This is a genomic window from Lactobacillus helsingborgensis (assembly GCF_000970855.1).
Taxonomy (GTDB): domain Bacteria; phylum Bacillota; class Bacilli; order Lactobacillales; family Lactobacillaceae; genus Lactobacillus; species Lactobacillus helsingborgensis.
On record NZ_KQ034046.1, the window covers coordinates 677,796 to 735,466 of the forward strand.

The 57,671-nt window shown below is 35.2% G+C and carries 54 protein-coding genes, 2 tRNA genes, 1 other RNA gene and 1 pseudogene (1 of these 58 only partly in view); 38 read left to right on the top strand and 20 right to left on the bottom strand.

Features of this window, described 5'->3' with window-relative positions; all coding sequences use genetic code 11:
* Positions 1-130: 130 nt before the first annotated feature.
* A complete protein-coding gene (locus JF73_RS03305; protein WP_046326957.1) occupies positions 131-1,528 on the top strand; it encodes a DHA2 family efflux MFS transporter permease subunit in 1,398 nt (465 codons plus the stop codon).
* 4 nt (positions 1,529-1,532) lie between these two features.
* The gene (locus tag JF73_RS03310) at positions 1,533-1,958 is read left to right on the top strand and encodes a MarR family winged helix-turn-helix transcriptional regulator (protein ID WP_046326958.1); all 426 of its coding nucleotides are present in this window, start codon (positions 1,533-1,535) and stop codon (positions 1,956-1,958) included.
* A 54-nt stretch (positions 1,959-2,012) separates the two neighbouring features.
* On the opposite strand, the gene guaB is transcribed toward JF73_RS03310, so the two are convergent.
* Positions 2,013-3,158: an IMP dehydrogenase gene (gene guaB, locus JF73_RS03315; protein ID WP_046326959.1), complete on the bottom strand. Its 1,146-nt coding sequence runs from the start codon at positions 3,156-3,158 to the stop codon at positions 2,013-2,015.
* Between the two features lie 566 nt (positions 3,159-3,724).
* Here guaB and JF73_RS03320 point away from each other — a divergent pair.
* From JF73_RS03320 to JF73_RS03345, 6 genes are all read left to right on the top strand, one after another.
* Positions 3,725-4,702, top strand: coding sequence for an ABC transporter ATP-binding protein (locus tag JF73_RS03320; protein WP_046326960.1), 978 nt, complete (start codon positions 3,725-3,727; stop codon positions 4,700-4,702).
* Between the two features lies 1 nt (position 4,703).
* A complete protein-coding gene (locus JF73_RS09505) occupies positions 4,704-5,501 on the top strand; it encodes an ABC transporter permease (RefSeq protein ID WP_052727769.1) in 798 nt (265 codons plus the stop codon).
* 3 nt (positions 5,502-5,504) lie between these two features.
* Positions 5,505-6,287: an ABC transporter permease gene (locus JF73_RS03330; RefSeq protein WP_046326961.1), complete on the top strand. Its 783-nt coding sequence runs from the start codon at positions 5,505-5,507 to the stop codon at positions 6,285-6,287.
* Between the two features lie 105 nt (positions 6,288-6,392).
* Positions 6,393-6,596 carry a hypothetical protein gene (locus JF73_RS03335; RefSeq protein ID WP_038522038.1) on the top strand — a complete coding sequence of 68 codons (204 nt, stop codon included), beginning with the start codon at positions 6,393-6,395 and terminating at the stop codon, positions 6,594-6,596.
* A gap of 135 nt (positions 6,597-6,731) precedes the next feature.
* Positions 6,732-7,103: a cupredoxin domain-containing protein gene (locus JF73_RS03340; protein ID WP_046326962.1), complete on the top strand. Its 372-nt coding sequence runs from the start codon at positions 6,732-6,734 to the stop codon at positions 7,101-7,103.
* Positions 7,104-7,117: 14 nt separating this feature from the next.
* Positions 7,118-9,025, top strand: a complete 1,908-nt coding sequence (locus JF73_RS03345) for a copper-translocating P-type ATPase (RefSeq protein ID WP_046326963.1) — start codon at positions 7,118-7,120, stop codon at positions 9,023-9,025.
* 56 nt (positions 9,026-9,081) lie between these two features.
* Here JF73_RS03345 and JF73_RS03350 read toward each other — a convergent pair whose 3' ends face one another.
* The 7 genes from JF73_RS03350 to JF73_RS03380 all read right to left on the bottom strand — a co-directional run bounded on the left by JF73_RS03350 (position 9,082) and on the right by JF73_RS03380 (position 17,625).
* A complete protein-coding gene (locus JF73_RS03350) occupies positions 9,082-9,801 on the bottom strand; it encodes a hypothetical protein (protein ID WP_046326964.1) in 720 nt (239 codons plus the stop codon).
* A complete protein-coding gene (locus JF73_RS03355) occupies positions 9,801-10,532 on the bottom strand; it encodes a multidrug ABC transporter permease (RefSeq protein WP_046326965.1) in 732 nt (243 codons plus the stop codon). The genes JF73_RS03350 and JF73_RS03355 overlap by 1 nt, the downstream gene beginning before the upstream one ends.
* 2 nt (positions 10,533-10,534) lie before the next feature.
* On the bottom strand, positions 10,535-11,299 hold the full coding sequence (locus tag JF73_RS03360) for an ABC transporter ATP-binding protein (RefSeq protein ID WP_046326966.1): 765 nt from the start codon (positions 11,297-11,299) through the stop codon (positions 10,535-10,537).
* A 196-nt stretch (positions 11,300-11,495) separates the two neighbouring features.
* Entirely contained in the window at positions 11,496-14,288 is a 2,793-nt protein-coding gene (locus tag JF73_RS03365) for an FtsX-like permease family protein (RefSeq protein WP_046326967.1), read from the bottom strand.
* Between the two features lie 13 nt (positions 14,289-14,301).
* Entirely contained in the window at positions 14,302-15,003 is a 702-nt protein-coding gene (locus JF73_RS03370) for an ABC transporter ATP-binding protein (protein WP_046326968.1), read from the bottom strand.
* Positions 15,004-15,046: 43 nt separating this feature from the next.
* Positions 15,047-15,859, bottom strand: coding sequence for a Cof-type HAD-IIB family hydrolase (locus tag JF73_RS03375; protein WP_046326969.1), 813 nt, complete (start codon positions 15,857-15,859; stop codon positions 15,047-15,049).
* Positions 15,860-16,017: 158 nt separating this feature from the next.
* Positions 16,018-17,625: an APC family permease gene (locus tag JF73_RS03380; protein WP_222711688.1), complete on the bottom strand. Its 1,608-nt coding sequence runs from the start codon at positions 17,623-17,625 to the stop codon at positions 16,018-16,020.
* A 263-nt stretch (positions 17,626-17,888) separates the two neighbouring features.
* On the opposite strand from JF73_RS03380, the gene JF73_RS03385 reads away from it, so the two are divergent.
* Positions 17,889-18,617: a YebC/PmpR family DNA-binding transcriptional regulator gene (locus JF73_RS03385; protein ID WP_046326971.1), complete on the top strand. Its 729-nt coding sequence runs from the start codon at positions 17,889-17,891 to the stop codon at positions 18,615-18,617.
* A 61-nt stretch (positions 18,618-18,678) separates the two neighbouring features.
* On the opposite strand, the gene JF73_RS03390 is transcribed toward JF73_RS03385, so the two are convergent.
* Positions 18,679-19,020, bottom strand: a complete 342-nt coding sequence (locus JF73_RS03390; protein WP_046326972.1) for a helix-turn-helix domain-containing protein — start codon at positions 19,018-19,020, stop codon at positions 18,679-18,681.
* A 1,279-nt stretch (positions 19,021-20,299) separates the two neighbouring features.
* On the opposite strand from JF73_RS03390, the gene comGA reads away from it, so the two are divergent.
* The 9 genes from comGA (at position 20,300) to ssrA (ending at position 26,827) form a co-directional block, all read left to right on the top strand.
* A complete protein-coding gene (comGA, locus tag JF73_RS03395) occupies positions 20,300-21,274 on the top strand; it encodes a competence type IV pilus ATPase ComGA (RefSeq protein ID WP_046326973.1) in 975 nt (324 codons plus the stop codon).
* Positions 21,240-22,244, top strand: a complete 1,005-nt coding sequence (locus JF73_RS03400) for a type II secretion system F family protein (RefSeq protein WP_046326974.1) — start codon at positions 21,240-21,242, stop codon at positions 22,242-22,244. Before comGA ends, JF73_RS03400 begins: the two co-directional genes overlap by 35 nt.
* Positions 22,245-22,266: 22 nt before the next feature.
* Positions 22,267-22,614 (top strand): competence type IV pilus major pilin ComGC, encoded by a 348-nt coding sequence (gene comGC, locus JF73_RS03405; protein WP_046326975.1) that lies wholly within the window; start codon positions 22,267-22,269, stop codon positions 22,612-22,614.
* Positions 22,607-23,023 carry a pilus assembly FimT family protein gene (locus tag JF73_RS03410; protein WP_046326976.1) on the top strand — a complete coding sequence of 139 codons (417 nt, stop codon included), beginning with the start codon at positions 22,607-22,609 and terminating at the stop codon, positions 23,021-23,023. Before comGC ends, JF73_RS03410 begins: the two co-directional genes overlap by 8 nt.
* Positions 23,013-23,291, top strand: coding sequence for a hypothetical protein (locus tag JF73_RS03415; protein WP_052727770.1), 279 nt, complete (start codon positions 23,013-23,015; stop codon positions 23,289-23,291). Before JF73_RS03410 ends, JF73_RS03415 begins: the two co-directional genes overlap by 11 nt.
* Entirely contained in the window at positions 23,251-23,772 is a 522-nt protein-coding gene (locus tag JF73_RS03420) for a ComGF family competence protein (protein WP_084608681.1), read from the top strand. The genes JF73_RS03415 and JF73_RS03420 overlap by 41 nt, the downstream gene beginning before the upstream one ends.
* A gap of 183 nt (positions 23,773-23,955) precedes the next feature.
* Complete coding sequence (locus JF73_RS03425; RefSeq protein ID WP_046326977.1) at positions 23,956-24,957, top strand: class I SAM-dependent methyltransferase; 1,002 nt, start codon at positions 23,956-23,958, stop codon at positions 24,955-24,957.
* 45 nt (positions 24,958-25,002) lie between these two features.
* Positions 25,003-26,187, top strand: coding sequence for an acetate/propionate family kinase (locus JF73_RS03430; protein WP_046326978.1), 1,185 nt, complete (start codon positions 25,003-25,005; stop codon positions 26,185-26,187).
* A 274-nt stretch (positions 26,188-26,461) separates the two neighbouring features.
* Positions 26,462-26,827: a transfer-messenger RNA gene (gene ssrA / locus JF73_RS09415) on the top strand.
* 517 nt (positions 26,828-27,344) lie between these two features.
* Here ssrA and JF73_RS03435 read toward each other — a convergent pair.
* Positions 27,345-27,587, bottom strand: coding sequence for a DUF2188 domain-containing protein (locus JF73_RS03435; protein ID WP_046326979.1), 243 nt, complete (start codon positions 27,585-27,587; stop codon positions 27,345-27,347).
* A 220-nt stretch (positions 27,588-27,807) separates the two neighbouring features.
* Between JF73_RS03435 and JF73_RS03440 the strand changes: the two genes are divergently transcribed.
* A complete protein-coding gene (locus JF73_RS03440) occupies positions 27,808-29,001 on the top strand; it encodes an MFS transporter (RefSeq protein WP_084608682.1) in 1,194 nt (397 codons plus the stop codon).
* A gap of 62 nt (positions 29,002-29,063) precedes the next feature.
* Here the strand turns inward: JF73_RS03440 and JF73_RS03445 are convergent, their stop codons facing one another.
* On the bottom strand, positions 29,064-29,939 hold the full coding sequence (locus tag JF73_RS03445; protein WP_084608683.1) for a LysR family transcriptional regulator: 876 nt from the start codon (positions 29,937-29,939) through the stop codon (positions 29,064-29,066).
* A 139-nt stretch (positions 29,940-30,078) separates the two neighbouring features.
* On the opposite strand from JF73_RS03445, the gene glpK reads away from it, so the two are divergent.
* The 6 genes from glpK to JF73_RS03475 all read left to right on the top strand — a co-directional run bounded on the left by glpK (position 30,079) and on the right by JF73_RS03475 (position 37,163).
* Complete coding sequence (gene glpK, locus JF73_RS03450; RefSeq protein ID WP_046326981.1) at positions 30,079-31,590, top strand: glycerol kinase GlpK; 1,512 nt, start codon at positions 30,079-30,081, stop codon at positions 31,588-31,590.
* Between the two features lie 31 nt (positions 31,591-31,621).
* Complete coding sequence (locus tag JF73_RS03455; RefSeq protein ID WP_046326982.1) at positions 31,622-33,367, top strand: FAD-dependent oxidoreductase; 1,746 nt, start codon at positions 31,622-31,624, stop codon at positions 33,365-33,367.
* A gap of 231 nt (positions 33,368-33,598) precedes the next feature.
* Positions 33,599-34,567 (top strand): mannose-6-phosphate isomerase, class I, encoded by a 969-nt coding sequence (gene manA, locus JF73_RS03460; RefSeq protein ID WP_046326983.1) that lies wholly within the window; start codon positions 33,599-33,601, stop codon positions 34,565-34,567.
* A gap of 23 nt (positions 34,568-34,590) precedes the next feature.
* A complete protein-coding gene (locus JF73_RS03465; protein WP_046326984.1) occupies positions 34,591-34,986 on the top strand; it encodes an SdpI family protein in 396 nt (131 codons plus the stop codon).
* Entirely contained in the window at positions 34,983-35,702 is a 720-nt protein-coding gene (locus tag JF73_RS03470) for a response regulator transcription factor (protein WP_046326985.1), read from the top strand. The genes JF73_RS03465 and JF73_RS03470 overlap by 4 nt, the downstream gene beginning before the upstream one ends.
* A gap of 9 nt (positions 35,703-35,711) precedes the next feature.
* A complete protein-coding gene (locus tag JF73_RS03475; RefSeq protein ID WP_046326986.1) occupies positions 35,712-37,163 on the top strand; it encodes a sensor histidine kinase in 1,452 nt (483 codons plus the stop codon).
* A gap of 89 nt (positions 37,164-37,252) precedes the next feature.
* Here the strand turns inward: JF73_RS03475 and JF73_RS03480 are convergent, their stop codons facing one another.
* A complete protein-coding gene (locus JF73_RS03480; protein ID WP_046326987.1) occupies positions 37,253-38,128 on the bottom strand; it encodes an SPFH domain-containing protein in 876 nt (291 codons plus the stop codon).
* A 39-nt stretch (positions 38,129-38,167) separates the two neighbouring features.
* Positions 38,168-40,360 carry an LTA synthase family protein gene (locus JF73_RS03485; RefSeq protein WP_046326988.1) on the bottom strand — a complete coding sequence of 731 codons (2,193 nt, stop codon included), beginning with the start codon at positions 40,358-40,360 and terminating at the stop codon, positions 38,168-38,170.
* A gap of 144 nt (positions 40,361-40,504) precedes the next feature.
* On the opposite strand from JF73_RS03485, the gene JF73_RS03490 reads away from it, so the two are divergent.
* The 6 genes from JF73_RS03490 (at position 40,505) to JF73_RS09700 (ending at position 47,686) form a co-directional block, all read left to right on the top strand.
* A complete protein-coding gene (locus JF73_RS03490) occupies positions 40,505-41,128 on the top strand; it encodes a VanZ family protein (RefSeq protein WP_046326989.1) in 624 nt (207 codons plus the stop codon).
* Positions 41,129-41,208: 80 nt separating this feature from the next.
* Entirely contained in the window at positions 41,209-42,558 is a 1,350-nt protein-coding gene (locus JF73_RS03495) for a glucose-6-phosphate isomerase (protein WP_046326990.1), read from the top strand.
* A 168-nt stretch (positions 42,559-42,726) separates the two neighbouring features.
* The gene (locus JF73_RS03500; protein ID WP_046326991.1) at positions 42,727-44,121 is read left to right on the top strand and encodes an MFS transporter; all 1,395 of its coding nucleotides are present in this window, start codon (positions 42,727-42,729) and stop codon (positions 44,119-44,121) included.
* Between the two features lie 243 nt (positions 44,122-44,364).
* A complete protein-coding gene (locus JF73_RS03505; RefSeq protein WP_046326992.1) occupies positions 44,365-45,453 on the top strand; it encodes a PTS sugar transporter subunit IIC in 1,089 nt (362 codons plus the stop codon).
* A 539-nt stretch (positions 45,454-45,992) separates the two neighbouring features.
* Positions 45,993-47,003, top strand: coding sequence for an AraC family transcriptional regulator (locus JF73_RS03510; protein ID WP_046326993.1), 1,011 nt, complete (start codon positions 45,993-45,995; stop codon positions 47,001-47,003).
* Positions 47,004-47,509: 506 nt separating this feature from the next.
* Entirely contained in the window at positions 47,510-47,686 is a 177-nt protein-coding gene (locus JF73_RS09700; RefSeq protein WP_162833769.1) for a hypothetical protein, read from the top strand.
* A 139-nt stretch (positions 47,687-47,825) separates the two neighbouring features.
* Here the strand turns inward: JF73_RS09700 and JF73_RS03515 are convergent, their stop codons facing one another.
* From JF73_RS03515 to JF73_RS09705, 5 genes and pseudogenes are all read right to left on the bottom strand, one after another.
* Complete coding sequence (locus tag JF73_RS03515) at positions 47,826-48,794, bottom strand: SLAP domain-containing protein (protein WP_046326994.1); 969 nt, start codon at positions 48,792-48,794, stop codon at positions 47,826-47,828.
* A gap of 154 nt (positions 48,795-48,948) precedes the next feature.
* Positions 48,949-49,959 (bottom strand): serine hydrolase domain-containing protein, encoded by a 1,011-nt coding sequence (locus tag JF73_RS03520; RefSeq protein ID WP_038522144.1) that lies wholly within the window; start codon positions 49,957-49,959, stop codon positions 48,949-48,951.
* Between the two features lie 134 nt (positions 49,960-50,093).
* On the bottom strand, positions 50,094-50,546 hold the full coding sequence (locus JF73_RS09815) for a DUF3021 domain-containing protein (protein WP_046327398.1): 453 nt from the start codon (positions 50,544-50,546) through the stop codon (positions 50,094-50,096).
* A 138-nt stretch (positions 50,547-50,684) separates the two neighbouring features.
* Positions 50,685-50,759 (bottom strand): annotated as a pseudogene (locus JF73_RS09960) (hypothetical protein); the annotation flags it as partial.
* Positions 50,760-50,772: 13 nt separating this feature from the next.
* Positions 50,773-50,988, bottom strand: coding sequence for a hypothetical protein (locus JF73_RS09705; RefSeq protein ID WP_046326995.1), 216 nt, complete (start codon positions 50,986-50,988; stop codon positions 50,773-50,775).
* Positions 50,989-51,225: 237 nt separating this feature from the next.
* Here JF73_RS09705 and JF73_RS03535 point away from each other — a divergent pair.
* Positions 51,226-51,297 (top strand) — tRNA-Glu (locus JF73_RS03535).
* 8 nt (positions 51,298-51,305) lie between these two features.
* Positions 51,306-51,377, top strand: a tRNA-Gln gene (locus tag JF73_RS03540).
* A gap of 278 nt (positions 51,378-51,655) precedes the next feature.
* Here JF73_RS03540 and JF73_RS03545 read toward each other — a convergent pair.
* The gene (locus JF73_RS03545; protein ID WP_046326996.1) at positions 51,656-52,528 is read right to left on the bottom strand and encodes a hypothetical protein; all 873 of its coding nucleotides are present in this window, start codon (positions 52,526-52,528) and stop codon (positions 51,656-51,658) included.
* 255 nt (positions 52,529-52,783) lie between these two features.
* Positions 52,784-53,407: a DUF3862 domain-containing protein gene (locus tag JF73_RS03550; RefSeq protein ID WP_046326997.1), complete on the bottom strand. Its 624-nt coding sequence runs from the start codon at positions 53,405-53,407 to the stop codon at positions 52,784-52,786.
* A 692-nt stretch (positions 53,408-54,099) separates the two neighbouring features.
* Between JF73_RS03550 and JF73_RS03555 the strand changes: the two genes are divergently transcribed.
* The 5 genes in view from JF73_RS03555 to JF73_RS03575 are tightly spaced (at most 33 nt apart) and all read left to right on the top strand, a layout consistent with a single transcriptional unit that may run on beyond the window.
* On the top strand, positions 54,100-55,815 hold the full coding sequence (locus JF73_RS03555) for a BglG family transcription antiterminator (RefSeq protein ID WP_046326998.1): 1,716 nt from the start codon (positions 54,100-54,102) through the stop codon (positions 55,813-55,815).
* A 33-nt stretch (positions 55,816-55,848) separates the two neighbouring features.
* The gene (locus JF73_RS09515) at positions 55,849-56,124 is read left to right on the top strand and encodes a PTS sugar transporter subunit IIA (RefSeq protein ID WP_257011437.1); all 276 of its coding nucleotides are present in this window, start codon (positions 55,849-55,851) and stop codon (positions 56,122-56,124) included.
* 18 nt (positions 56,125-56,142) lie between these two features.
* Positions 56,143-56,631: a PTS sugar transporter subunit IIA gene (locus JF73_RS03565; protein WP_046327000.1), complete on the top strand. Its 489-nt coding sequence runs from the start codon at positions 56,143-56,145 to the stop codon at positions 56,629-56,631.
* Entirely contained in the window at positions 56,624-56,932 is a 309-nt protein-coding gene (locus JF73_RS03570) for a PTS sugar transporter subunit IIB (protein ID WP_046327001.1), read from the top strand. Before JF73_RS03565 ends, JF73_RS03570 begins: the two co-directional genes overlap by 8 nt.
* A gap of 4 nt (positions 56,933-56,936) precedes the next feature.
* Positions 56,937-57,671, top strand: partial view of a PTS transporter subunit IIC gene (locus JF73_RS03575; protein ID WP_046327002.1) — the 5' portion only. 516 nt of this gene lie beyond the right edge of the window; only the first 735 of its 1,251 coding nucleotides appear in the window; its start codon is at positions 56,937-56,939; the stop codon falls past the right edge of the window.

A 57,671-nucleotide genomic window follows, 5' to 3' on the forward strand; every position in this document is an offset into this window, starting at 1 on the left:
GCCAAAAAATTACTCACCTTGAATTCCAAGGTGAGTTTTTCTTTCTTTTAAAATTGATTGCATTTCAAAAAAATGTGAGTTACTATGGTTATTTAGTTAGCTTGCTAACTAAATTTTAGGAGGAATTTGAATGCAAAGAAAATTAGATGCAAAACTAATTTGTTCAATTTTTGCAGCTGGATTAATGTCTTTTTCAGGTGTGTTAATTGAAACTGCAGGAAACGTTACATTTCCTGTTTTAATGAATGATTTTCACGTCAATATGGCAACAGTACAATGGATGACAACAGGCTACTTACTGGTTGCTTCCATCATTATGCCGCTATCCGCGTACTTGAAAAGGAATTTTAGTTCACGTAAGCTTTTTGTAACCGCGGCAGTCTTATTCATTTGTGGTTTATTAATTGATGCTGTTGCAAATCAATTTATCTTTTTGGTTCTTGGTCGTGTTATTCAGGGAGCAGGAGCCGGTATAGCAATTCCATTAATGTTCAATATTATTTTGGAAAGAACACCGTTAGATAAGATAGGTTTACTCATGGGAATAGGAACAATGATCACAGCTGTGGCGCCCGCTTTAGGACCCACATTTGGTGGTTTAGTCGTTAACACTTTAGGTTGGCGCTATATCTTTATTTTCATTATTCCCGTCATGATCATTTCTTTAATCATGGGTCTAACATCTATTACTGGTGAAACTGGACAAGTTAAACACACGAAACTCGATGTAGTTGGCTTTATAAGTATTGCTTTAACTTTTATCGGATTAATTTTTGCTTTTAGTAACTTGTCAACTATTTTACAGAAACCATTAATGTTTATTAGCCCTTTAGTTATCGGTATTATCAGCCTTATGGTTTTTATTAAGCACTCACTTAATACATCCAACCCTTTAATTAATATTCGTGTCTTTAAGAAGACTAAATTTACGCAAGGTATTACAGCTTATTTTATATTTCAAGTAAATACTTTGGGTCTGTCCTTTATTCTGCCAAATTATGTGCAAATTGTTAACCACTCCACTGCAATGACAGCAGGTCTATTACTGCTCACTGGGGGACTTGTAGGAGCAATTATGTCACCTATTAGTGGTAGACTCCTTGATAACTATGGTGCACAAAAGCCAATTATGACTGGGGCAGTTTTTGAAATTATTGGTGGCCTACTATACTGCATTTTTGCTTCTTCACTCACTTCTGGTAAAATAATTTTGTTTTATGCTATTACAATGTTAGGGATCGGACTAGTTATGGGTGATACGATGACAGCTTCGATTGGCCAATTGGCAGAAAGTGAAAATACAGATGGTAACGGCTTGTTCAATATGGCACAGCAATTTGCAGGTGCTGTGGGAACTGCAATTATTTCCGCAATTATGCAGTTTGTTGAACAAACGAGCAGCCAAACTTCTGTTACAGGAAAATATATTGCTGCTGCTCAAGTTGGCTTTATTTTTATTCTAATGATTGTTCTTATTGGTGTATACTTACTGTATGCGGCAACGAAACCAGTAAAAACAAAGGAATAAAATAATGAACAGACTCGGATTGGCCTTGCAGCGTGTACAAAATACTTTTAATCGTAATGCCGATTATTATGCTAGAAAAATTGGCTTGACGGGTACACAGATGCTGATTATTGAATATTTAGCTTCATTTGCGCAGAATAAGTCAATTTATCAAAAAGATATTGAGCATGAATTTAACATCAGGAAATCGACTGCTACTAATGTTTTACGTTTAATGGAAAACAAAGGCTTGATCTATAAGAAAGTAGATCAACGTGATACACGACTAAAGGCAATTCTACTGACTGATAAAGCGATTAAACTCGAAGGAAAAATAACTAATTATTTTATTAGCTCTGAAAATAGTTATGCTGCAATACTTGGGGCAGACACAAAAAAAGAACTAATTGAAAACTTGCAAAAATTAAATAAAGCAATTTCAGAAAATTAGTTGAAACATAAAAAAACTAGTTATTGGATTAAACCAATAACTAGTTTTTTTTAATTATCTTTCATAATTGGGTGCATTCTTAGTAATTTGGACGTCATGAGGATGAGACTCACGTAATCCAGCATTAGTAATTTTAACAAATTGAGCATTTTCACGCAGATCGTTTATTGTAGCAGCGCCTACATAACCCATACCTGAACGCAGTCCACCTATAATTTGGAAGACAATATCAGAAACATCGCCTTTGTATTCTACTCGAGCTTCAACACCTTCAGGCACTAATTTATTAGCCTCATTAACACCACCTTGGAAATAGCGGTCAGAAGAACCATGCGCTTGTGCCATTGCACCAACCGAGCCCATACCACGATATGTCTTATATTTACGACCATTGCTCTCAAAAATTTCTCCGGGAGCTTCGGTAGTGCCTGAAAGCATACTACCTAGCATAACAGCGTTGCCGCCAGCAGCTAATGCTTTAACAATATCACCTGAATATTTCATGCCACCGTCAGCAATAATTGGTTTATCGTATTCCCGTGCAGCTGTAGCCGCGTCATAGATGGCAGTAATCTGCGGTACGCCAACACCGGCTACTACGCGGGTTGTGCAGATAGAGCCGGGGCCAATACCCACTTTCACGATATCCACACCAGCATCAAAAAGTGCTCTGGTAGCATCGCCTGTGGCAACATTACCAGCAATTAACGTAATATTAGGAAAATGATCGCGAATTTCTTTAATTTTGCGCAAGACTCCAGCGGAATGACCATGGGCAGTATCAATTACGATCGCATCTGCACCTTTTTCAAGGAGCGCTTCGGCTCTTTCGAAGGTATCGCTAGTAACACCAATGGCTGCCGCTACTAGTAGTCTATTGTCGTCATCAACTGCAGCTTTAGTAATGTTAGCGGGAACAACAACATTTTTAACATTGGCAACTTCACCAGCTTGGGCACTAATCGACATATTTTTGTGAATAACGCCCAGACCACCTTGTAGTGCAATGGCAATAGCCATTGCACCCTCGGTGACAGTATCCATGCCGGCACTTATTAGAGGGATGTTAAGCTTAAGATTTGGTGCCAATTGTGTGTGTAAATTAACTTCATTTGGCAAAACGTGACTTTCTGCTGGAATTAATAACACATCATCAAAAGTTAAACCCTCTTTAACAAATTTGGTTGTCCAATTTGACATTTAATGCACACTCCTTTTTGAAAAATAATAGATAAATTGATTACACTTTACTAGTGATTTAGTTCCGGGTCAAGTCGAAAATTGTTTTTTTTCAAAAAAAGCTTCAAAAATTTTTGCAATTTAATACGAACAATTAATTATTTATTAAAAATTATGTATGTGATTAATTAGAGATAAAAATATTTAAGCTTTAAAATATAGGGCTAATATTTGTAAGTAAAAAATAAAGTTCGGCTATTATAACTAGGTAAGAAAATACTGGGATAATTCACTTAAAGTAAAACTTATACTTAGAAAGAAAATAGCTAATACTTACTGCGAAATAAAAATAAGTAAAAATAGCGCATTGTAATTACTTGGAAAAAACATTAAATATAATTTAAAAATAACGGAAGACATGGTAAAATTTACCTAGTGTTGCTGATTTAAAATCTTTTTTAAAAGTTTAAATTAATGACATTTCCTAATTAAGTATTATGATTTATGTTCAAACAAAAGCAATTTTATTGAAAAAATTCTTGAAATTGCTTTTTTGTGCTAACTATTTATCCATAAAGAGGTAAATCATGGGTAAGAATGCAATTGAAGTACATAATCTTTCCAAAGAATATGTTATTAATAGCAGGGGAGAAAACTGGGCAGCAGTGGCTAAGAATATTTTTAAGCCACAAAAGTCTGTAGTTAAAGCCGTACAGTCGCTCAATTTTGAAATTAAGAGTGGAGAAAAAGTGGGCTTTATTGGCAAAAATGGTGCTGGGAAAACTACGACGATTAAGATGCTAACTGGTACCTTGTTTCCTTCATCTGGTTACTGTAAAGTGAACGGCTATAATCCGGTTGAAAGGACTAACGATTTTAAAAAATCAATTTCAGTGGTAATGGGCAACAGATCGCAACTTTTTCCAGATCTAACCCCGCGGGATTATTTAGAGTTGCTCCAGACCATGTACGACATTCCTGAAAGTGTTTTTGCGAAAACCGTCGCCAACTTAGCGCGTATTCTCAATGTTACTGAAAAACTAGATCTGCAGACTAGGAAATTATCTTTAGGTGAACGCATGAAAATTGAATTTTTAGCAGGGGTAGCCACTAGGCCTAAAGTGCTTTTCCTAGATGAGCCAACAATCGGTTTAGATGTCATAGCCAAAAGGGATATTCGCAAGTTTTTAGTATCATTAAACAAAGAGGAAAACCTAACGGTTTTTCTAACCTCTCATGACATGGAAGATATTGCCAGTATTTGTGATCATTTGATTATTGTTGACCGCGGGAAAATAATCTGGGACGGTCAAAAACAGGAGCTATTAAATAAATTTAGCAATAATAAATATATTAGCTTTATAAAATCTGAGTCTTTTAATGAAACTAATATCAAAGCTAAAATAATTGATCAAGATGATGTCACAACTACAATTAAAGTTCCTGCACAAAAAGTTGATCATGTGATAGCACAATTAGCTCAAAACAACCAAGGCACAGATTATCAAATAAACGATCTCAAACTGGAAGATATTATCTTGGAATTGTTTGCTGAGGAAAATTAAAATGCTAAAAACATATTTATCTATCGGCAAAATTTCTCTGAAGTCGATCTTGGCTAATAAAAGCAGTGTGGTGATTTTGCTTTTGCAAGCACTTGTGCCTAGTCTAGTCATGTTTTATTTATGGTCTCTAATTTTAGATCAGGGACAAACAATTGGTGGCTTTAGCAAAAATCAGATTGTGATCTACTATATAGGTGTCAATTTTATTAATTCATTTGTATGGTACGCAGTAGATTGGGAACTAAATGATGATATTCATTCAGGAGAACTGTCTAATATCATTCATCGACCCATAGCAATTGAAAAGTATTACTTCGCTAAAATGCTTGGTGATCGACTGGCAAATTTGCTTTTACTTTTGCCAATTCTTGTAATTGGTTTCTTGTACATTCTGTTAAATAATTTGTTGCATGTTTCGCTAATGGTTTTGGTCGAATTTGCTGTTAGCATAGTATTATCTGCAATTTTGTGGTTTTTATTTTCATATATCGTTGGTAGTGTGGCTTATTGGTTTGATAATCTCTTTTTTGTTTTACTTGTGAAAGAGGTAGTGGTGAACCTACTTGCTGGTTTTTACTTTCCGCTGGAAATTTTACCGTCCTTTTTAGTAAAAATAACTAAGTGTTTGCCATTTCAGTATTTTAGCTCTTTTCCGATTGATACTCTGGTCAAAGGCTTTTCCTTAGCAAATTGGGGTAAAAATACCTTGGTAGAGCTTATTTGGGCAGCTGTATTTTATCTGATGGTGCAAATAGTTAATAAGAAAGGGCTTCAGAGATATTCTGATGTAATGGGTTAAACGATGAGAAATAAACTTAAGTTAATCAGGTCTTTGGTAAAAATTGCTCTTTTGGAAACTGTGAGTTTCAGATTAGACACACTCTTTGGTATTATTTCATCAGTTCTGTGGTTAGGTATTCCCATTGCTTTTTTTAAGGTGATTTATTTAAGCGTTGACACAATTGGCGGCTGGACATACAAAGAATGTTTATTGCTCGTTGGTGTTTACACTATGCTTGATGGCTTTTTAATGGCTTTCTTGGTTAAATCCATGCCCAAAATGGAAAATGATATTAGGGAGGGAACACTTGATTCCGTCCTGTTAAAACCAATCAATACTAAATTATATTATTTCTTTAGTGCTATTGAGTTTACGCAGCTGGTAAACTCCTTCTTAGGCTTAGTCGTAATTATTTATGCTTGTCAAAATATCAAGATCACATTAGTGCAATTACTTTGTTTTATATTTTCATGTATCTGTGGGTGCATTCTTTACTATTCATTATGGTATTTATGGACGATTTCGGCTTTTTGGTTTCCTACTAATTTTGGCAGGAACGATTTGTTTTTAAGTATGATCCAAATGAGCAGATATCCAGCCAGTATTTACCGCGGAGTAGGCAATATTATTTTTAATTTTATTCTTCCTTTTGGCCTGGTAGCTTGTCCTGCAACAATAATTTTGTTGCAGGCTCAAGATTGGCAACTTTTGTTATTACAATTATTAATGGCAATTATCTTTATTTTTTTGGATCACGTTGTTTGGAATTTGGGCTTGAAAAAATATAATGGTGCCGGCAGATAGACCACGTAGTTATTTTTTTATTTGCTAAAAGCTTGCGTAGCGGCAGGTAATTTCTTTAAAATGGTCTATTAGTTTTAATAAAAAGGTTTGGGGATTAAATAGAAAATGAAAGATGAAGTACTCTCAATTAATTTAGCAAGTGCAACAGTAAAACAAGCGCAATATAACTTAGATCGGCATGGACTTTCGGTACCCGCTTTTTTGCAATTAATGCTGTCATTAGCTGCAGAAGACAATATAAAGCTGGAACATGTATTAAATGAAGAAAAAGATTTGGCAAAATGGTTGCAGAGCCTCAATGCTGATTAGATAGTTTTTTCTTCACTGACAAAAGCCAGTGCTTTTTTTGAGCATTAATGTTTACAATTGTAAATTAACCATCTATACTAATTATAGTTTACAGATGTAGACACTAACTTAAAGAAGAAAAAAGGAGAAATTATCATGGATAAAATCATTATTTTAGCTTTAGGACTTGCACTCATTGCTTTTATTGCATGGTGGTTCTTCGGCAAACATGATGTGGCGGCAGCAAATGCGCAAGTTAATGCCAATCAACAAAGTGTTGACATTGAAGTCAAGGGTGGATATTCACCTGAAAGAGTTGTTTTAAAAAAGGGCATACCAGCTACTTTAAACTTTAAGAGGACAGACTCATCCAATTGTCTGGACCATGTTGTCTTTTCTGATTTTGGTATTAATCAAAAGCTGCCTCAAGGTAAAGTAGAACAAATTAAAATAGATACTTCCAAGCCTGGTGAATATGACTGGGAATGCAGTATGAATATGTTTCATGGCAAAGTGATTGTTAAATAAGCGTAGGTAAAGAAATGAAGATAACAACACGCTTTTGGACGTCACTGATACTTTCATTGCCAATGCTGCTGGAAATGATCATTCACCCGTTTACAGGTTGGATGCTGCCAGGCGGCAAATGGACCATGCTGATTTTTACTACAATTATTATGCTCATTTCTGCAGGGCCGTTTGTTTCCAGTGCATGGTCGGCTTTTAAGAAACATCATTCTAATATGGATACACTGGTAGCCTTAGGAACTTCAATTACTTATGTTTATAGCATTTATGCGATGTTTACGGGCAAACCGGTTTTCTTTGAAAGTGCTGCTTTTGTAATTACCTTTGTTTTACTCGGCCAGGTCTTGGAAGAAAAAATGCGTGCTACAGCTTCAGATGCAATGGGCAAACTATTAAACTTGGGTGCTAAGGATGCCTTAGTTAAGCGTGGCAATGAATTTGTCAGTATTCCAATAACTAAAGTTGTTAAGGGCGACTTGATACAAGTTATGCCTGGGCAAAAAGTTCCTGTCGACGGTAAGATAGTTTCGGGAAATTCAAATATTGATGAGTCAATGGTTACGGGTGAAAGTTTACCAGTTAAAAAAGCCCAAGGAGATCAGGTAATTGGTGCGACGATTAATCAAACTGGATCTTTTGTGATGGAAGCACAAAAGGTAGGCAATGATACTATGTTGGCCCAAATTATTGATATTGTGAAAAAGGCGCAAAATAGTCATGCACCAATTCAAAAGTTGACTGACAAAGTTGCAAATATCTTTGTTCCTACCGTCTTAATTATTGCTATCGTGACTTTTCTGGTTTGGTTTATTATTCTAGGCAAAAATGTCGCTACTGCTTTAGTTTTTGCGGTAGCAGTGATGGTGATTGCCTGTCCTTGTGCCTTAGGTTTGGCTACACCCACCGCTTTAATGGTGGGCACGGGCCGTGGTGCTAAAATGGGCATTTTAATCAAAAACGGAGAAATTTTAGAAGCTGCGAATAATATAGATACCATTGTTTTTGATAAAACCGGTACTATTACTAAGGGAAAGCCCCAAGTAACAGATATTGTAGGTGATCAAAAAAGCGTTTTACAACTTGCTGCTAGTTTGGAAAAACTTTCTGAGCACCCTCTTGCACCCGCCATTTTGGCTGCTGCGAAAAAAGAAGATATTACTCTGAAACCAGTAGCAAACTTTACTGTAATTGAAGGGCAGGGCGTAAGTGGCACTGTTTCTGGCAGTAAAATTTTAGTTGGGAGTCCAAAAAATCAGAGTGAAATTGAGTTTTCTGCGGAGTTTAAGACTGAAATTATAAAATTGCAAAATGAGGCAAAGACTGTAATAGCGGTTGCTCAAGATGAAAGAGTAATTGGCCTAATTGCAATTCAAGATGCTCCCAAAGAAAATGCTAAACAGGCAATAAGTGACTTGCACCAATTAGGGTTGAAAACCGTAATGCTGACAGGTGATAATCAGCAGGTAGCTGATGCAATAGCTGGGCAAGTTGGTATTGATCAAGTAATAGCTGAAGTTTTACCGGTTGATAAAGCAGATGCTATTAAAAACCTGCAGAAAAAGCATCATGTGGCTTTTGTGGGTGATGGCATCAATGATGCGCCGGCTTTGACCCAAGCAGATGTTGGTATTGCCATGGGTTCCGGTACCGATGTCGCAATAGATGCAGGTGGTATTGTGCTAATTAAAAACGATCTTGAAGACGTTGTGCGGGCTTTGAAGCTTAGCCGTAAGACTTTTAACAGGATAAAGTTAAATCTGTTTTGGGCTTTCATTTATAACGTTTTAGGTATACCGGTTGCAGCTGGTGTGTTTGCTGGCGTTGGTCTTACTCTTAGTCCAGAAATAGCTGGCCTAGCTATGGCATTTAGTTCACTATCAGTTGTAATTAGTTCAGTTTTATTAGGCAAAGCTAAAATATAGGATTTAAAAAAAGGGCGGTTGAAAATATTCAACCGCTCTTTTTTACTGTGTAAGCCTTAATAATGATGTTTTCCTTTAGCTAAAACAGGCTTGATTTGAAAAATATAAGCTATAATGCCAATTATAAGCCAAATGAAGGTAATAAATACACTATAAGTTAGGTTAGCATCACCTGTTTTGATATAAGTAACTGGTTCTGAAAAGGGGAATAAAAAAGAAATTGCTTTTAACCAATCAGGATAAGCTGAAATTACAACTAGCACTCCTGAGACTAATTCGGCTATACTACTGATAATATTCTCTAAAAAATAGGGATCATTCATTTGCCAGGAAATAGCCCAAGATACAAAACCTAAAGCGCAACCATAAAGACATAAAAGTGGCAGCATGAGTAAAGCTCGTCCAATAATGACTAAGGGCGCACCTACTAAGTACAAGAGAAAAAGGTTAATTAGTGCTAAAGTGCTGCCTATAATAAGGGCAACAATGCACTTAGTAAGCCAATATCTGAAACTGAAAGGTTTTTTGGCAATTAATTCAAAGTCAATTCTTAAATTAGCATCGTTAATCACAGCTGAACAAAATGTTTCAAGAGTAAGTACAGCTGCAGATATTGCAATTGAACTAAGTGCAACTCCCCAATCAAATTGATTAGAATATTGCATATTGATTAATACTAACAGGGCCAAACTAATCATTGGTGTAATGAAAAAGTAAGTCAGTTTTGTCCGCCAATTATTCAGAAATGAAAGGCCCGAGAACTGTGTAGCAAACATTAGATAATTTTCAGAGCTCCTTTCCTTCTTACCAGGTCGTTAATTTTTCTGACAATAACCACAATTAATACAATCCAAAGAAGTAAACTGCAGAAATAAGAAGACCAGTTGAGACTTTTATTATGGGATAAAGCAGCAATTGGTGCCGTGATTGGAATAAACCATTGTGATACGTTGGTTAATGGCTCTAAAACGGTATCATTGCCGAATAATCCTGCTAATAATAATATGGGGGTTCCGATTAAGCTCTCATAGACCATTGCATTTGGTGACAGGGTTAGAAAAGATGAAATTAAGATGCCCATTACTGCACAACCGACCCACATTAGCAAAATTAATAAAATAATGTAAAGAGAAACTGTACCAGTAGCTGCTCCTAAAATTTTTGCCAGAATAAATGCAATCGGAAACGAAAACAGGCCATAGCTGGATGCAGGCAAAAGCAAGGTAATTAACGAAGCTCTTTCATCATACTGGCTGTTTAATAAATATGGCAGCGTTCCTTTGTAACGTTCAAAACTGATGCAACCGGCAACGGTTGTACAAGAAGTCCACATTCCAAAAATACCGCTTTGGAGCCATATTTGTGTATTATCCAAATTATGTGTAGCGTACGCCATAATATATTGCATTAAAAAAATAGAAGTAGTACTTGTAATTGTCAACCAGACAAAATATTGATCTGAAAGATAGTCTTTAACATGAAAGAGGAAAAGACGAATAAAACGCATTTTTATTTCCTCCTTAATTTAGGCGCTAAAGCTAAGTAGGCTTCTTCTAAATTTTTAGGTTTTTGGTTTATTTCTTTTTCAGCTAAGCCAAAAACAGCATTAATGGTGCCGGTAAAAAATACTTTTCCTGCACCTAAAATAACTACCCGTTTAGCCAATTTTTCAACTTCGGACATAGTATGACTGGTTAATAAAATACTAATACCCGACTCAGACAGATTTTTAATTGTATTCTGCACACTCTGTGCAATTTCAACATCAAGACCACTTGTGGGTTCATCCAAGAGCAATAGATTAGGATTATTGAGCAAAGAGCGTGCTATATGCAGTCTTTGCGTCATTCCTTTAGAAAATTCTCCCACTTTTTTATTGGCAACATTCAGAAGGTCAACAATTGACAGAACACGTTCGATTTCTTTATTCTGCTTGCGGAAGGGAACCTTAGCCAAGTCCGCAAAAAATTGTAAATTTTGCTTGGCTGTAGCGTTACGGTAAAAACCTAAATCACCACCAAAAGAAACGCCAATGTTTGGTCTCTTTCGTGCAGTGGTAATATCTTGACCATTCAAAATCACACGGCCGGAAGTAGGAATTAAATAACCGCCAATGATTGAGACAATAGTAGTTTTTCCAGCACCATTAGGACCTAAAAGCGCCAGTATCTCTCCTTGGTCAATTGTAAAAGAAACATCATCTAAAGCTTGAAATTCCTGCTTTTTATCCTTATAGGTTTCTTTTAAATGTTTAACTTGTAAAATATTATTCAATTTTTTCTCCAATATTAATTTGTAGTAACTTTATCATTTAAAAAGGAAGGATGATAAATATTTCGTATACAGGTTAATTTGAAGATCTTTTCATGAACATTAAATCTAATAAAATAATTATAGCATAATTTTAGTTTAATTTAATATTTTTATAAAGAAATAAAAATAATGCTCTTGGTCAAAAGAGCATTACAATTTAATCCACTGACTTTAAAGCTTCCAGCATGTCCAAATTCTTAAGTTTTCTATTCACGATAAAGCCTAAAACAATAGTGATTATGCCGATAACTCCCAGTGGCCAAAGAAAACTAGACGTTGATAATGCCGGATTAAACATGACATTATCAGGTGGAACAACATAAAGAATGTAGCGATAGAGCAAATCACCAGTCAAATAGCCTACCAAAATACCAATTACTGTTAACAAAATGGTTTCACGGTAGATATACATGGTAACTTCATTATTATAGAAACCCAAAACTTTAATAGTTGAAAGCTCACGTATTCTTTCAGCAATGTTGATATTAGTTAAATTATATTGGATAACGATTGCTAGCAGACCTGCAACTACTATTAAAACAAGCATAATCAAGTTTAAAGATTGCACTACAACGTCTAATTCTTGGCTAACTGCTGTATTTTGGACAACTCCTGCCACGCCGTTTAGTGCCATAAATTGTGCGGCCATTTTTCTCGTGTTCTTGCGACTCGAATTCTTTAAATTAACCAGATAGGCATTAGATTTGAAATTACGTTTAAAGACTCGCTGGTATTCTGTTTTGTTCATGAAAACAAAATGCCCCATATACATCTCTGTGATACCAGCTACTTTCATTTTTCTGACGTGGTTATCTTTATCTGTGATTGAGATATAGCCGCCTTCACTCACATTAAGCAGGGTAGAAAGGCGCTCAGAAATGATTACGCCTTTATTACTTAAATGAAGGGTCTGTTTTGTTTTGCGGTTATTTAAATGAACATAATCCTTTAAGACTTTGCCGGAAGAAGGTGCAATTAACGTGATATCTTGAGTGTCACCAGTTTTGCCGGCAGTTTTAGACAAAGACTCATAATAAATAGGGGTTTCCGACTTAATGCTGCCAGCTTGTAATTTCTTACTTAAACTTTTTTCTTGCTGATCTGAAATGCCAGGTTTTTCTGCCACAATCATGTTGTAGTGAATAAGATCTTTGAATTGCCTGTTATTCATATTAGTGATCGAATTTTTAACTGCAAATCCGGCAAATAGCATTGTAGCGGCACCACAAACGCCAAAAATTGTCATTAACATGCGCTTCTTATACCTAAAAATGTTACGTGCAGTAACCTTATGGGTAAAGCTAAGATGGTTCCAAATAAAAGGAATTTTTTCCAGTAGAATTGTAGAACCGGCTGCTGGCGGCTTTGGCAATAGCAGTGCAGCTGGTTTTTCCCTAAATTCATTCTTAGCAGTCAAGTAAGCAGGTAAAACTGAACTGATCCAGGATAATAAAAGCGCGATTAAACTAATTTGCCAATGAAAGTGTAATTCGATTGGTGGGATCGTGATAGATTTATAATAGGCATGATAAACAATCTGGGGCATCAAAGTATGACCTAAATAAACGCCCAAAATAGTCCCGATAGTACCGGAAATAAAGCCGTAAGCAATAAATTTATTGATAATGACATAATCGTCATAGCCCAACGCTTTCATTGTACCGGAGTTAATTCTTTCCTCATCAATAAAGCGGTTCATGGTGGTAAAGGTAACGAGAGCAGCAACAAAGTAGAGAAAAATCGGGAACACTTTAGCCAGATCTTCTACCACTTGTGCAACAGTTGTGTACACTAGATTTCCTTCACCACCCGGAACTTCACGCCTGTTATATACGCTATAATTTGGTAGCTCTAGCTTTTTTAACTTACTCTTTATATTATTGATCTTATTTTTACCAGCTGTTATTTTCTTGGTGGCAACGGCCGATTGATGAGAAAATTGCCTTTTTTCTTGCTGCAGCTTTTGTTCGCCTGCAGCAATTTCTTGTTGAGCTTGTTCAAGCTGCATTCTGGCAGTGGCTGGTAAATTTGTACCTGCGTTTTTTACCTGTGCTATTTGTGTATTTAGTTTAGCCTTCTGGGTTGCTAACTGTTTTTCAGCTGCATTAATTTGTTGATTTGCATCTTTTATTTTTTGCTCGGCACGTTGGATTTTCTTTTCCTGAGGAGCTAATTTTTCTTGCGCAGAATTTAAAATTCTTTGTTTTCTTTGATGAGCACTATTTTTAAGAACGTTTTGCAAATCTTTTTTATGTTTTTTGACATTACTGGTGTAAGTTTTACCGTATGAATCAAGTCCGCGTAAATCTTTATATCTTAAATTGGCAGTGGTGTAAACTGTATGGTCAAATGCCTTGGGGCTAACTACAGCATATCCTTTAAGTTCACCTGTACCACTATTACTTTGGCCTAAATTAACGTTGGATAAAATTTGGCTTGAGCGCACGAAACCTGTGATCTTAAAGCTTTTACGTTTTAGTAATGTGGTCCCTAAAATATTTTTCTTTTCAGTGAAACTGATTTTTTGCCCAATTTTGTAGCGGGAAGAATAGTGATCGGCCAAAGCAATTTCATTTTGCTTGGCAGGTAAATAACCTTGGCGCACTTCATATTTACCTACTAATTTTGGCTCTGAAAAAATGCGAAAACTTTCATGGCTATGTTTGATAACCGTATCTGTCATATAGCCAAATTCAACGTCTTGCAGACCCTTAGTTTGCTTAATTTTTTGAGTATCCTTGTGATCCAGACCATAGTTGCAAATAACAGTTAAATCAGCCGTATTTAATTTTTGCGCATAATGATTCCCAGTATCACGCATGTCGGGACCAGTGACCATCAAGCCCACTAGGGCAAATGCACCAATCATCATCAAGCCCATGATTGATATGAATTGCCCCTTAGTATGTTTAATTGACCGCCAAAAATCTTTTAAAATTACGTTATTCATGATCAAACCTTTTCTACCATTTTATATTAGCGACATCTTCTGGATGCTGGTTTGTATCAATCTGGGTAACTTGACCGTCATGAAAATGGATCACACGATTAGCTAGGGGAGCTAAAGCACTGTTGTGCGTAACTATTACGACTGTTGTTTTGTTATTGTGGCTCATGTTAATGATGGTCTGTAAAACGCTCTTACCAGTCTGATAATCAAGGGCTCCGGTTGGTTCATCACAAAGCAAAATTTTAGGATTCTTCGCAATTGCACGAGCAATCGCTACTCTTTGTTGCTCGCCACCGGAAAGTTCAGCTGGGAAATTATTAATCCGGTTTTTAAGTCCAACATCAATCAGTGTTTCTACAGGGTCAAGTGCGTCAGGAACTATTTCTGATGCTAGTTCAACATTTTCTCTTGCCGTCAAATTTTGAATAAGATTATAAAATTGAAACACAAAACCGATGTCGCTGCGCCGATAACCAGTTAGTTCGCGCTTATTATATTTAGCAATATTTTTACCATCAATTATTACATCACCAGAGGTATTGTTATCCATTCCGCCTAGGATATTTAAAATAGTAGATTTTCCCGCACCGGAGGCACCTAAAATGATGGCTAATTCACCTTTTTCAACAGTAAAACTTACATCGTTGTTGGCTAATATTTCAGTATCACCAGTTTGATAACGTTTATAGTTGTGTCGTACATCAATATAACTCATGAAAACAGGTCCTTATTAAATCTTTTTCTTCTTTATAGTTATTTTAGTCTAGGTAGCTTTCTAATACTTGCAAAACGCCCATATCATTATTAGAAGGTGCTTCGTATTTAGCAATTTTTTTAAGTTCCTCATGACCATTTTTCATAGCATAACTAAATCCTGCCAGTTCAATCATTTCACGATCATTAAGCCCATCCCCAAAAGCAATTAATTCAGAAGGCTTAACATTGAAATAACGCAAAAAATATTTAATGCCTTGCCCTTTATTAACTCTGCTGGGCATTACATCAATATTATTAAAGCCACTGGTTGTACAATGAATTCTTTCAGCATTTGTTTGGTTAAACTTTCTTTCCAGCTCGCGAGCAAGTTCCGCCGAACATTCAAGAGTTAATTTGGTCAAGCTATCGCTGGTAGGAATATCTACCAAGCTGCCAATTTCATCCACATCGGGATAAAAATAATGCATAGAATTTTTAAAATAACGTGGAGCTTTCTTACTGATATATGATTTGTTCAGACCACTTGCAGCAATCCGAATTTGCGGATAATTATTTTGAATAAAACTAATAAGCTTTATGCCAGTTTTATAAGTAAAAACATGCCGTACAATAATTTTATTATCTTTGGTCAAAATTGAACCGTTATCAGCCACTATGTCGATCCGATCCAAAAAATCATAAAAATCCTGCCGTAAACGCGATAGGGGTCTGCCACTTGAAACAATAAAATGAACGTGGTTTTGCCGTAATTTAGTTAGGACTTTTTCGAATCTTTGATGATCGAAATTTTTTTCATCATTTTCAAATGTGCCATCCATATCAACAGCTACTGCTTTAAAAGGAATATTATTCATTGAACTCTCCTTAACTTGTTATTCTAATACTATTATATAGTAGAAACTTTAATATTTTAACTGGTCCACTTGAATTAACGACCAGTATTTTTATTTTTAGAAGCTAAAGAAAAACCTGCGAAACCAAAATGATTTCGCAGGCTGATAAACTACAATATTTATTTATTAATTTGTACAGGCTTTTTTCTACCAACAAGCCAGCATAAGAGAATTGCCAAAACTGTTTCTAAGACAATCAAAGCAATATTCATTCCGATTTTAACTTGTCCCAAGCTAACTGCTGCATTATTGAATAAAGAATTCTTTTCACCCAGATAGAGATCAAATATGATTGAACCAATTATGAGGACAAACATTACGCTCCATTGTCTGCGACTAAACGCAATGCCATATTCTTCTTCACGGCGTCTAATACTTGGCAAAATTACTCCCAGCCCAATTAAGACAATAATAGCAATGATATTGATGATTAATTCATACCACCAATAACCACTGAATTTTTTAATATCTTGTGGTGCAATACCTAAAATAGTGGCTGCGGCAGTAACTATTAATAAGAACAGACCAGCTAAATATGCCAATTTGTCATTCTTGATAAAGACATAGTCTGAAGTAAATTTGGCGGAATTCTTTCTAATTTGCATGAAAGAGAAGAAGATCCAGCAAGTAACTCCCGGTGAAATAATACCATTCAGGTTTAACAGCCAATTGAAGATATCATTCATATCTGGTAAAAAGATTCCTAAAAGCATAATGAAAGCTGAAAGAGAAACGGTTAAAACGTAGCCGTTAATCGGCAGACCGTTTTTGTCTTTTTTCTGTAAGAATTTAGGCATGTACTTGTCGCCAGTATCTGAAATTAACATTCTGGTCATTGCGTCAAGTAATACGGCTAACAATGCGGCGTTATAAAAGACAGAAGTCCACGCCCAAACATAAAGTAAAGTTTTGCCCATACCATATTGGTGTCCTACCATGTCAAAAACGTAATAGGCGCCATTCATCTTTAAGTCGTTTGGAATGTGATAACTATTAAAATAAATTCCCAGTGCAAATGAACCAAAAACTGTCAGAAAAATAGTCATGATTGCTAAGGCAACCATTGCTTTAGGAAAATCAGATTTTGGTTTTTTCATTTTCGTAACGTAAGGAGCTACCAGCTCACAACCATTTAAAGCATAAATAAGCATTGCAATGGTAGTCCAGTAATGCATATCAAACTTGGGAATCAGTGTGCGCCAAGTGAATGGCTGCGTTGCCATATGTCCACCAGACTTTGCTAAACCGACGAAAGCCAAGAAAACAAACATTAAGGTCATGATCAACATTAAGCCACCGCCAATAGTTGACAATACTTCCATTGAATGTGAAAAGTAATGCTCGATGATGATAAAAATGATGAACATGGCAAATGTCATTAAAGCAAATTTAGTGTTAGAAATTTGACTCTGAAACTTTTCAGAACCCGTTAAAGCCCAGCCAATATCAACTATAATTTCGTTAGCTGAATCAACAGCATAAGGAATAGAGGCAGCCCAATAAGTCCAGGCTGTAAAGTAGCCCAAAAATTCCCCGTTGGTTCCACGAACCCAAGATGAAAGACCGCCGCCTTCACTGTTAAAAACGGAACCAAGTTGACCTACCATTAATGAATAGGGGATGACATAGAATAAACACATGATAACCCATGAGGTAACAACCGGCATTCCTTGGTTTTGAAAGTTGTACATGATATCGTCTAAGCCGATCACAGTACAAAAGGCCATGAGTGTTAATATTGGCCAAGAAATATATTTTTTATTTGAATTTATTTCCTCCACTAAAGTTCTCTCCTTTGAAAATTAACTAATGTTTTTATTTTACTAATTAAATAAAAAGTTGACTAGTAGCAAAGTAAACTATTTTAAAGAAAACGAATTCAGAAAAATTTTAAAAATTTGTTGGGGATGATTGCTAGTATTGAAATTTATAGCTTCATGCGGTAAGATAATATCGTTAATACGCTATCAAAAGAAAGAAGGATTCTTAAATGTCAGGACATTCAAAATGGCATAATATTCAAGGCCGCAAGAATGCGCAAGACGCAAAGAGGGGTAAAATTTTCCAAAAATTATCTCGTGAAATTTATATGGCTGCAAAGAATGGTGGTCCTGACCCTTCCGGAAATCCTAATTTGCGTATGGTAATGGATAAGGCCCATGCAAATAACATGCCTAAATCTAATATTGATCGTGCCATTAAAAAGGCTGAAGGAAATTCAGACGAGCATTATGATGAAATTACTTATGAAGGCTATGCTCCAGGTGGTGTAGCAATATTTGTTGAAGCATTAACCGATAACAAAAATCGAACTGCTTCCGCAGTCAGAGTTGCATTTACTCGTAACGGTGGCTCATTAGGCGCAACTGGTTCTGTTGCCTATATGTTTAATCGTCGTGGTTATATCGTGATAGACCGTTCTACCACTGATGCTGATGAAGACCAGATGTTGCTTGATGTAATGGATGCAGGTGGCGATGACTTGCAAACAAGCGATGATGCTTACGAAATTTACACCGATCCCAAACAATTTGCACAAGTACGTGATGCGCTTGAAAAGGACGGATATAAGCTGGCTAATGCTGAGCTGACGATGATTCCTGCAAATACAACACCTGTTCCAGATGATAAAAAAGAACAATTTGATCATTTGGTAGATGCTCTCGAAGATGATGAAGATGTTCAAAATGTATATACAGCGGCAGCTGAGGAAGATTAAATAAAATCTTATTTGATTAGTTCTCTAGAATTGATTAGTCAATTCTAGAGAATTTTTTTACTTAATTTTTGGAAGTTTTTGTTTTTTCCGCACGATCTTCTTCCATAATAAAGCGAAGCATGTTGACATATTTTTCAGGAACGTGTTGACCTTCATATAATAACTGGGCATTTTTATCAGCTATATCTAGGCAGTCTTTTTTATTACTGCTTTCTTCTTGACCTAATAAATAATCAGTAGAAACATGCAATTGTCGAGCTACTTTGGTCAAAGATTGCGTGGAGGGTTTGATAGTTTTCCACCTATAAATACTATTTTCACCAATTTGAGCTTTTCTAGCAAGTTCTTTAATAGACATGCCATGTTTTTTAGCGGTAACAAAAATACGCGAATATACATTCATTTAAATTCTTCCTTAAAAAAGTATCACAAATGATTGCTTCAATTCTTGACCGCTATCAAATATGGTAATATAATAAAACCATCCACATAGTGGTCGGCACGATTTTTATCATCGTGTTAACTAATTTAGCAGTCTGCGTTCAACATCGACTACTTTTTTATATACTTATATAGTATCACTTGTGGTAGTAGAAAAAGCAATATTAAATATTGTAATAAAAAGGAACGGGAGGTCAGTAGTAGCCTAAATAAGATATGTTAAATTAAAATGTTCATATTTAATAATATCTGGGCCAAATAAAAAATTTTTAATAGTTTTTACTTCTTTGTTAATGATATATACAAAGAGACAAAATAGCAATAAAAAATGTTTTATTGCAATGTATTGATTAGCAATCACAACTAATGAATTTTTACATATTCTTTTTACCTAGCATATAATTTTTGAATTGTAACAATTCTAATAGTTGGCTTAAGCTGTAATCAAGTTTATTTGATTACAACTTAGATTGCTAATCAATATTTTATCAAAAAATATTATATATGTATTTATTATAGCTAAAATTAATCAGTCTCTTTTTTATAATACTTATAACAGTAGATAATAAGGTGAAAATTTGAGAATAAAAAGACATTAAGATGTTATTTTCAGTTAAAACTAATAATAAAAAGTAGACTTTTAAAGATTAATAAATAATTTGCTATGAGGATGAATTAAAAGTTGGGAATAACTTTATTTCACTCTTGATAATGCTTAAATAGTGCTTTTAATAAAAAATTATATGCGAAATGCAGTACCTAATATTATTATGCGAAATTGATAATTGAGACTGCAAAAATAGACTTGAACCTGACAGAGTTTCTTTCCTTAACTAAGTAAAAGCTAATAGTAATTTTAATTTGAGAATAAAAATTATTACTTTTTGGCTTAATTATGCTTACCTCTAAAATTATTAAATAGAAAAGGGAGTGATGCCAATAAGTTCCAACCTTAAATATCAACTCATTATCTGTGAAGATCTAATTTTATTATTCTTAGTGTTTATTCATATAATAAAAATTTTTCTATCTAAATAAGTATGTTTTTAAAATCGCAGTAAGAATCGGTATTTAATGGATTAAAGCAACACGAAAGTGTTGCTTTTTGTATGAAATAAAAAATAGAAATTGAGCTGCTGAATATATAATAATTTGTGTTAGCCCCAAAAACATTTTAATTTTAGAAAAATCTTTTGTTTTTTTGCGTAATTATCAGTGTCAGCAAAAAGAAGGGGGCATTTATGAGGATTAAAGACGCTGTCAATAATTTAATTGAGGAAGCAATAACTAAGCATGCAAGTGATATTTTCTTTTTATTGCGAGAAAATAATTTACTAGTCAATTTACGCACAATGAAAGGGATAACAAAGCAGACCCAATATTCAGTAAATGAAGGAAAGGAATTAATCAATTTTTTAAAGTTTGCCGCGCAAATGGATATTGCTGAACATCGTAGACCACAAGTAGGTGCTTTTGAGTATGAATTTCAAGCTAAAACTTACTTTCTTCGCTTATCAAGTATTGGAGACTTTAACGACTGCGAGTCCTTAGTTATTAGAATTATCTATCAAATTGATAGGAGTAGGTACTTTTTTAACAGCCAGATTGACCAGTTGAAAGCTTTAACTGAAAAAAGGGGACTGCTAATTACCAGTGGTCCGACAGGATCAGGTAAAACTACAACAATGTATAACTTGGCCAAAATAGCTGGTCAAAATAAAGTAGTAATGACAATTGAAGATCCGGTGGAAATTCATGAAGCAAGCTTTATCCAAACTCAAGTGAACTTAACTGCGGATATTACTTACTCTAGACTACTCGAAGCAGCATTAAGGCATAGACCTGATATTTTGATTATAGGTGAAATTAGGAATGCTATCACGGCAAGATTAGCTGTTGATGCTGCATTAAGCGGTCATCTTGTTTTAGCTACGGTTCATGCTAAGAGTACTTTGCAAACAATTTCAAGACTTGAAAGTTTAAATATCAGCACTGCAGATCTGTTTAACTGTCTGACGGGCGTTAGTTATCAACGGCTTTTACCGACCACCGACGGCTTTTCCTGCTTAATGGATATTGCTAGTGGTCCAGAACTTCAGGCAGACATCAATATGGCTAAGAGAGGCAATTATGTCAATTGGCACCAGAATTTAACCCAGCTGCAAAAGAGAGGAAAAATTAGTGCGCAAGTATGTAACCAATATCAGGAAGGATAAGTTAAATAATAAAGAACGGTTAGAATTTCTGGAATATCTTCAAAACAGTTTGGCAAACGGTTTTTCACTAAATGCCAGTCTGGAAATGATGCCGATAATATGGCCAAAACGCAAAGATTTATTTGAGCAGTTGAATAAGCAGATTCAAGCAGGTAAAAAGTTAAGTACCGAAATGTTAAATTTGGGCTTTTCCAAAACAATTGCGACACAGATTGAATTATCTCTAGAACAGGGAAATTTGATTGATTGCTTGACACAAATTGCAACGTTAAATCGTTTGAAAAATGAGCAAGTAAAGAAATTAAAATCTGAAATGACTTATCCATTTGTTTTAGTAATGATGATGATTTTTCTGTTGCTATTTATGCAAACTTTTGTATCTAATCAATTTGCCGAAACAGAAGAGCATACAGGGGACATCATGCTTTTATTATTACTAATATTATGCATGATTATACTTTATTTTATGAGTAAAATAATGCTTTTATTAAAAAGACAGGATTATAGTGCTTTAGTTAAGCTTTCGCACTTTCTTCTTGTTGGTCCTCTAATCAAAATATACGTGAAATATATTTTGATTTATGACGTAGGACTACTATTGGCTAGTGGCTTTTCTCTGCAAAAAATCTGTGATTATGCTGTTTCACAACTTGAGGGTTCTTTGCAACATCATGTTGGATTAAAAGTAAGTAAACAGCTGGCTAAAGGAATGAGTCCAACTGAAATCATTAAAAAGGAGCAATTTTTACCAAATGAACTAATTTTGTTAATAGAAGCAGGTTCAACGAAAGAGGATTTAAGCAAAAGATTTTTGCTGTTAGGTAGGGCGCTTTTTAATGATTTAGCACAGGACATTGAGAAGTTGATTGTTAACGTGCAACCAGTTTGTTTCATTTTGATTGGCTTATGTATTGTTGGCATGTATTTAAAACTATTACTACCAATTTATGCCATGATGCAATCAATTTAAGATATTGAATTAGGAGTAAATAATGAAAAAGAAAAAAAGACGTAATTTTTTATGTTTAAATTCCCAAAATAGGCAAGTACCGGGTTTTACCCTGATCGAAATGGTAGTAGTTGTTGCGATAATAGTTATGTTGCTAATTATCATAGCACCCAATTTGACCAAGCAAAAAGATAGCGCCAACGCGAAAACAAACGATGCTTTTAAAACGACTTTGCAAACACAAGCTACTTTATATGAAGATGATAAGGATCGTGAAGGTAAGGAAATTACTTTCCAAAATATGTTTGAAGATGGATATCTAACTAAAAAGCAATTTGCAAAATCAAAAAATTATACCGTAACAAATGGTGTGGTTAAAAAGAATGAATAAATATAAAGTTAAAGGGTTTACCCTAGTTGAAATGGTAATCACTTTAACTATTGTGGTCAGCCTAGTAATGCTGGGAACTATTGAAATCAAGCGGTATCGAGAAAAAATGATTTTAACTAATACCGCTCAAGAAGTTAAGAGTTCGGTTGAACAAGCGGCTCGAATAGCCACGATTCGCCATGAAGCTGCCTATATTCGTTATTATCCGGGTTCAAAAAACATCAGGATAACTAGTAAGGGTTATTTACGCAAAATAAAAATCAATCCTCACATTGAAATATATAATCTATCAGGGTTGGCAATATCAGCTACCGGTTCTATGCCACCACATACAATTACGATTAGTGACCACAAAAATAGTAAAAGAATAAAATTACAAATGACATGGGGTAGAGCAGTTGCGGATTAATAAAAAAGTAAAGGGCTTTTTTATAGCGGAAAGCATGGTAGCCCTTATGATTGCCTTAATGGGTGTTACTACCTTAGCTTTAATTGTGGGCGAAAGCCGTCAAATTGAACAAAATATTGAGCATAAAACTGATTTTACTTATGCCTGGCATGTGATGCGCAAAAATAACTTAAAAAAGATAGTTGTACACGATCATGTTTATTATCTTACTGGAAAAATGAGAGTTTATGATGAAACTAATGAGAAGACATATCAAATTAGAAAATAAAGGTTTTTTGCTTGCCGAGGCTTTATTTTATGTTTTTGCCACTTTATTAGTAGTATTAATACTGCAGAATTTACTAAAAAGTACTACTTTAGCAAATAAAATAAATCATAAAACCGATGACGTGGTATTTTCGTATGTGCAATTCAATCGCTTTATAAAAAAGCAAAAGTTCAAGTATTGTTTCACCAAGCCCGCTGAATCTACGTTCAAAAAAGCGGATTTTGAGGTAATAAGCCAAAATAATGAACCCAAAATATATTCTATCAATTTTTACAAAAATATGATTAGGGTTATTACCCCTGAAGGTGGACATATGCCTTTGTTAATTAATCTTTCCCATGCCTCATTTTTTACTAAAGATGAGCAGATTAAAATTAAAGTGACTGAAAGAGATGGCAGGCAATCCGAAATATATTTAAAGTTTGATCCCAAACCGAAGAAAGAAAAGCGCAATGAAAAAAAGAAAAATGTTGAAAGCTAGTGCTTTATTAAGTAGTGTGCTGGTGTTAACTACTTGTCTAATATTTTTGCAATTTTATCAAGAAATATATCGAAATAGTATGGAAAATGATTTTTTATTAATTGAATACCTACTTAATAATTGATTTCCTTGCTCTTAGGACCGTATTTCTATTAAAATATTTTAGAGATAAGGGGAATAAAAATGTATAAAATTGAAAATATATTTAATAGTTTCTTGGACTGCGTTCAATGTTTACAGAAAGCGCTGAACGTATCTTTTGGGGATGCTCTGACAGAAACTTTTGATAATCTTGAAAATGGGCAGATTAAAGTTGAACTAGGGGCACCTGATAAAGAAACAGTCAAACAACTTAGTCAAAAATATGCCAAATTGAATTATGACAAACTGTCAAATAATACCAAATTACAAATATTCACTTATTTGACATTAAAAGCAGTTACTGAAGATGATCTTGATGCCAATCAAATGCCAACTCCACCAGCTATTTCTACTATAATTGCTATGTTTGTGCAAAAACTGGTACCTAAAGAGAAATTGGTAATTGCTGATCCTGCTATTGGCACAGGTAATTTATTGTTTTCTGTAATTCAGCAGCTAAAAAGCGCTAACCATTCAAAAACTAATTTTGAATTATATGGTATTGATAATGACGAAGAAATGCTGAGTTTAGCTGATATTGCAGCACATTTAAATAACATTGATATTGAAATGTTTTGCCAAGATGCACTAACTCCTTGGCTGTTTAAGAGCCCTAATGTTGTTATTAGTGACTTACCCGTTGGCTATTATCCTATTGATAAAAATGCTGCTAATTTTGCTACCAAATCGGAAAATGGTCACTCGTTTGCTCATCTTTTATTTATTGAACAGATTATTAAAAATCTTCAAGAAGGAGGCTTTGCTTTTCTTGTTGTACCAAAAGCAATTTTATCTGGAAAAGGTGGCAGTGACTTTATGCCATGGCTAACAGAGAAGGTTTTTCTGCGCGCAATAGTTGAACTTCCTGACAGTGCTTTTCAAAATAAATTTAATCAAAAAGCAATTTTAATTTTACAAAATCATGGCAAAAATATCGGAAATAGTGAAGTATTTCTCACAAAGTTGGACTCGTTTAAAAACGAAGATGACCTAATAAAGCTTAATGTTAAACTAAATGAGTGGTATACTAAAAACATTAATTGATTTGTGAAATAAATTTAAAGTGATATTTATGGAGGAATTACATATATGAAAAAAGTTTTAGCAATCAACTCAGGCAGTTCTTCATTTAAATATAAGTTGTTTGCTTTACCTGAAGAAAAAGTTTTAGCAGAAGGTATTGCTGACAGAGTAGGTATTGACGGCTCTTCTTTTGAAATTGAACTGGCAAATGGTGAAAAACACAGTGAAGATGTGGCAATTCCAGATCAAGAAACTGCAGTTAACTTGTTACTGAAAGCTTTAAAACAGTACCATGTGGTTGAAGATATTAATGAGATTGTAGGTGTAGGTCATAGAATAGTCGCTGGTGGTGAAGATTTTACTGACTCTGCGTTAATTGACAAAGAAAAACTACAAAAAATTTATGATTTAAAGGAGTATGCCCCACTTCATAATCCTGCCGAAGGAAAAGGAATTGAGGCCTTTATGAAGCTTTTGCCTGGTGTACCCGAAGTCGGCGTTTTTGACACTTCATTTCACCAAACTTTAGATCCAGTTCACTATATGTATTCAATTCCTTATCATTATTATGAAAAATATGGTGTGCGTAAATATGGTGCCCATGGGACATCGGTTCGCTACATTGTGGGTCGAGCAGCAGAAATGCTCGGTAAAGATGCCAAAGATTTAAAATTAATTGTTTGTCATTTGGGTTCTGGTGCTTCAATTACCGCTGTAAAAGGAGGCAAGTCCTACGATACTTCAATGGGCTTTACACCACTTGCCGGTATCACCATGGGAACCCGTTCAGGTGATGTTGATCCATCAGTTTTGCAATATATCATGAATAAAGATCATATTGATATTAATGAAATGATTGAGATTCTCAATGATAAATCCGGCTTATTAGGTATTTCTGAGATTTCTTCAGATATGCGTGACCTAGAAAACAATTCTGATAAAAAAGCTGACCTTGCACGTGCTATTTTTGTTAACCGTGTAAGACAATATATTGGTGCCTACATGGTTGAAATGAAGGGTGCAGATGCTATTATTTTCACAGCTGGAGTTGGAGAACACGATTCAGATATTCGTGAAAATGTGATGAAATCATTTGAATTTATTGGGTTAAAGCCAGATTTAGAAGCTAACAAGACTAATGGAGAGAAATTTATTACCAAACCAGATTCTAAAATTAAAGCTTTAGTTATTCCAACTGATGAAGAATTAATGATAGAACGTGATGTAGTTCGTTTGGCTCATTTGAATTAGTTTAAAACATAATTATTTTAAGCCGTTAAGAAAACTTCTTAACGGCTTTTTTATTTATAATAGTTTAACTGGCGATTAATAGTTGTGACAGAATGAACCGAAAGTAGAATGCAAAACGGCTTTTTTTCTTTTGTCCTGAATTTAAGCATTTATTTGTTTTTAAGCTGAGCCAATATATTATGACGACAATTGCACTTTAAAGCGGTTTTGGGTGAAAATTCTTTAATATTAGTCAATATACCTATATTATGCTATAATTGTTTTTACCCAAAGCGGGGGTGTTTTGGGATTCGACAGGCGTAGATTCGCATTGACTGCGGTTCGTAGGTCACGTCTACGTAAAAACGTCACAGTTTTATAACTGCAAATAAAGAAAATTCTTACGCATTAGCTTCCTAATTTAGGCGCATGTGTTGCTTGTTTTCGGATCACTCACGTCTGAATTCAAGTATCAACTTAGTGAGTTACGTTTAACTACCTCATCTGAATAGTTAAAAAGAGTCATTCCAGGTTAGCTAGTCCATACTAGCCCTGTTATATGGCGTTTTGGACTAGTGAAGTTCAAATAATATAACTATGATCGTAGATGTCAGTGACGGAATGCGTTTGGACAGGGGTTCAATTCCCCTCACCTCCATAAAATTAGTGCTGAAAATATTCATTTGATAATATTTTATTAAAAGCACGGACTAAAAAAGGACTAAATAATTCTTAGAGCGAGAACTGTTTGGCTCTTTTTTATTTTCTTAGCATTTTATCTTTATAAATTTAATTTTATATTTATATAATCTTAAATTATGAGTGGTCGCTGAAATGTTCGCCAACTTTATATTTAGCTATTTATGTTAGTTATAGAAATGTTTCTATTAAGGGAATAATAAATATTTTTGTTATAAACTAGCTATAAATCTAGTATTTAATAAAATATATCAATAAAACCCTATGAATAAAGCATTCATAGGGTTTTTATACGGCATTTGTACAGTGAAAATAGGTTGAAGAATATAAATAAGTTATATTTTTAAATTACTAAGATACAAATTTAAATGTTTAAGTTAATTCTTAGTATAAAATATGAAGAAGTTTAAAAGAAAAAAGTATACTTAGCTAATTAAGTATACTTTATTTTAGAATATGAAACTACTTTATTAAAAAAACTATCCTTTAGGTGGGTATGGATCATGTCCATGACTATCACGACTTTGAATTTTACCATCCTTACCATGGATAAATAATTCAGAGTTTTGATTTGTTGCAATTTTTCGCCCAATTTTAACAGCTTCCGCTTTAGTATCAGTATTTTGGGTTGACTTGGTGTTTCCCTCACCTTTAACGCTCCAGCCACCATTTTTGCTGTTAGGAACTACATGTTGATTTTTCCCATGTTCTTTATTGCTCATTAATTTCACCTCCTTTTACTATATACAACTATATAATATCATATATATAGTTATATATAAAAATATAAAATTAATAAAGTGTTTTTGTTAAATATAAGATCTATGATTAATATAATAAAAGTTATATAAGACTAACTGGTAGTATTAAGATAATAACGTTTTATTAGCGTTAAATATTATTGTTGGAAACAAAAATTGGTCGAATAACAAAGAAATTACAATGAAAAATTTATCACAGAAAAACAAATTACTTTTAGGCTATGCTATTTCGGGAATAGGAGATCAATTCTACACCTTTGCAATTCCGCTTTTAATGCTTTCTAGAACTCATTCATCAGTTATCATGGGACTTTTAACGGCAGTTGAATATTTGCCAACGGCGCTCTTTGGATTGACGATTGGACCGCTTTTTGACATCTATTCCCGCAAGAAAATTATGTTATTGTCATTAGTCATGCAAATGATTCTGATTATTATTGCCCCGTTTTTAGTAATAAAAAACTTTTCTATATATTGGCTTTTATTAGTAGTATTTCTGCTAGGCACATTTGATTTAATTACTTGGACTGGATATCAAATATTCATAGCTGAATCAGTTAAAAAAGAAGAACTATCATCTGTTTCTGGTCAAGTTGGTTTGATTTCTTCTTTACAAAAAACTTTTGGTCCTGGCATCGCTGCTATAGTCATTAATTTAATTAATTATATCGGTGGTTTTTTACTCGATGCTCTAAGCTTTGGCTATTTGACTTATGTTGTTAAGGGCTATGAGCCATTACATAGGGAAAATAAGTTATTGAAAAAGAGCAATTCGTTTATTAAAAGTGCTAAGAAGGGAATTTCTTTTTTATTTACTCATCACAACATTAAATGGTTAATTGCCAGTTTCTTTGTCGCTAATGTGGGTTTTCAAGCGGTTTTGCCTATGTTAACTTTTTTATTAAAGCAAAAAATGCAGGTTTCCGTTAATCTCGTTAGTATCTTTTTCACAGTCGCCGCTGTCGCCAGTATTATTGGCAATTCTGTCTATTTAAAAATAAATAAAAATCTGAAATTAGGTACGCAAATGCTGATGATCGCTTTACTGATAATGATTGGCTTTATAGTTATGCTTAATGTTCAGTCATATCTACTAGTTACTTTTGGTTATGCTTTAGTTTCGTTTGGTAGTGTCTGGTCACAAGCTAACTTTTTTACTGTAATTCAAGCAGAGACTCCAGACCGGTATAAAGGCACAATCACATCAATTTCAACTTCGTTAACTAGAATTATTGGACCGATTATGTCGTTAATTAGCGGTTTTCTCATTAAGGCGGAGGTACATGCAATATTTATTGTTGCGGCTATCTGTATGTTCGGTTCCATATTGATTACTGTATTCAGCGGTTTAAGCAAATTAGGCAAGTTGGAATAGTAAATATTTAATCATTGCCAAAAACGCGGTAGCAGAAATTAATTTATCATCATTAGAACTTGCTAATCAGTTGCACGTTCCAAAATATTGGCGAGAGCCGGATTTTTATAAATAGCCACCACGTCATATTTCAGTTCAGGCAGTTGAGGTAAAAAGCAGAGACAATCATCATATTTTTTTGGTATTGATAATTCTCGCGGATAAATTGCCAGACCATGATTTAAAACAACATTCGATATTGCTGCGTCGAAACTGTCTAGATAAATGATTTGAGAGTAGTCAATGTGCATGTTACGCAGAATTATTTTGATTTTTGATTGCACGTCATTACTATCTGTAGCAGTCCATTTTTGTAAAAAAAGGGGCTGCCTTTTAATAGTCTTTTTGCTTATATTGCCATTTTTAGTTAAAGAACTCTGATTAAGTAAAATGCTAAAATTGGCTGTTCCAATTTTTTTAACGTGAATATCTTTAATTTTGCTTACCGCCGTTGAAAAACCAATCAGGACGTCATAATTTCCTGCATCCAACTTTGTAAAGCTTGTCGCAAAATTCTCTGTATCTAATTGTAATTGTAATTTGGGGTTAGATGTTAACAAAGATTGTGCTAATTTGACTGTCCAAAAGCCAAATCCATGCAGATAATGAATTTTTAGGATACTAAAAGAATTATTTAACTGGGTTATTTTTTCACCAAATTCGTAATAGGTATTTAAAAGAGGGATGGCGCAGTGATAGAGATTGCTACCTGCTAAAGTTACTTTAAAATGGGAGGTCGAACGGTCAATTAGCTGCACTCCAAGTTGTTTTTCCAAATTTTTAATAGCGTTGCTAATCGCGGTTTGAGAAACAAAATTTCTTTTGGCAGCCGGGGTAAATCCTTGAGTTTCAACTACATCAACAAAATATTTGTATGCTAACAGGCTGTATTTCATCATGCATCATCCTTTTCTTTATAACTTTAACTAATAAGTTATCACCATTATATGTTAGCGCTTACTAAAAAGCGAGGGTAAAATTGAGTTGTAACAACAGTTACCTATACTATTAGTTTTATGGCTAAAAGGAGAAAGTATAATGGCTGAAAAATATATTTTAGCGATTGATGAAGGTACTACTAGTACACGAGCAATTATTTTGGATCATGCAGGTAAAAAAGTAATTGACTCACGTAAAGAGTTTAATCAGTATTTTCCTAAACCAGGCTGGGTAGAACACGATGCCAATGAAATTTGGAATTCAGTGTTATCTACAATTGCCAACTCGTTTATTAATTCTGGGGTTAAACCAAATCAAATTGCGGCTATTGGTATCACCAATCAACGTGAAACCACTGTAATTTGGGATAAGAAAACAGGCTTGCCAATTTATCATGCGATTGTATGGCAATCGCGTCAGACGTCTGATATTGCCGATAAAATAATTGCTGACGGCTATTCTGATATGATTCATGAAAAGACTGGTCTGATTCCAGATGCTTATTTCTCTGCAACCAAAATTCGCTGGATTCTTGACCATGTTCCAGGGGCTCAAGAAAGAGCAGAAAATGGTGAATTGCTATTTGGTACTATTGACTCTTGGTTGGTTTGGAAGTTAACCGGCGGCAAAGTTCATGTCACTGATTACACTAATGCCAGCCGGACAATGTTATTTAACATTACCAAACTGGATTGGGATGATGAAATTCTCAAGTTATTGAACATTCCAAGAAAAATTTTGCCGGAAATTCGTTCTAACTCCGAAATATACGGTACTACAGCAGAATATCATTTTTATGGTAGTCAGGTTCCAATTGCCGGTATGGCTGGTGACCAGCAATCAGCTTTATTTGGTCAATTGGCTTTTGAACCAGGAATGGTCAAAAACACTTATGGTACCGGTGCGTTTACTGTGATGAACACTGGTGAAAAACCAAAATTCTCGGCTAATAACTTGTTGACTACTGTGGCTTATGGCATCAATGGCAAAGTAAATTATGCTTTGGAAGGTAGTATTTATGTTGCTGGTTCGGCTATTCAATGGTTACGTGATCAATTAGGTATTATTGATGATGCCCCGCAATCAGAAGAAGCAGCAAAGCGCTCAAAGGATAATAACGAAGTCTTTGTAGTTCCTGCGTTCACAGGTTTAGGTGCTCCATACTGGGATTCAAACGTCCGTGGTTCTGTCTTTGGTTTAACTAGAGGTACCACAAGGGATGACTTTACTAAGGCAACTTTGCAATCCTTAGCTTACGAAAGTCGTGACGTCATTGACACTATGCACGAAGATACCAAAATTAAAATTCCTAAGTTGAAAGTTGACGGTGGTGCTGCTAATAACGATTATCTGATGCAATTCCAAGCTGATATATTGGGCATCAAGATTGAACGTGCTGCTAACCTAGAAACAACGGCGATGGGTGCTGCTTTCCTTGCAGGATTAGCTATTGGCTTCTGGAAAGATGTCGATGAGATTAAGAAGATCCAAAAGGTAGGTAAGACTTTTGAACCGCAAATGAGCAGTGCAGAAAGAGATCACTTATATGAAGGCTGGAAAGCTGCTGTTAAGGCTGCTCAAAGCTTTTCTTACAAACCATTTCAAAAGTAATTACTTTTATTAGAGAGAAAGAGGCTGAATCATGGCGTTCTCAATTAAAACGAGACAAGAAGAAATTGAACGTTTAAAGAATGAAAAATTAGATTTACTGGTTATTGGTGGCGGCATTACCGGTGCTGGCGTTGCTTTGCAAGCTAGTGCAGCTAAAATGAAAACCGGCTTGATTGACATGCAGGATTTTGGTGGAGGTACTTCTTCTCGTTCTACCAGATTAGTACATGGTGGTATTCGCTATCTTAAAACTTTTGATGTTCAAGTGGTTTCCGACACTGTTAAAGAACGTGCAGTTATCCAGCACATTGCGCCACATATGACACAGCCAGACCCGATGATTTTGCCAATTTATGATGAACCCGGCACCACATTTACTATGTTTTCAGTCAAAGTGGCTATGGATTTATATGATCATCTAGCTGGCATTGAAGGAGATTCGCCTTTAATCAAATATGCTAACTACATGATGGATAAAGAAGAAACTTTAAAGCGTGAACCACAATTAAATAGTGAGAATCTGCAAGGTGCGGGTGTTTATTTAGACTATCAAAACAATGACTCAAGGCTGGTTGTTGAAAACGTTAAAAAGGCACATGATTTAGGTTGTTTGGCTGTTAGTCGCTTGAAGTGCATCAGAATTTTACATAACGACCAAATGCAAGCAAATGGTGTGCGCGTTCACGACAATTTAACCGGTGAAGAATTTGAAATACACGCAGATGTAATTATCAATACTTCTGGTCCTTGGTCTGATTTGGTACGTCAAGAAGATAAAGAGGTTTACAAGAAACCACGTTTGCGTCCAACTAAAGGTGTGCACCTTGTAGTAGACCAATCACGCCTGACGGTGCCACAACCAACTTATTTTGGTTCAGGCACGGCAGACGGTCGTATGATTTTCACAATTCCAAGAGAAGGTAAAACTTACTTTGGTACTACAGATACCGACTTTACCGGTGATTACGCTCATCCAACTGTTGAACAAAGCGATGTAGATTACTTGTTAAACATTATTAATAAAAAGTATCCTGCAGCCCATTTGACAATTGATGATATTGAAGCCAGTTGGGCAGGAGTTCGTCCTTTAATTGAAGTAGAGGTTGAAGGAAACGAAGCAGCTGATGCTGCTACTGGAGCCAGTGTTTCTGACAGTACCTCGGCTCCGTCTGCTGTATCACGTGGTAGTTCACTAACTGAAGCTGAAGACGGTTTAATTACATTAGCTGGTGGTAAATTGACAGACTACCGCATTATGGCTAATGGAGCAATGAAGAAAATACAGCAGAAATTGCATGATAAGTTTTCTAAGAACTTCACTTTGCAAGATTCTGCTGAAATTAAAGTTGCTGGTGGTGATTTTGATTCTGATCATGCAGAAGAAGAACTGGCACGGATTGCTAAAGATGGTGTTGCTGCTGGTTTAGCTTCTGAAGACGCAACTGAAATCGCTAATCTTTTTGGTTCTCAAGCAGAGCAAATATACGAATATGCACAAAAGATTAAGCCAGCAGATGGTTTAAGTTTAGGCGAAACAGCTGCACTGGATTATTCATTAAACGAAGAAATGACTTTGACTCCAGTTGATTATCTTTTACGTCGCACTTACCATATCTTGTTCAAGAGTGACACCTTGAGCCAAGTTAAAGATGGTGTAGTAAAGCATATGTCTGATTACTATGGCTGGGATAAGGCATTAAAAGAGCAATATATAAATGACTTAGACCATGAAATTGCAGAGTCACGACTGGAGGGATTAAAGAGTAAAAATAAATAGAAATAAAATTGTCGAGTAGTAAATTGTTTCCCCAAAAAGCTCAGCAGAATTCTTTCTGCTGGGCTTTTTTTCTTGTGTTTTAAAAACTCATATTAAAATAAAACAAATTAAATAATCTCTTTATTTTGTATTGGAAATTACTTTTAAAATAATAACTTTTGTTTTCATATTTGAAAAAATAGTTTTAAATTTGCACTTTAAAAGATTACACTAATAGTGAGGTGAATTATGATGGAACCAATATTTTTAACGCCATACTTTAGACCTAAGATTTGGGGTGGGCGCAAATTAAAAACTATTTTTAATTATGATATTCCAGATGGTCAAGTCGGTGAAGCTTGGGTTATTTCTGGGTATAAGGATGACGCTTCAACTGTCACTAGCGGTCAATTCAAGGGACAAAGCTTACGGCAAGTTTATCAAGAAAATCCAGAGCTTTTTGGCAATCCTAAAAGTAAAGAATTTCCTTTACTGGTTAAATTCTTGGATGCCAATGACAACTTATCTGTGCAAGTTCATCCTGATGACGATTATGCCCGCAGAGTAGAGAATGACAGCGGCAAGACCGAAAGTTGGTATGTCTTACAGGCTGACCCTGGTTCGTATTTGATTTATGGTCATACCGCTAAAACTCGCGCTGAATTGGCAGAAATGATCGAAAAAGGGGAATGGGATAAGCTATTGCGTAAAGTCCCAGTCAAAGCTGGAGATTTCTTTTACGTTCCGTCAGGTACAATTCATGCACTTACAAAAGGAATATTAGTAATTGAAACTCAGCAATCAAGTGATGTAACCTATAGACTATATGATTATGACCGAGTTGACCAAAAAACAGGCCAGAAACGGGAATTACATACACAAAAGTCAATTGATATTACTCAGGTTCCTCATGTTGATCCCCAACTTAAGATCAAGACTAAACATGAACAGGATGCTATTATCAAAACTTTAGTTGAGCCACCAATTTCACCTCATTTTTATTTGTGGCAAATAGACCTTAATGGCCAATGGCAAACTGGCTTAAAGAGTCACCCATACTTATTAGTCACAATCATTAATGGTTCGGGTAAACTCGAATTTGCAAATAAGACTTACGATTTAGCATTAGGAACAAATTTGATTATTCCTAATGAAATAAAGAATTTTAAGTTTGAAGGTAATATGAAAATAGTTATTTCAACACCAGGAAACGAGAATTAAATCTATCAGAGAAAGGAAAAAGTATGATTTATATCGCATGTGGTGCAATTATGTTAGTAATTGGACTGCTATGGCTAATCTCGCCTGCAAAAAGACAAATTCCATTTTACGGGTATCATTCATACTTGGCCCAAGTCAATAAAAACAGTTTCAAGTTTGCTCAAAAAAGAGCAAGTTTAAATTTTATTGCTTTTGGTTTAATTCAATTATTGTTGGGTATTGGAATACATTTATTTAAATGGGATCGTTATTTTTTACTTTGGCTGCTGACATTTTATCTTTTCATTATCTTTCCAATCATGGCTACGGAAAAAGCCTTAAAAAGCTACTTAAAAAACCGTCATGAATTGCCGGCAGATTATATAGATCCTGACAAAGTAAAAAGGGAGAGAACAAAAGGATTTAGGGACCGAAAATGAAACTGAAAATTTTAATGGTCGAGGATGATCAGTCAGTTGCAGAAATGATGGGAATGTTCTTTGAAAAAGAAGGTTGGACCATGGATGTAGCTACTGATGGGGAACAAGCCGTTAAAATGTTTGCCAAAAATCCTGACCAGTATGATTTGATCACGTTAGACCTCAATCTACCTAAAAAAGATGGCATACAAGTTGCTAAAGACGTATGTGCGATTTCACCACAAATTCCAATTATTATGTTAACTGCTCGCAGTAGTGAGGAGGAACAGATTCAGGGATTTAATGCTGGTGCAGATGATTATGTATCAAAGCCTTTTAGTCCTTTAGCTTTAATTGCTCGTATCAAGGCGCTGCAACGCAGAATTAGAATTGATGATCATAAAGAACAATCAAAAGAAACTAAAGAAGCCGAAAAATTCGATGTCGAAACAGCTCATACCCAAATTTCTAAGAGCAGACGTGAAGTATTATATGACGGAAAATACGTTCAAAACATTACACCAAAAGAATTCGATTTACTATATACTATGGCTCAAAAACCTAAACAGGTATTTTCCCGTGAACAATTGTTAGAAGCTGTCTGGGGCTATGATTATTATGGTGAAGACCGGACAGTTGATGCTCATATCAAAAAGTTGCGTCAAAAATTGGAAACCGTGGGTGCAGATGTTATCCAAACTGTTTGGGGCGTTGGCTATAAATTTGATGATTCGTAGGTTTTTATTATGAAGTTGATTTATCAGCACATGCTTAGTTTTTTACTAATCATTCTTACTACGGTATCAATAATTGGCTTTTCAGAAATTAATAACGTCACTAAGCAATCTTATGCCCATAATTATCAGAGAATGGAAGATTTTGCTTCTGCTCTAGGAACTTTGGCTGCTAGTGAAGAAAAGAATGGCTCAGCAATGCTTAACCCCAAGTTTTTGCATAGACTGCAGTTTGTCCTTCACAGCGATAAAGTGTATTTTAGCGTTTTTAATACGCGGGGCAAACAGATTTATCCCAAAAGAAATAACAAGATTAAACTTTCTGACAAGCACTTTGCACAAGTAAAGCGTGGAAAAAAGCTGCATATCAAAAACAACAATGAAATAATTTCGCAATTAGGTCATACTAAAGACACCTGTACTGGAGTGCTTTTGCCTTGGCGTGATCAGGGTAAATTTATTGGTGCAATTTGGCTGGGAGTTCGGGTGTCAACCGTTGAACGACCAATAAGAAGTGCCAAACAAAATTTGTTCAGTGCGTTGGTGACTGCATTAATAGTTGGCTTAATTTTAAGTTTTATCTTGTCGTTTTATGCAACTAATAGGATTAAAAATTTGTCTCAAGCTACTCAAAAAGTTGCTGCAGGAGATTTTGACGTACAGGCTAATTACAGTGGTAATGATGAAATAACTCAGCTTGCTGATAACTTTAACCAAATGGTGCGCGCATTAAAGAAATCAAATCAAGAAGTTAAGGCACAAGAAAAACGACGGGATCAGTTTATGGCTGATGCTGCTCATGAAATGCGGACACCGTTAACTACAATCAACGGTATTTTGGAAGGGCTGCAATATGATGCAATTCCGGATAAAGCCAAGCCAAAGTCTATTGCTTTAATGAGCAGGGAAACAAAAAGGCTTATTCGTCTTGTTAACGAAAACCTGGATTATGAAAAGATACGTAATAATCAAATAGATTTAATTAAAACCAAGTTTAATGCTAGAAAAGTATTAGACGATGTTACAATGCAGCTTAAACATAATGCTGCTAAGGCAAATGATAAAATTATTATTTCAGTACCTATAGATTTGCCAATTTATGCCGATAGAGACCGCTTTACCCAAATTATGGTCAATTTAATTCAAAACGCTATTCAGTTTACCACTGACGGCAGAATTGAGATTACTGGTTATCGGGCTGCCCATGCCACCATCATTAGCGTTAAAGATAATGGTATTGGCATGAGTCATGAGCAACTTAAGTATATATTTGAAAGATATTTTAAGGCGGATCCATCGCGCACGCGCTCGGGTAAAGGCGAATATGGTTTAGGCTTATCAATTGTTTCTTCTTTAATTAAGCAGCATGGCGGCAAAATTCACGTTCAGTCTAAGTCAAATCAAGGTGCTTTATTTACCATAATTTTATTTGATAAAGGCTATGAACAATATCTTGATAACTAATGCAGTTCGAATAAAATTCTGCTTGCAATTAAAAAGGCTAATATATCATCAGTTTAGGATGATTTATTAGCCTTTTGTGTATGTATTATTTATTTTTCTAATTCATTGTCAGTGGTGGTTTCATGCCAGACTTTAGCAGCAGCTGGAATTGAACCTAGATTAGTTACATTATCCTTATCGACTACTATAAGGTTATTGGGTCCCTTTGCCAAATTATTGAAACTGTCCAGACTTTGATTTTTAAAGTAGCCGTCGCTTGCTTTTGCGAGACTTGACTGCAATTGGTTGATCCGATAAGCTTCAGCATCGGCTTCTGTTTTGACCGCCTCAGCTTTGGCTTTAGCTGTCGCGATCAATGCTTCGTTTTTAGCCTTAGTCGTTAACTCAATATTTTTAGCTTCACCCTCGGCTTTTTCAATAGCAGCAATTTTTTCTCTATCAGCTGTTAATTGCTTATCCATTGCTTTTTGTATTTCAGTGCTGGGCAATAGTTCATCAATATTGACGCGGACGACCCGAATGCCGTAAATATCAGTGAGATCACCTATTGCTTCTGATAGTTGCGAGTTAATGCTGCTGGTGGAACCTAACGCATCATTTAAGTCCATCCGACCAATAATATCCCGTAAATGCCCTCTGATTAATTCAACCATTGATTTAACGGAGTCGGTATTGTTGTAAAAATATTTGTATGAATCAGTCACCAAGTAGTTTAGGGTCAAGCTGGTAGTAATTTCTGCATTATCTTTGGTAATAATAGAATATTTGGAAATTTCCGCCGGAAACATGGCTAGAGAAACTTTACGTAGTCTTTGAATTACCGGGATAATAAGAACTAATCCAGCTTTAACAGTTCTTGAGTATTTGCCCAAAGTTTCAATTAAGCCCTCGTTGTTTTGCGGGACTACTCTACAGCATGCCAACACTATACATATGATTATCATGATTAAAAATAAGTATTTCATGAAAGTCCTCCAAAAAAATAATATTTTATTCTATATTTATTAATTATAGGACTTTTTATGATTTTTACTAGACTTGTTTTCTTTTTCCGTTAGGTGATTACCAGATACAGATTCTGGAATCGTTGTAATCTCATATTCTCGTCCTTTTAACTCAGCTGCATCTGTTTTGTAAAGACTGGTAGTTGATCTGCGGTGCTTGGTTATTAAAGCAGTAGACTTATTTTTTAAACGGTATCTGAGATTTTCCATTTGAATATAATTGGTTAAATAGTCAAATTCACTAGGATCAACCGGCTTGAATCCCTTTGGAGTATAGAAGCGGAGCAGATTATGGTTATTCAATAAATCGGAATATTTCAGCGACTGTTTTCCTTCTTTTGCTAATTTGGTGATTTCGTATTTTTCCTTCGCGGTAAAATTAATAATCTCTTTACCGCTTTTACGGTCATAAACAACACCCTTAAGCCCCTTGCCGCCAATAATGACGTATTTTTGACTAACAATAGTCCCATTTCTAAAAACCAACCATGGGCGGTATTTTGGCGCTAAAAGATCGCTGCCAAATTGAATATAATTCTTGTTGGATATTCCTAAAAGATGCAGCAGAGTTGGTAAGACATCAATTTCTCCTGCAACTTCATGCTTAATTTTTCCTTTCAAATTGGGCGAATAGATCATGAAAGGTACGCGCTGCATTTGCACGTTATTATAGCTGTTCCAGGTGTCAGAGCTTTCTCCAACAATTGGCGCGAGAGTTTCATTTTCAGAATTAGTCAGGCCATAGTGGTCGCCATAAATTACTACCATGGTATTTTTAATTAATCCCGATTTTTTTAAATAAGTGAAAAATTCACGAATTGCCTGATCAAGATAATGGGCAGTTTCAAAATAATTATTAATGGACTTATCCGCTGTATCGCTGGTTTTAAAATTTGGATCCAGATCTTCTTCATCCATATCAAAAGGGGTGTGGTTAGTTACGGTGATAAATTTTGTATAAAAGGGCTGCTGCATTCTTTCTAAGTACTTAATACTCTCTGCAAACATGACCTTGTCTTTGATACCATAACCAATATGGTCATTTTTATCATGGCTGAAGTAGTTCTGGTCAAAGAAATAATTATAACCCATGTTTTTGTAAACATCATCACGGTTCCAAAAAGAACCTACATTGCCGTGAAAGACAGCAGAAGTATATTTACCATGTTGCCGTAAAATTTGTGGTGCAGCCTGAAAAGTATTGGAACTGCCCATTGCAGTAAACAAAGAACCATCCGAAATGCCGTAAGTCCCTGTTTCCAGCATATTTTCGGCATCACTGGTGCGGCCAATACCGACTTGATGGTAGAAATTAGCAAAGCCTAAAGTATGTTTATCATGGTAGATGGAATTAAGAAAAGGCGTAACTTCTTTACCGTTAATCTTGAGATCAATTAAAAATTGTTGGAAACTTTCCAGATGGATCACGATTACGTTTTTACCCTTGGCCTTACCAAAATATTGCGGATTTACTGGCAATTTATTCTTTCTAGTGTAAGTCAGGATTTTATTTAAATCGGCAGTATTCGCATTCTTGTTTACTTGTTCTGTTTGTTCATTTTTTATGCCGTCATAAACGGTATAAGTATCAATTCCCAGATACTTTACGATATATGACCGGTCAAAAGTAGTACCTAAAAGTCGCGGTCTGGATGACTCAGCCATAAAAATATTAAGGACTAAAACAAAGGCCCCAACAGAAGTTACGGCAAATGGTGTCAGCAAGCCATAGGATTTTTGGTCAATTTTTATTTTGTGCGCTAGTAGTAGTCCCGTTATTACAATTAAATCCAGCCATAATAAAATATCTGACGGCTGGAGCAGAGCGACAGCACTCTTTCCCAATCCCGGCGCTACTTTACCAGCATTATTAATTGTTTTTACAGTAATAAAATCTGAGAATTGCCGGTAATACAAAATATTGGCAAATAACAGACCTGAATTTGCGACGTCAAGTAAGAGCATAGCGCAGTATGAAACTATTGGTTTAGAAAAATAAAGTCCAATACTAATTAACAAAATTGCGCTGCCAATGGGGCTAATCCACATGATGATGTGTTGATATGGATCTGAAATACCCAGGTTAAAATCATGATACGCAGCAAAAATGTATTTTAGAGTAAATAAAAAAACTAAAAGGCAAAAAAAGCCTGTACGAGTCTGAATGAAATTAGTCAGATTTTTTTTATTCAAAATAAAAACTCTCCCTTATCTGACTATTTTAAAAGTTTCTGGGGTTTTAGACAATCTTTTTCGTATTGTTAGTCCTTTTTTAAGAATTAATTGACCAAGATTGAGTATAATTTAAATGAACGCTATTTTAGGAATTGAATGAGAATGATATTTTTAGGATCACTATATAACCTGCTTTCGCAACTTTACGCTACTAAAATTAATCATTTTGCTTTGATTAAGCTGATAATGTTGGCACTTGACAAAACGATTTTTTATTTTTTGTTTTTCATGGTAATCCGTTTGATCTGGCTAATGACTATTAGAAGTAGGCGGACAATCAAGTCAGAAGCAGCAGTATGGTTATTTGCTTTTTACTTAATCTTAGTATTAATGTTGACCACATTTCGCAATACTTATTTCCCGTGGAATTTGACTTTTAACTTGCACAGACCACTTAGTGAAATCAATTTTGTATTTTTAAAAGAAACCTGGAAGATGTACCATGCGCAAAGTCGGTTAGATTTTGTCTACAATTCCTTTGGTAATGTCCTATGTTTCGTTCCGTTTGGCTTTTTATCACCCTTTGTTTTTGCGAAAAAACAAACTTTTGGTCGGGTACTGCTTGCGGGGCTGATATTTTCGTTATTTATAGAAACAATGCAATTTTTGCTTGAAACTGGTGTTAGCGATATTGATGATGTCTTTTTCAATAGTTGCGGGGCAGCGATTGGCTACTTCTTGTATTGGGTTGTCATGCTAATTAGAAGAAAGTCTAAAACTATTTAAAAGCACTGGTAATTGCAAATTAAGATTGCTAAAATATTCTTGTGAAATAAATATTTAATTCAGTAAGGAGAGCGTATTTTATGAGTTTAATAAAATTTGATAGCACTAAATTAACGCCGTTTGTCCACGAAAATGAACTAAGTGAAATGCAGGCTATGGTTAATGCTGCTGATAGTGAACTAAAAAACGGTACTGGTGCAGGTAGCGATTTCCTAGGATGGGTTAACTTACCAGTTGATTATGATAAAGATGAGTTTGCCAGAATAAAAAAGGCAGCAAAGAAGATTCAAAGTGATTCTGAAGTTCTAGTTTGTATCGGTATCGGCGGCTCTTATTTAGGCGCTCAAGCCGCCATTGAATTTTTAAATGGTGCTTTTTATGGCAGAGGCAAAGATAAGCATACTACTGTTGTATTTTGTGGTAATTCTTTGTCAGGTTCATACCTACATGATTTGATTGAATGGCTTGGAGACAAGGATTTCAGTGTTAATGTTATTTCTAAATCTGGTACTACTACAGAGCCAGCCGTTGCTTTCCGTATTTTTAAAGATAAATTAGTTAAAAAATATGGTGCTGCAGAAGCTAAAACCAGAATTTTTGCTACCACTGATCGCGCCAAAGGTGCATTGAAGACTGAAGCAGACGCCGAGGGTTACGAAGAATTTGTTGTGCCAGATGATATTGGTGGCCGCTACAGCGTTTTATCAGCTGTTGGTCTTTTGCCAATCGCAGTTTCTGGAGCAGATATTGACCAATTAATGAAGGGTGCTGCGGATGCCAGAGCAGATTATAGCTCTACAGACTTAAGTGAAGCTACTCCTTATCAATATGCTGCTTTACGTAACATACTTTACCGCAAGGGTTACACGACAGAAATTGTGGAGAACTACGAACCAACATTGAGAATGTTTAGTGAATGGTGCAAACAATTAATGGGCGAATCCGAAGGTAAAGACGGTAAGGGTATTTGGCCTGCAAGTGCCAACTTCACTACTGACCTTCACTCATTAGGTCAATACATTCAAGAAGGTTTGCGTAATCTGTTTGAAACTGTCATTAGGGTTGAAAATCCTGCAAATGATGTGGAAATACCAGCTGATGATCGTAATTTAGACCAATTGAATTTCTTGTCAGGCAAGACCTTGAACTACGTTAACGAACATGCGTATGAGGGCGTAGTTTTAGCTCATACTGATGGTGGCGTTCCGGTTATGACAGTCAATATTCCTGATCAGACTGAACACACTTTGGGTTACTTAATTTACTTCTTTGAATTAGCTATTGCAATTTCTGGTTATCTTAATGGTATCAACCCATTTAGCCAACCAGGCGTTGAGGCTTATAAGCGTAACATGTTTGGCTTATTGAACAAGCCCGGCTATGAAGAATTACATGATGATCTTGTAGCTCGCTTTAAAGAAGAAAAATAATTAGATAATTGCTAATTTCATGAATTAATACTATTATTATATGGAACCTATTATTGATAAAATTAGTTAGTATTATTCATCCTGTACATTTTAAATTATTGATGTCATACCAATTATGGAAAGGGTAAAAGTTTAGGCTTTTAACCCTTTTTTATTAAGGAGAGAAATATGGAAGCAAAAAGAGAAACGCCAAAGCGGGTACTGGCTATAATCAGTTGTGCTTTAATGGCATTTGTGTCGATTTTGACTGAGACCAGTTTAAACGTCACTTTTCCTACACTAATGAAGCAGTTCCATATTAGTTTAGGTCTGGTGCAATGGACTACAACAGGTTACTTATTAACAATTTCTGTAATAATGGTGTCAAGTTCGTATTTAAATGACCGCTTTTCAGCTAGACAGCTGTTTTTGACCGCTGCCGTGGCTTTTATCGCGGGCTCAATAGTTGCGGGGCTTGCTCCTAATTTTTGGGTATTACTTGCTGGACGCATAATTTCATCTGTGGGAGCCGGTCTGTCAATTCCGTTAATGTTTAACATGGTCGTAGAATTGATGCCGCAGGAAAAATGGGGCTTTTACATGGGGCTTACTGGTTTAGTAATTATTTTAGCTCCATCTTTAGGACCTACATTTGGTGGCACTGTGGTTTACTACTTCGGCTGGCCTTTAATATTTGAAATTGTGGCTGTCATTGCTGTAATTATCATGGTTCTGGGCTTGTTCGTCGTTGAACAATATCATGAAAAAAAGCATCCCAGTTTTGATTGGTTAAACTATATTGTGATTGCCAGTGCTATGATTATTTTTAATTTAGGTTTTAATCGTATTAGCAATGGTTTTACAGATTGGGGTTTTTGGTTAAGCATGGTCGTGGTTGCGCTTTTGCTATACGTATTTATCAAATTGTCGCGATCAAGTAAAAAGAAATTGATTAACTTAGACATATTTAAAAATAAGCCCTTTATTTTTGCCATGATTTCTTATCTGCTTTTGCAGTTTATTAATATTGGTACCAGCTTTGCAATTCCCAATTATGTTCAAATTGTTAATCACGCCACTTCTTTAATTGGGGGACTAGTTTTGCTTCCCGGCTGCATTATCAGTGGTCTATTGAACCCTTGGTTTGGGCATGTTTACGATAAAAAGGGGCCACGGTTGCCACTTCTAACCGGAACAGTCTTTTGTCTAACGGCTTGTCTGCTTTTTGCCATTTTTAGCTTGAAAATCAGTACGCTAATGGTCGGCGTTTTTTATGGCATTATGATTATTGGCAGGCAAATGGCCTTTAATAATACCATGGCAGAAGCGTCCAAATTGCAGCCAGAAGAATTACATACAGATGCCACAGCGGTTTTTCAGACTGGACAGCAATATGCTGGTTCAATGGGGACAACCGTCATGGCTGCCATCATTTCTTCTTGGCAAAAAAGACCAGGCAATTATGCTGCACTGACAGCACAAGGTAGTCAAGAAGCGTTCTTGTTTTTAACTTTTGTTAGTGTAATTATCTTGCTCAGCTACTTAAATTTATTTAGACTTGAGAAAAAAATGAACATCAATTAAAGTCAAAAATTGCAGCAACCTAGTTATCTAGGTTGCTTTTTTTTTAGCTGAAATTAAATATAATTAGAAAATATTAAGTTTTTTGTGTACTTTTTTAAATAAAATGATAAAATACTTAATAATTAAATTTAAGGAGGAAACAATAATGCGACGAATTTCACTTCACCATATTTTGATTTTGTCCCCAATTATTTTGCGGACAAAGCGTACCTAGAAAAATCTGAATTTTAAGGAGTATGAAATATGGCTGATTCAACCAATTCTAATAAACTAACAGTAAAAACTTTTCTTAATAAAATACTAGCTGGGACGGCAACAGGAATTATAGTGGGTTTAATTCCCAATGCCGTACTCAGTGCAATTTTGAAATTATTTGGGCAAAACCCAGTAGCAACATCATTAAACCAAGCTTTGCTAATTTTCCAGTGTGCAACACCATTGCTCATTGGCGCCTTGATTGCTATTCAATTTAAAATGGTGCCTTTGGACGTGGCTATTGTAGGAGCCGCAGCTTATGTTGGCTCCGGCGTGACCAAGTTTGTGCCGCAGATCGTAAATCCAGCTACAAAAGCTCAGGGTGTATTTGTTTCTGCAGGAACCGGTGATTTGATTAATACGATGATTACTGCCGGTCTGGCTGTGGGGCTTTTGCTACTAGTGGGTCAGCATTTTGGTTCGATTAAAATCGTTGCCGCACCAATTTTAATTGGTGGTGGAGCCGGTTGGATCGGCATGCTAATTTTGCCTTATGTTAGCAAGATTACGACTTGGTTAGGTACAGTTATCAACTCTTTCACAAATTTACAGCCTATCTTTATGTGCATCTTAATTTCTTGCATGTTTGCAGTGTTGATTATTTCCCCGATTTCAACAGTTGCAATTGGTATGGCTATTCAATTAAATGGCATTTCAGCTGGTGCGGCGGCAATGGGAGTAGCTGCCACCACATTGGTTTTGGTAGTGCATTCGTGGCGGACTAATAAGTCGGGTGTGACCATTGCTATTGCATTAGGTGCAATGAAGATGATGATGCCCAATCTTTTCAGACATCCAATTATTCTCCTGCCGACATTAATTACTGCTGTCGTTTCAGCTATTCCGGTGGCCCTATTCCATGTTAGCGGTATGCCAGCTTCAGCAGGCTTTGGTCTTGTCGGTCTAGTTGGGCCGCTAGCTTCTTTAGACGCTGGAAAAGCCAGCATTAATTTTGTATTGGCGCTAGTGGTCTGGATTGTAATTCCTGTAGTAGTTGCACTTATCTGCCGTTTTCTTTTTGAAAAAATATTCCATGTTTACGATGAAAAAGTAGCCTTTGCATATTTAGGCGAATAGTTCTTATTAAATATCTGTCATTACACTTACATCAATTTATTTAAAATAAAAACCCGTGAAAAAACCTTTCAGGGCTATGGAGTGCTCCATAATAGTTGGCCATTAATCTGACTATTAGGAGCACTTTTTAATGACTAAGTATTTGATTATTTTGAAAGTTGCAGTAGCTTGTAAGTATCTAGCAGGCTGAAACTTTTTGAAGCCGAACGAAAACATAACTTTATGCCACTTAATTGATACTTCTGATTTAATTTAGCTAAGTTTTTTGAACCTCATCTTTGCCAATGACAAAGAACAGCTGTCAGATGTTTACGGCAGGTGATGTGCTTGCCACCTTATTTTTAACGAAACCAATTTGCGCGCCCGTTAAGTTGTGAGTCTTAAGACCTAGTTCTGCGATATTTTTCTTTCAAAAAATCTTTAAACTGTCTTGCTTTGTTCTTCATTTTAACTTAATGTAAAAAGTAAATTATTGTTAAATTACATGAAAAAACTGTCTATTTCACAGAAGTTATAACACGAATAAAAAGGTAGCCCAAATGCACGAAAAAATTATCCAAATGTTGCGTCAGAATAATGGTTTTCGAGATTGGAATATGGTCTTGCAGAATTTTAGATCTGGTGAATTCAAATTAAAAATTGCTGGTCATATCGACAGCGAGCCTATTTATGAATTTTTCAATACTTATTCTGATAATTTTGTACTAAACAGCAGCTCAATCACAATTTCTGTTCAACCTGTAAAATCATACATTCCGTTTCATATTCATAATTATGTTGAAATAAAAATTCCTTTGGTAGGTAATTGTGTGGTGGTAACAGAACATGAGCGGATTAAGGTGAAACAAGATAACATGATTTTTATCGGTATCAAAACCCCTCACAAGGTAGAGCCGATTGATGAGAAAGGAGTAGTTTTAAACATCGCACTCCATACTTCCGCTTTTTCCTTAAATCTGCTCGATTTTTTACAGTCTAAGGGCAATGGCATATCTATTTCTAGTTTGCTTTTTTCCTTACTATCCGATGAAGATCACGGTGAAGGCCGTTACAGTTTGTTTGAGATTGATCACGACCCTAAAATTACTGCAATTATCTACGATATTATTGACGAATATTATGCTGATAAAATTCAAGCGGACCAGATTATTAAATTAGAAATGTTGACGCTGTTTTCTTTATTGATAAGAAAAGCATATTACCGTCAACCGCCAGTGACTGGTGCGAAAAGTAAAAACAATAATTTATTGTCGTTACTTCTTTACATTGAAAAGAATTATTCCGAGATCAAGTTAGAAGAAATGGCACAACATTTTGGCTTTAATCCCAACTACTTGTCGGATCATTTAAAAAATGAAACCGGTTTGTCATTTATCAAGTTAGTGCAACTGCAAAGAGTGAATGTAGCTGCTAAATATCTAAAGTACACCAAGGTTTCAATTGAAAAAATTGCTACCAGAGTAGGATATGAAAATGCGTCCTATTTTTATAAAATTTTTAAGCATTATTTTGGTATTTCTCCGGCAAAATACCGTTCTAACGCGAGATGAGAAGGTGCAATAAATTATGGTAAAATAATTGCTTGGTATGAAGAAATGCCTCAATAATAGTTTTTATTTTTACCAGAAAGTAATTGCTGGGAATGGAAAAGTCGTGACTTAGAAAAAGATTGATGAGTAATCTTTAATTGTAAAAGGTTATTTTGTAAAAACTTTTCTGAATAATATTTAAATCGCGTCAAAGAGTACTTGCGGTAATCCAATTAATTTTTAAATAATAAAAGAACTTTAAATTTCTGTACTTAAAGTTCTTTTTTATAGTTGCAAATGCAATTAAATTACATAACAAATAAAAAATGGTAAAATGCTTTCAGCGAAAAAAATATTTTTAAAAAAGTTAATTAATGCTTACGAATGTAAACATTTTTATATAATAACATTTATTGTAGATAATTTTGGTAAAACAACTTTTAAGTGATTAAATAACTAAAAATAGCCCCAATTTTTGTCTAAAAAAAGGTATAATTTGAAATGAATTGAAGGGAGTTTTTTTACAAATGATGTGTGATAATTTGTTTTTTAAAATTTTGTGGGTAGTCGTTTACGCTATTACCGCTTATTATACCTTTACCGGCAATATGATGATGGGGATGTACTGGATGGCAGGCGGTATGCTGGCTCAAGCAGTAGTTGACCTTGTCTATCATTTTTGGCCAAATCGTAAAAAGTGCTAAACAAGGTTTAAATTTTAATAGCGCAAGTTTATTAAGGATTAATTTTTAACTCAGTGGGTAAAGAATTGTCCTTTTTTGTTTTCCTTGATAATAAAAACCCCGAAACTTATCCAGTTTCGAGGTTTTGTTCTTAGCAAATTTAATTCTTAGCAACATTCACTTTGCGGATATAGCGATTTTTGCCAATGTGGTAGAAAGTCTTCTTCTTAATGCGGTAAGTTTTACCGTTGATTTTTACAATCGCGCCTTTCTTGAGCTTCTTCTTCGAAACCCGCTTGCCTTTGTGGGTGTACTGGTACGATGCTTTACGTAATTTTACAAAACGTGACTTAGATTTGCGCTTTGCCGGAGTAACTGTGGTAGAACCACTATTGCTATTAGATGAATTGCTAGAGTTACCAGAGTTTGAATTGCCACTTACGAGGTGACCAGTCTTCTTGTAGTTAGCAACAGCATCATTAATCTCTTTAGTTAAAGCATCAACACTTTCTTGAGTTGCACCCATGCCATGAGCAGCATCATAACGCTGATTAATGCTGTCACCCCATTTATTATCAGCAACTGACATGTGTTCCCAATTATATGTATTTTTAACATATTGCCCATAAGCATGGTCTAATGCATCAGTGTTTGCAACAGGAACATCAGGATTACTATTATCTACAGGGTGAAAATCACTAGATTTTAAGTCTGTATAATCTGATGTATTTTGAACTAAAACCACATTATCTGCTGGATAGTCAATTTCCTGCCAATCTTCATAATTAACATAAGCCTCAGCAATCTCACCGCCACCAACGTCTTGTAATAGCTGATTGCCGGGAATGCCACCAATAACAAGTGTCAAATAAAATGGACGACCGTGCATTGAAATAGGTGGCTTAGCATCGTCACTAAGTTCACGTACTACTTTAGTACCAGCAGGATATACTCTACCTGATGGCCCTTTTAAAGCATACTTTAAAGTACCATATTGGAGCCAAACTTTGGTTCCTTGGTGGTTGGCTGAAACGGTTTGAACATTGTCAAAGTTGAAGACTGCTGTCATTGGCGCAGCCAGACTTAAAGCGGCAATTGTCGCAAAGATTATGCGTTTATTCTTCTTCATTTTTTCACTCCTTATAACAAAAAAACTATTGCTTTACTGGCAGAACTGATATCAACGAACTGGGAGTAAAATTCTGTCTTCTTCTACCAGTATACTACAAGCTAATTTTGAAAAGGAGTGCCAACTTCAGCTGTAATGCGATTAAACTATTTTTTTATTGATCGTTTTCTTTTAAAAAACTCTGAATAATTCTTTCTCTCATAGTTAGAAAGACCTGATTATGACCAGTAGGGTGAATACGATTGGTTAAAAGAATTAGACCAGACTTTTTTACACGGTCAAGAAGCATAAGAACACCAGTGAAGCCTGTATGCAGAATTAGGGGGTAATGCAACTGAGGGTCAAAGCGCAAGTCCCAGCCCCATGAGCGCGGTTTGACGCCCGCCGGATTTTTATTATCGAATAACATTGCGACAAGTTCTTGACTGAAGGGCAGAATTTGTTTATCCAAGCCCAAGTAACCTTTACTTAATTTAACCAAGTCATTCATTGTGGAGAAAAGTCCTGCTGAACCGCAATCACTGCCAAGCTGGCGTGCTTTAGGATCGTGCGGCTCACCCTGCAAAACTTTCCCTTGGTAAACAGCAGTGGGCACACATAAGTCCTTAGGGGGATTGAATGTCGTGTTTTCCAAACCAGAAGGCTCGATTATTAATTTTTGACCAACTTCTTGAACTGGCTGCCCAAATATTTTTTTAACAACCAACCCCAACAAGATAAAATTCGTATCGGCATAGCGCATTTTATGTTCAAACTCGTCTGTGACAGGTAAATGAATGATGGCATTGATTAATTCGTCGTGGGATAATTGATCACGCTTTTCAATCCAGCCACGGATTCCGCTGGTGTGGGTAAGCAGATGAAAAAGGCGGACACGTTCATCTTTAAATTCGGGAATAAAGTCGTGCAGTGGTTCAGTAAAATTGAGCTGTCCATCTTGATATAATTTAAGCAAAATATTTTCAGTAATAATTACTTTGGTCAGACTGGCTAAATCATAAATAGCAAACGGGCTAAGTTGCGTAACTGTCGGATAGGTACTTGCAAAGCCGACGGTTGAAGTGAAAACTTGGTCATTTTTAAAAAAAGCATAGTTTACGCCCGGTACAATGCGTTCCGTAACCATTGATTCAATTAAATTTTGGGTGTTTGAGTAGTCAATCATAAAATCTGTCTTTCAGTTAATATTTCTAATTATATTATATCTAACTAAATGACATTTATTATCTTTTCACGCAGTTTGATACAAAAAACTTGAAAGCCAGTCAGCATTCAAGTTTTTAAATATTACTACTATTTTTATTTAGGGATTTTTTCGTTTAATTGCTCAACCATTCTACGAGAAAAGAACATGGTGGCAAGCCAGATTATGAAGTAGACTACGCAGTAGTTGAGGGTGTAACCCAAAAAAATTGTGAGATTAAAAGGCATTCCCGCAAGGATAGACAGGGGCGTCACCAAGATATAGGTAATGAGAAAATGACTAAATGTTTGGCGGGTAATGCTCCATCTTTCTTGTTCAAAAATTACGGTGCTACCACCATAAATCGCACCCATTAGTGCCCAAATAATCATGGAGACAAAAGTTGCCTGCACCGGATTAGCAAATAAACTGACAAAATTTTCAATAGATGGGGTAAATTGTGGCAAGTTGTTTACTTGACAAAATATAAGTGCAAAAATTAGCCCGATAGTCACTCCGATCGGTGCAGAGATAAGAGAACGGCTAATTAAAGATTTGAGATTTTTCATGATAAATACTCCTTTTTGATTTTTTGCATATAACGGCGGGAAGTGTAAGTCATTTTGCCGTTTTTGAGAATAACTTGATAAATTCCCGTTTTGTGCCAGTGCAAATTCTTGAATGTAGCTGAAATTAACAATTTCTGAACTGGATATTTGCACAAAAAGTTGTCTTGGCAGCAAAAGCTTAACTTCATAAAGACGTTGCTTTATTCGGTACACATATTGCTCAGTTTCACAGACGACTTCCTTTTTTTTGTGTATGAATTGAAATAATTTCGTGAAAAGCAATAATCTTTTTCCGTCCGGATTTAAAACCGATGAGAATTTGCTCATTTAAAAAGCGGTCCAAATTATCACGCAGATTAGTGCTGTTCTCATTAATTTGGGGTGTATTGACTGTCACGAACAATTCTCGCAAGTGAGAAATTGCTTTTTGATTTACTAACATGGCTTAGTTTCCTTTCCTTAGCATTTAAGATAGCAAGGGAGCATCATTTTGTGAACAAAATTTGTGTAACTGGTCGTTTTTCTATGATAACTGGAAGTAGGGGGATAAAGCTAAATACAGCAGGCTTTAGCGTCTTTATTCAATCAGAATTGCTAAGAGGTTAGCAAAATCTTTCTTTTAGAGTAAAAAGCACTTGACATCGGACCCCGCTTCAAGCATAATAATTACTGTTGATTTTGCCCGCTGGTCAAATGGTTAAGACGCCACCCTCTCAAGGTGGAGTTACGAGTTCAATTCTCGTGCGGGTGATTTAACACTGGGATATAGCCAAATGGTAAGGCACAGGTTTCTGGTTCCTGCATGTTTCGGTTCGAGCCCGGATATCCCAATAAAAACAGCTCAACGGCAATCGTGGTGGTAGCTAATGCTCATCAGAGCGTTAAGAAAAGCTAGATGAATAATATTCATCTAGCTTTTTTGGTTTTATGAATTAGCCTAAATGGGCTAAAACTTTAATTTTTTAAATTGATCGGTAAGTGGATTAATCTATTAGTGTTTAGCTAAAATAAAATTCTCAAATTCGTTTCAAATTTAAAAGCTATCTCAAAGTGTAAAATTAATGTCTATATACTGATACATGCTTTTTATTAATATGCGAAATATCTTTCTAACTGAAAAATAGCGCAAGTCCAAAAATTAGTATTACTGTTAAGAAACTAAGTGCAGACCAATTAAAAATTTTTTCCTTTTTATCTATTTTCTTTTCTTTTTTATCATCTTTATCAATTTTATCATCTTTTGTTAGATTGATTTTTGAAATCCAAATAAAAAGTATTTCAATAAGTCCCCACAAGGTAAAGCCGAAAACGGAAGCAAGAATTAGAGCTTGACCTAATGAAGCATGTGTACTTCTCATATTCTGGAATAAGTTGCTAAGTAAGTTCATTCCACCGAAAATGGCAAAAGTAATAGCGGTGAAGATACCGAGAATTGCAATGAATTCTGGATAAAGCTCCTTTTTAATATTGTTTTCTGCCTCTATAATATTATTTTTTATATTATTTTTGGCATCTATACTATTATTTTTGACTCTTCGGTCTAGGTCATCCAGTCGTTCCTTAATATTAACCAAATCCCCTTGTTTAGTTATAACACCATAATACCGTTTATATGAAGCAACTACATTATTATAAAGGTCTTGACTTTCAGGATCTGTAAGATCTTTTAATTTTCCCAGGTAAAGTGGTAAGTTATTTTTATTAACTGGCTTTGAATCTGGTTTGTCAAGTTCATCATAGCAATTTTTTAGTATTTCCTTGAATCCTTTATCATTACCAATAACAGTGCTATAAATAAGATTTTGAATATCTAGATCAATGTACTTTAAAGCGATTTCATTACCTTTGAGATTTTCCGCAAGTTCCACTAGGTTAGCGTCCTGCGTATCTGTTTTATATTTACCTGTAAATACAAGATCAACAAAATCCCAGGCTTCCTGTTCAATATTTGTATCTTTATTTTCTTCCGCCTTTTTACTCATTTTCCTCACCTCAAAAATAATTATACATTAATAAATATCATTTTTTTATGAATATTTAGAATAATTGTTTACATATAGTAAAGTAATTAATAAAATTAGTTTTGTCAATTACATTTTTAATTATTGCCCAATTGAGCAAAAAAATATGAACCGTATTTTCTCACTCTCAATCAAGGTTTGCGAGAACAAACAATTAAATTTGCATAGATTACCCAATAAAAAACTAGATGTGCTTTGCTCATCTAGCTTTTTTGTTTATTTTAAATTAGTTTGCGTTTTAGATATCAGCTTATCGTCAGTAAATGAAAAACTGGCACTTGCACCAGCATTCTTAGCTTTAATTCCAGTGAAGTAAACTGCGGTGACATTTTTCTTACCCAAAACCACATTTTCACTCAGTCCGTCAGGTTCACCATAAGCATTGACGATAGTACTGTAAGAACTGCCGTCTTTCAAACTATTAAATGCTTTAAGCGATAGCGTATTGCTGCTGCGAGTCCATTTAAAACCCGAAACTGTCTTAGTGATAGCCTTTTTATGACTGAATTGCACCAAAATAGTAGTGTCATATTTGGTCCAAGAATATGATTTCACCTTAAAACCTTTAACTGCAGTAGATGAAACCGACTCAGGCTGACCCAAAATGCCTTTAACATCTTTAATGGTGCTGCCACTGTTACCTTGTTGCATGACATCACCAACTTTAATCTTGTCGTATGATTTTCTAAAAGAAGTTTTTTGAGTATTAGTCTTCTTTACTTTCTGGCTGCTTTTGGGCTTACTACTGCCAGATTTACTACTATTATCAGAACAGCCAACTAATGATAAGGCAATCATACCAGTTGCTGCCACTGTCAAAATCTTCTTGAACTTTTTCATTACTTCCTCCTGAAGTGCTATTGCCGTAGGTTTAATGTCACTGACGTGGTGGACAAAACAAAAATTAATGTTTGCTCATAGCATTAATGAAATATTTTTGAATTCAAAGCCACATTTCATCATCAATTTATAATCCGGTATAGTTTAATTTTATCCTAGAACCTTATTAAGGTAAATAAGTCAAAAGATCATTTTGGTAAAATTTGGGACGATTAAATTCTCGGCTAGAATAGGTCTAACAGCAGTAATGAAGGGGAGTTTAGCTATTAGTGCCATTTAAATAATTTAAGATAAAATCTAATGAAAAGATAAACAAAAGTTATAATCTGTAAAAATTGGAGCTGATTTTAATTAAAAAGCAGAATATCTTATCGCTGCAGTATCTCTGTAATTAAAGATAGTAGTTTTGCTTTCTGATGAGATAGGCAGGCCAGATCGTATCTAAAAGCTGCTCTGGAAGAAGAATTTGGAAAAAAGTTTGGTTTAACCAAGCTGAAGAAATAACTAATAAGTGTCAGGCTGTTTAAGCAGTCTGGCACTTTTTATTTCAAACAAAATGATAAACAAGAATATTTAGAGTTCACCGCAAAACACAAATTCACTAATGAGCATGACATAAATTGGACTGAATTAGTGATTTAGCAGTATGTGTAAGCGCTTATAATCGAATTGAGCGGAAGGAGGTGAATGAATTGAGCAGCCAGAATAAAGAAATTTTATTAAGAATAGCGAAAGAGGGCACAGTTACTAAAAAAGAGCTTAAGGAACAGTTCGATTTGACGGATAGGCAGGTTAATTATGCTATTGCCAACATCAACAGTTATCTTAAATTGCAGAAGTTACCATTAATTGTCTTAAAAAATAAAACTTATTTTGCCAAGAGAGAACTGGTTAATTATTTTGCCAATCACAAAGAAAAAAATAATTTACGTACTTTTTTACCTGACGAAAGAGTGTGGCTTCTCCTAACACTGATCTTGAGCAGAACCAGTCCACTCTTTCTAAACGATTTTGTTTTTGAATTTCATGTTAGCAAGAACACCGTTTTAGCCGATCTTAAGAGAACCCGTACCCAAATTGCAGACTTAGGATTAAAGATTACTTTTTCCCGTAAAAACGGCTATCGCCTAATAGGACACGAATGGGATAAACGCATGCTGCTGTATAAAGGTATTTTAAAGATTTATACGGCGCTGGGCTTTGATACCTGCCTCCAGCTGTTACCAGACATCAATGATAACTATCCTGCAATTGAAAGCAGCTTGTTGAAAATAGAAGAACAGCTCGGGAAAAAATATACTGATGATGACTTCTTTCTGCTAATTTTGTTTTTAACAGCAGTCACTAATCGGATCAAGCAAAATAAAAATTTGATTGCTAATGAACTGGCTAACGATGAAGAAATTAAGCAAACAGCAGAATATCAGGCCCTCGAACAAACTTTTTTTGATGAATTTTCACTTCAGGAAAAAAGTTTTGTTGCTCTTTTTATTTTAGGGGCAAATGTTAAGCAGCAGCAAAAAATATCCGCTTCTGTGCAAACAAGATTGATTAACGCATTGTGGGAATTTTTGAATGAATTTGAATTAAAGTCATTTATTGTGCTGCCGAATAAAAAGGATCTGTTAAAAAAGCTGATTGATCATTTTAGACCAGCTTATTACCGCATTAAATATAAACTGCCAGATAACAATCCCATGTTTAAGGAGATTATCACTAAATATCACAGCCTATATGAGATTGTGGCGCAGTCAATGACACCTTTAAATAATTTTTTTGGTACTCAAATTTCGCCTGACGAAACTGCTTTTGTGACTATTTTTATTGGAGGTCACCTCCTAGAAAATAAGGTTAATGACCGCAAAAGAAAAATAGGTCGGGCAATACCGGTTTGTCCTAACGGAGTTTCAACCTCAAAAATACTGGAAAATAATCTGCGGGTGGCTTTTCCTGAGTTATCGTTTTATCCAGCTTGCTCAGTGCGTGAATATAAAAATTTTGTTTTGCCTTATGATGTGGTTTTTTCCACGGTGCCGCTTAAGTCAGAAAAAACAGTTTTTGTTATCAATGAAATTCTAAATGAGCACAGTATTACCAAACTAAGAAATGACGTTTTTAAAAAATTGTTGAACTTAAACTTCTCTAATATTGATATTCCCCAAATCATGAAGGTAGTTGCTGACTTTGCTGAAATAAAGGATAAAAAAGGTCTTGAAGACGGTTTGACTAAGCTGCTAATACCGGAAAGCAATTTATTTGACGAGATGTCACAAGAACTGTCAAAGAGCAAACCTTATATTAAGGTCATTTTTACCCACCAGCAATATTCTTGGACGAGGTTAATAGCAAAAATTTCGGAGCCAATGATTAAAAGCAAAATTGTGAGTGACGCTTTCTTCCTAGCTTAGAAAAAAGAGTACCGTGATCAACCCGACTATATTTTGTTAAATAGGCAGATACCACTGTTACATTTGGATCCAGACGTTTATCCCCAACAATTAGGACTGACACTATTGGTTTCCGCAAATCCCGTCAAATACGAGTCAGCCCAAGTCAATGTTGTCGCTCTGTTGACCACACCGAATAAGACAGATCATTTACCTTTACTTTATCAAGTTAAAAATATGGCAAAAGATACGACCTTTATTCATACGCTGTCTCAATCTGCGAATACCAAGGAAGCAGAAAAATTAGTCCAAAAGTTTCTTACCGCTTAAGAAAGGAGCAAATAAGTTTTGCAATTAACCGATTATGTTAAAAAAGATACGATTTTTTTGAATTGCCAAGCTCAAAGTAGGGCAGAACTCTTTTCAAAAGTGTCAGACAAGCTTTTGAATGAGGGTTATGTCAAAAAAGGCTTTTTAGATTTTATTAATCACAGAGAGGATAACTATCCTACGGGGTTGCAGCTGCAAAACTATACTGTAGCAATTCCACACGGCGATCCCCAGTTTATCAACAAGCCCTTTGTAGCTGTTATTACATTGACTAAACCAATTACTATGAGACGCATGGATGATGCGATAATCAAATTACCCGTAGACACACTATTTACGCTCGGTCTCACTAATGGTAGTGATCACCTTGATTTACTTAAAGAAATTATGAAATTACTGCAGACCGATTCGTTTGTGCAGCAAATCAAAAATTGCACAAATAAAGACGAAGTGGAAACAGTAATTCGTGTTGCAGAAAAAAAGAGAAAGGAAAATTCTGATGACTGAAAAATTAAATATTTTAGTTGCTTGTGGCAGTGGGGTAGCGACTTCAACTATTGCTGCAGACGATATTGAAGATGTTTGCCGAGAATATGGGATTACTAATTATGCTATTTCCAAATGCAGCATGACAGAAATGCCCAGTATGAGTCAAAACTATGACATTGTTTTTACCACCAATAATTACCGCGGCAAAATTGACACACCCTTAATGAGCGTCACCGGCTTTATTACTGGGATTAATACTGCAGAACTAAGGCAAAAAGTAGGCGAAAAATTGCTTTCTTTAACAAAGGATAGGGAGTGAAATTATGGAAATACTAGGACAAATTTTTAAGACCATTATTAATATTGGTGCCACAGCTCTGCTGCCAATCATCATTTTCATTCTGGGCATGATTTTTAGAATGAAAATCGGGGATGCAATTAAGTCTGGTTTAACTGTCGGTATCGGATTTATGGGACTTACTTTAGTTGTTAATCTGTTAACTGCTTCGTTAAAACCTGCTGTGGACTATTATTCTAAGTTAGGTACCGGCTACACGATTACTGATATTGGTTGGCCAGCGGTCGGTGCAGCTTCGTGGGTAGCACCTTTTGCCGGTTTGGCAATTCTATTAGGAATAATTATCAATATTGTTTTGGTGCGAACCGGTTTAACAAAAACAATGAACGTCGATATTTGGAATTACATGCACTTCTTAATACCAGGTTCATTAGCTTATGTTTTATTCAATAACTTTTGGATTGGTTTGCTGGTGACGGTGGGCATGTCAGTTATTGCGCTTTTCATTGGTGATAAATTAGCACCAAAATGGCAAAATTACTTCGGTTTAGACGGCACCACCTGCACTACGATTATCTATACTGCCTGGGTTATGCCTTTTGCTTGGCTAATCAATAAATTAATTGATTTTATTCCCGGGCTAAATAAGGTTGATCTGAGTTTAGAGAAAGTAAACAAAAAGTTAGGTGTTTTTGGCGAATCTTCCGTTATCGGCACCATAGTCGGTATTTTACTCGCACTTTTAACCCGCCAAAATTTG

What these genes read in the sequence shown, in the direction of transcription:
- JF73_RS03385 (WP_046326971.1), top strand. Translation starts at nt 17,889, where the DNA reads ATGTCAGGACATTCAAAATGGCATAATATTCAAGGCCGCAAGAATGCG.
- JF73_RS03410 (WP_046326976.1), top strand. Translation starts at nt 22,607, where the DNA reads ATGAATAAATATAAAGTTAAAGGGTTTACCCTAGTTGAAATGGTAATC.
- guaB (WP_046326959.1), bottom strand. Translation starts at nt 3,158, where the DNA reads ATGTCAAATTGGACAACCAAATTTGTTAAAGAGGGTTTAACTTTTGAT.
- JF73_RS03470 (WP_046326985.1), top strand. Translation starts at nt 34,983, where the DNA reads ATGAAACTGAAAATTTTAATGGTCGAGGATGATCAGTCAGTTGCAGAA.
- JF73_RS03455 (WP_046326982.1), top strand. Translation starts at nt 31,622, where the DNA reads ATGGCGTTCTCAATTAAAACGAGACAAGAAGAAATTGAACGTTTAAAG.
- JF73_RS09700 (WP_162833769.1), top strand. Translation starts at nt 47,510, where the DNA reads ATGATGTGTGATAATTTGTTTTTTAAAATTTTGTGGGTAGTCGTTTAC.
- JF73_RS03520 (WP_038522144.1), bottom strand. Translation starts at nt 49,959, where the DNA reads ATGATTGACTACTCAAACACCCAAAATTTAATTGAATCAATGGTTACG.
- JF73_RS03500 (WP_046326991.1), top strand. Translation starts at nt 42,727, where the DNA reads ATGGAAGCAAAAAGAGAAACGCCAAAGCGGGTACTGGCTATAATCAGT.
- JF73_RS03370 (WP_046326968.1), bottom strand. Translation starts at nt 15,003, where the DNA reads ATGAGTTATATTGATGTACGACACAACTATAAACGTTATCAAACTGGT.
- JF73_RS03480 (WP_046326987.1), bottom strand. Translation starts at nt 38,128, where the DNA reads ATGAAATACTTATTTTTAATCATGATAATCATATGTATAGTGTTGGCA.
- JF73_RS03345 (WP_046326963.1), top strand. Translation starts at nt 7,118, where the DNA reads ATGAAGATAACAACACGCTTTTGGACGTCACTGATACTTTCATTGCCA.
- JF73_RS03320 (WP_046326960.1), top strand. Translation starts at nt 3,725, where the DNA reads ATGGGTAAGAATGCAATTGAAGTACATAATCTTTCCAAAGAATATGTT.
- JF73_RS09815 (WP_046327398.1), bottom strand. Translation starts at nt 50,546, where the DNA reads ATGAAAAATCTCAAATCTTTAATTAGCCGTTCTCTTATCTCTGCACCG.
- JF73_RS03375 (WP_046326969.1), bottom strand. Translation starts at nt 15,859, where the DNA reads ATGAATAATATTCCTTTTAAAGCAGTAGCTGTTGATATGGATGGCACA.
- JF73_RS03505 (WP_046326992.1), top strand. Translation starts at nt 44,365, where the DNA reads ATGGCTGATTCAACCAATTCTAATAAACTAACAGTAAAAACTTTTCTT.
- JF73_RS03430 (WP_046326978.1), top strand. Translation starts at nt 25,003, where the DNA reads ATGAAAAAAGTTTTAGCAATCAACTCAGGCAGTTCTTCATTTAAATAT.
- JF73_RS03550 (WP_046326997.1), bottom strand. Translation starts at nt 53,407, where the DNA reads ATGAAAAAGTTCAAGAAGATTTTGACAGTGGCAGCAACTGGTATGATT.
- JF73_RS03435 (WP_046326979.1), bottom strand. Translation starts at nt 27,587, where the DNA reads ATGAGCAATAAAGAACATGGGAAAAATCAACATGTAGTTCCTAACAGC.
- JF73_RS03475 (WP_046326986.1), top strand. Translation starts at nt 35,712, where the DNA reads ATGAAGTTGATTTATCAGCACATGCTTAGTTTTTTACTAATCATTCTT.
- JF73_RS03330 (WP_046326961.1), top strand. Translation starts at nt 5,505, where the DNA reads ATGAGAAATAAACTTAAGTTAATCAGGTCTTTGGTAAAAATTGCTCTT.
- JF73_RS09705 (WP_046326995.1), bottom strand. Translation starts at nt 50,988, where the DNA reads ATGTTAGTAAATCAAAAAGCAATTTCTCACTTGCGAGAATTGTTCGTG.
- JF73_RS03445 (WP_084608683.1), bottom strand. Translation starts at nt 29,939, where the DNA reads ATGATGAAATACAGCCTGTTAGCATACAAATATTTTGTTGATGTAGTT.
- JF73_RS03305 (WP_046326957.1), top strand. Translation starts at nt 131, where the DNA reads ATGCAAAGAAAATTAGATGCAAAACTAATTTGTTCAATTTTTGCAGCT.
- JF73_RS03310 (WP_046326958.1), top strand. Translation starts at nt 1,533, where the DNA reads ATGAACAGACTCGGATTGGCCTTGCAGCGTGTACAAAATACTTTTAAT.
- JF73_RS03515 (WP_046326994.1), bottom strand. Translation starts at nt 48,794, where the DNA reads ATGAAGAAGAATAAACGCATAATCTTTGCGACAATTGCCGCTTTAAGT.
- JF73_RS03335 (WP_038522038.1), top strand. Translation starts at nt 6,393, where the DNA reads ATGAAAGATGAAGTACTCTCAATTAATTTAGCAAGTGCAACAGTAAAA.
- JF73_RS09505 (WP_052727769.1), top strand. Translation starts at nt 4,704, where the DNA reads ATGCTAAAAACATATTTATCTATCGGCAAAATTTCTCTGAAGTCGATC.
- JF73_RS03380 (WP_222711688.1), bottom strand. Translation starts at nt 17,625, where the DNA reads ATGGCCTTTTGTACTGTGATCGGCTTAGACGATATCATGTACAACTTT.
- JF73_RS03465 (WP_046326984.1), top strand. Translation starts at nt 34,591, where the DNA reads ATGATTTATATCGCATGTGGTGCAATTATGTTAGTAATTGGACTGCTA.
- manA (WP_046326983.1), top strand. Translation starts at nt 33,599, where the DNA reads ATGGAACCAATATTTTTAACGCCATACTTTAGACCTAAGATTTGGGGT.
- JF73_RS03365 (WP_046326967.1), bottom strand. Translation starts at nt 14,288, where the DNA reads ATGAATAACGTAATTTTAAAAGATTTTTGGCGGTCAATTAAACATACT.
- JF73_RS03425 (WP_046326977.1), top strand. Translation starts at nt 23,956, where the DNA reads ATGTATAAAATTGAAAATATATTTAATAGTTTCTTGGACTGCGTTCAA.
- glpK (WP_046326981.1), top strand. Translation starts at nt 30,079, where the DNA reads ATGGCTGAAAAATATATTTTAGCGATTGATGAAGGTACTACTAGTACA.
- JF73_RS03340 (WP_046326962.1), top strand. Translation starts at nt 6,732, where the DNA reads ATGGATAAAATCATTATTTTAGCTTTAGGACTTGCACTCATTGCTTTT.
- comGA (WP_046326973.1), top strand. Translation starts at nt 20,300, where the DNA reads ATGAGGATTAAAGACGCTGTCAATAATTTAATTGAGGAAGCAATAACT.
- JF73_RS03545 (WP_046326996.1), bottom strand. Translation starts at nt 52,528, where the DNA reads ATGAGTAAAAAGGCGGAAGAAAATAAAGATACAAATATTGAACAGGAA.
- JF73_RS03355 (WP_046326965.1), bottom strand. Translation starts at nt 10,532, where the DNA reads ATGCGTTTTATTCGTCTTTTCCTCTTTCATGTTAAAGACTATCTTTCA.
- JF73_RS03570 (WP_046327001.1), top strand. Translation starts at nt 56,624, where the DNA reads ATGACTGAAAAATTAAATATTTTAGTTGCTTGTGGCAGTGGGGTAGCG.
- comGC (WP_046326975.1), top strand. Translation starts at nt 22,267, where the DNA reads ATGAAAAAGAAAAAAAGACGTAATTTTTTATGTTTAAATTCCCAAAAT.
- JF73_RS03390 (WP_046326972.1), bottom strand. Translation starts at nt 19,020, where the DNA reads ATGAATGTATATTCGCGTATTTTTGTTACCGCTAAAAAACATGGCATG.
- JF73_RS03420 (WP_084608681.1), top strand. Translation starts at nt 23,251, where the DNA reads ATGATGAAACTAATGAGAAGACATATCAAATTAGAAAATAAAGGTTTT.
- JF73_RS03510 (WP_046326993.1), top strand. Translation starts at nt 45,993, where the DNA reads ATGCACGAAAAAATTATCCAAATGTTGCGTCAGAATAATGGTTTTCGA.
- JF73_RS03350 (WP_046326964.1), bottom strand. Translation starts at nt 9,801, where the DNA reads ATGTTTGCTACACAGTTCTCGGGCCTTTCATTTCTGAATAATTGGCGG.
- JF73_RS03495 (WP_046326990.1), top strand. Translation starts at nt 41,209, where the DNA reads ATGAGTTTAATAAAATTTGATAGCACTAAATTAACGCCGTTTGTCCAC.
- JF73_RS03490 (WP_046326989.1), top strand. Translation starts at nt 40,505, where the DNA reads ATGATATTTTTAGGATCACTATATAACCTGCTTTCGCAACTTTACGCT.
- JF73_RS03440 (WP_084608682.1), top strand. Translation starts at nt 27,808, where the DNA reads ATGAAAAATTTATCACAGAAAAACAAATTACTTTTAGGCTATGCTATT.